The following is a 56,631-nucleotide window of genomic DNA, read 5'->3' on the forward strand; positions in this document are numbered from 1 at the left end:
TTCACACCCTGGCTGGTTCGTCAATCGGTCGTGAACGTCGCGGAGGAGGGTCCGCTGTGTATAGCGGTCGCGACCGGCAAGAAAGATCATTCTGTGAGAGAGGAGGATTAGCTCGTGGCGCGGTCAGCCACGTCAGTCATCTGCTCGCGGGCGGCTTCGACGTCGGAGTAGAGTTCCAGTGCGTGCTTGATGAGGCGGCGATCCTCCTCGTTCTCACGCCAGAACGCGATGACGTCGCGGCGCTCACGGAGCTCCGCACTTGCGAGGTCGCCGTCGGCGAGCGACTGTTCGAGCTCCTCCCACGTCTCGACGTCGTAGGTCGCCTGCCACTCCTCGATCTCCTCGGTAATCGCGGCCAATTCGCTCCGCAGCTCCTCGCGGGTGTTTTCCTCGATGAGCGTGCGGATCTCCTCGAAGAGCAGTCGCGTGTAGTCCGGCTGGTAGCGCGTGGTCTCGCCGGCCTCGACGCGACGCAACTGGCCCTGGTCGACGAGATCCTGAAGTTCCTCGTTGGTCGTGCTCCAGGCGGCGTCGGCCTGCTCGCTGATCCAGTTAACTGAGCGGGGTTCGCGAAGTGACTCGGCGACCGCCCGAATACGGTCGCGGGCGCTCATCGACTCAGTCCACGATTGGACCCCATCTCGCGAGGATTCGGTCATGGTTGGCACCTCTTGGGACAGTGTTCGCGCCGTACTCTCATATATGTTTGTACTGCCTCACATAATCAAGAGCGAGATGCGAGCGAAGGCGTCCGGACGTTGAAATGCGATACCGACAGAAGGTATGAGCCAACCGATGTACGACCGATATTCTGACTTTGCGGAACTACGGCCGACCGGCGAGGCATCCCACATCCCGGACACGATGCTGGACGACCGGTGTGAGAGTGACCTCCTGGCGGCAACGCGTCGCGACGAACACTGGTGGCGACGCTGATGCGCCGACGACAGTCTCGTAAGGAGTCTTTCTGCGCCGGCGAGTGGTGAGGCACTTCCGATGAATCAGCAAGTCGAACAAGGCTACCGGATGCATTGTGTGCTCAGCAATCTCAGCCGGCTCGACGTCGACCAGTTGGACGACACGGATCGAGAGCGAGTCGAGACTGCAAGAGACCTCCTGGAAGAAGTGAGTCTACTCACGCGACCAGAGGACGGGAGCGGACCAGACGCCCCAACAGACGACTGATCGTCATCGCCGTCGAGGCCAGGGGCACTTCCAGTGTCGGTTTATCGCCCCCCAAGAGGGGTGCGGGGCTTCCCGCGAGTCCAGACATGGCGACACTACAAGCTGCGACGACGTCAACCGGCGCGATCGTATCGGATCCGCAGGCAGTCCGCGAACTCTGTGAGAACTACTGCTTCGGGACGCTCGACTGGGAGGTGACCGAAGACGGAGAGCTCACCATCTGGGGGTACGACGACTTCGAGGTGTACGAGGCGCGGGAGAACGGCCTCCCGGACTACGAAGGCGGGATCGTGACCCACGAATTCCTGCGAGAACTCGCCGACCACCTCGAAGCTGACGAGGAACTCGATATCCAGACAGCGGGGTTCACGAAGTGCCGCTTCCCCGTGCTGGCAAAGCGGTACGTCGTTCGCGATGGCGAAGTCCTCCACGCGGACCTCAGTTCCCCCGACCCGATCGACGAGTAGCGTTGTTCGTCCCCCGGGAGGGGTGCGGGGCGATCCAGTCGCGGTCGCCCCGTGAGGTGATTGCTCGATGGGCCACCGCGCACTCGTTGCGTACGAACGCACAGACGAACAGTACACGCTCCACTACAGCCATTGGGGCGCAGCGAACCTGAAGCTCAAGCGCCGAATCTCGGCTGAGTCGCCGTTCGGTGGCGACGACACCGACTCCAAGTGGGCGAAACAGCTGCTGGCGGAACTGGCCGATGGCCTCGAGGCAGATGCGGTCGACGGCTACCTCACCGGCGAGGATCGACCGTCGACGGTCGTCGAACCGAAGCCCCGCGCCACCGGGCTCACCCTCGACGAGATCGTTGCTGACCACCTCGACTATCTCCACCACGAGGCGTTCTTCGTGGTGTCGACGACGTTCGAGGTGACCGCCTATCGGACGCTGTGGTTCGGCCTCCAGTACGACTCAGAGACGGTCGAGGAGGGAGAAACAGTCGGGAACGGCGCGCTCGCGACAGTGCGTTGGTACGACGGCGAGCCGGTCGGCGACGGCCACCTCCAGGGACAGTTCGCGGCCCTCAAAGACGTCGTCGGCGATATGCTCGACAAGGGCGTCTTCACGCCGTCGACGGCGAGACAGTACCTGAAACGGAAGCTGGCCGAGCGAGTCGGAGACCGACAGGAGCTGCTCATCCCGACCGGAGAATCACCCTTAGAGACAGCGAGTTTCGGCAAGCCGTAACACCAATCCCTTAGTGGGTTTCGAGGGACGTCTAAGTATGTCAAATCAGTCTGAAGATGACGTTCGTGTTTGGCTTGTCGAACGGACGTACTCTGATGACGAGCAGAACCTGATCATCCTCACCTACGCAACACCCGATGGAGAACAGTACTATCGGAAGGAACGCGCACTCACATCCTTCACCGACGTCCGAGACACGACAGCAGCAGTCGATGCTGAACCCGGCAATCTTGGCATGGTCGATGACCCCGACCTCCAAGAGCAATACGCGGCCGAAGCACAGCGAATGCAGGAAGTCCACGACCCTGACGACGTAATCTGAGGTCTACTGGTCGACAACGCTACAGGCCATGGGTTATGTCGTAGCAGGCCTTAGACTGGGTATGCGCGAACTCGTCTTCGCTCTCGAATACGAGCCCGGCTGTAACAGGGTGGCGGACGCCCTCGCCGACCACCCCGACGCTCGCGTTCGCTCGCTCTCGCTGCACGCCACTGCCGAGCGTCTCTGGCGGGTCGACCATGCCACCGGTACGCCTGAGGCGCTCAACGCCATCGAGGACGCCTTTCTCAACGGCGACTACTACGCTGACTGTCTCGCCACCGAGGACTGCAACGCCACACAGACCACCCGCATCCTCGACCGCACGGACGACGCGCTCATCCTCTACTCAGATTGGGAGCGCACTCCGACCTGCGCCTCAGTCCCCCACATCGCTCGCGACCACCTCGGCGACGGCGTACTGTTCGAGACTCGTCACGAGGGCCGCCACTACACGTGGCGACTCATCCACTCCGGTGAGGGCGACGTGGCGGCGTTCTTCGACGCTCTCAAAGTCGCCGTCGGGGAGTGCGCCCAGATGGAGATGCTCCGCACAGCGGACACAACATCAGCTATGGGAAGCGACGGAACACCGAGTGGATTGCCTCCAGCCCAAGAGGCTGCTCTCCAGGCCGCCGTCGAACACGGCTACTACGAATCACCCCGCGAGGTCGATGTCGGCGAGCTCGCCGAGCATCTCGACGTGCCACGGTCAACACTCACCTACCGACTCCGTCGGGCGGAAGAACATTTGGCGAAGCAACATGTCGCCGGCGAGCGGGTAGCGGAAGAACGCCTGGCATCCCACTGAGGACCGTAGTTGGAATATTCCAACAAAGACATATCGAACTCCCGCTCCTACCGTGACGTGATGACAGAGAATCCGGACGCAGCAGGAGGAACGAACGGAGGCGGGCAGCGACGTGAGCTGACCGCCCGCCTCGTTGTCCCCGAGATGGACTGTCCCTCTTGCGCCCAAAAGGTGGACAAGAGCCTCCAGCGTGTCGACGGCATTACTGACGCCACGCTCCAGACGACCACCGGCACGGCCAACGTCACGTACGATCCTGATCGGACTAGCGAAGCCGACGTAATCAAGGCGATTGAAGGTGCCGGCTACGAGGTCGTCGGGGGCTCGGACACCGAGGGCGATGATGAGGACAACCAGGTGACCGATGGCGTCGACATCGCGCCACCATCGGAGGTCTGGACGAGTCTTCGCGCGAAGAAGACGTGGCTCGGCGCGGCGTTCGTCACGCTCGGCCTCCTCTTCGAGTTCCTCCTCACCGGACAGAACGTCACGGTGGCGAGCGTCCTCGAGTACCCGCTCCACATCGCAGATGTCCTGTTCCTCGGCGCCGTCGCGGCTAGTGGCATCCCAGTCGTCCGTAGCGGGTACTACTCTGCGAAGAACCGAAGCCTGGACATCGACCTGCTGATGGGAACGGCGATCATCGCGGCGACCGGTATCGGCTACTTCGTCGAGGCCGCCACGCTGGCCGTCCTGTTCAGCATCGCCGAGCTGCTCGAGGACTACGCGATGGACAGGGCACGGGACTCCCTGCGCGAGTTGATGGAGCTGTCGCCCGATGAGGCGACCGTCCTTCGCGATGGTGAGGAAGTGACCGTTCCCGCCGAGGAGGTCGACGTCGGTGAGACCGTCGTCGTCCGCCCCGGCGACAAGATTCCGCTCGACGGGACGGTCATCGAAGGCGAGAGTGCAGTCGACCAGTCGCCGATCACGGGCGAGAGCGTCCCCGTCGACAAGACCGCCGGCGACGAGGTCTACGCCGGCGCGATCAACGAGGAGGGGTACCTTGAGGTAGAGGTCACCTCGACCGCTGGCGATTCGACACTCTCGCGCATCATCGAGATGGTACAGGGCGCACAGGCGAAGAAGACCGAGTCTGAGCAGTTCGTCGACCGCTTCTCCGGCTACTACACACCCCTCGTCGTCGTGCTGGCAATCCTGACCGCCGCTATCCCGCCGCTGGTTATCGCCGACCCCATCTCAGTTGACCTAGCCGGATATGGGTTCAGCTTCGCGGGCGACTGGCAGACGTGGTTCATCCGTGGGCTCACCCTGCTGGTAATCGCCTGCCCGTGTGCGTTCGTCATCTCCACACCCGTCTCGGTGGTGTCGGGCATCACTAGCGCCGCGAAGAACGGCGTCCTGATCAAGGGCGGAAACTACCTGGAAGCGATGGGCGAGGTCGACGCCGTCGCCGTCGACAAGACCGGGACGCTCACCAAGGGCGAACTCGCCGTCACCGACGTCGTTCCAGTCGGTGACACCACGGAGGACGATCTGCTCCGTCGCGCCGCCGGACTGGAGCGTCGCAGTGAGCATCCCATCGCTGCGGCGATTCTCACCCGCGCTGAGGAGACGGGCGTGGGTAACCTGCCCGACCCGACGGGTTTCGAGAGCCTCACCGGGAAGGGCATCCGCGGCGAGATCGACGGCGAGACGTACTATGCGGGCAAACCCGCGCTCTTCGAGGAACTGGGCTTCGACCTCGCTCGGGCACGCCGCGAGACGGACGGCGGCGTTATGGCGGAAGAGGCGGCCGAGGTCGACGACGGGGCGTTCGCCGAGGACGCGCTCGCCGCACTGGAGCGGGAGGGCAAGACGGTCGTCATCGTCGGAACGGAATCGGAGTTGCTGGGTGCCATCGCCATCGCCGACGAGGTGCGCCCGGCCTCGAAGCGGGCCGTCGAACGCCTGCACGAGCTGGGCGTCGAGCGCGTGGTGATGCTCACCGGCGACAACGAGGGCACCGCCCGCGCCATCGCCGAGCAGGTCGACGTCGACGAATACCGTGCCGAACTCCTGCCCGACGAGAAGGTCGATGCAGTCGAGGAACTGCAGGCGGAGTATGGGGAGGTCGCAATGGTCGGTGACGGGATCAACGACGCGCCGGCGCTCGCCACGGCAGAGGTCGGCATCGCGATGGGCGCGGCCGGCACCGACACCGCGCTCGAGACTGCGGACATCGCGCTGATGGGCGACGATGTCGGGAAGCTCCCGTACCTGTACGACCTGTCGCGTACGGCCAACGGCGTGATCCGGCAGAACATCTGGGCGAGCCTCGGCGTAAAGCTCCTGCTGGCGCTGGGCGTGCCGCTGGGTCTGGTCAGCGTTGCGTTGGCGGTCGTTGTCGGTGATATGGGGATGAGCCTCGGTGTCACCGGGAACGCGATGCGGTTGTCGCGAATCGCGCCTGAACGCATGGACGGTAAGACTGGCCAAGAAATGGGTGTATGAACCCATGAAGACTAGCGAGAAAGACAGTGCCACCTTATGCAGAACTGTGTCACTCGTCGAACACGAGAGCAACGAGCTCTCTGAACCCCTTCGGGCAGGTCCAACGAACACGTCGAACTGCTCGAATCCCGTCTCCCGAGAACGGGAACAAGAATAAGGTTACTCCGTTTGAAATCTTCCACAATAATGAACCCTTTCAATGCGATCCGCGAGTTCGAAGCCGATGGAACGACCTACAAAATGGCCGACCTCACCGTCCTCGAAGAGGAAGGCCTCTGTGAACTTGACAAACTCCCGGTCAGTATCCGTGTTATGCTTGAATCCGTCCTCCGTAACGCCGACGGGGAGGACATTACCGAGGACGACATCCGGGCCCTCGCTGGCTGGCAACCGGACGTTCCCGACGCCGACATCCCGTTCCAGCCGTCCCGGGTTATCCTCCAGGACCTCACCGGCGTCCCCGCCGTTGTAGACCTCGCGGCACTCCGATCGGCCGTCGAACGCAAGGACCGCGACCCAACCCTCGTCGAACCCGAAGTCCCCATCGACCTGGTCATCGACCACAGCGTCCAAGTGGACTACTTCGGCAACGAGGACGCCTACGAGAAGAACGTCGAACTCGAATACGAGCGCAACAGCGAACGGTACCGGGCGCTGAAGTGGGCGCAAAACGCCTTCGACGACTTCAGTGTCGTGCCGCCAGGGACGGGTATCGTCCACCAGGTGAATCTGGAGTATCTCGGGCAAGTCGTCCACGAACGCGAGCAGAACGGCGAGAACTGGCTGTTCCCAGACACCCTCGTCGGGACCGACAGCCACACGCCGATGATTGGTGGCATCGGCGTCGTCGGCTGGGGCGTCGGCGGTATTGAAGCCGAAGCCGCGATGCTCGGCCAGCCCATCACGATGAACCTCCCCGAGGTTGTCGGCGTGAAACTCACAGGTGAACTCCCCGAGGGTGCGACGGCGACTGACCTCGTACTGCACGTCACCGAACTGCTGCGGGATGTCGGTGTTGTCGATCGATTCGTTGAGTTCTATGGGCCCGCCGTGGAGACGCTGACTGTTCCTGATCGGGCGACAATCGCGAATATGGCGCCCGAGCAGGGCTCGACCATCAGCATGTTCCCCGTCGACGAGGCCACCTTGGACTACCTCGAACTGACGGGCCGCGACGAGGACCACATCGAGCTCGTCCGAAAGTATCTGGACGCCCAGGGGCTGTTCGGTGAGCAGAACCCCGAGTACACCGAGACGGTCGAACTGGACCTCTCGACCGTGACGCCGAGTCTCGCCGGCCCCAAGAAACCCCAGTCCCGCGTCGAGATGGGTGACATGCGAACCCACTTCCGGGAATTACTCCACGGCGAGTTCGAGGACGAACTCGACGACGCTGACGAGGAGGCGCTGGCCCGGTGGCTCGGTGAGAGCGACCAATCGATGGGGCAGACCGACGGCGGCAAGGCGGTCGTGGACACCGGTCGAGACCGCCCCGACCTCGACCCTCTCACGAAGCGCGCCTCCGTGAATATCGACGGCAACGACGTCGAAATCGGGCACGGGAGCGTCGTCGTTAGCGCCATCACCAGCTGTACCAACACGTCGAATCCCTCCGTGATGCTGGCAGCCGGGCTCCTGGCGAAAAACGCCGTCGAGCGTGGCCTCGACGTCCCGGACTACGTTAAGACAAGCCTCGCGCCCGGCAGCCGCGTCGTCACCCAGTACCTCGAAGCATCGGGGCTGTTGCCATACCTCGAAGACCTGGGTTACAACGTCGTGGGCTACGGCTGTACGACCTGCATCGGGAACGCAGGGCCGCTCCCGGAGCCGATCGAGACCGCTATCGACGAACACGACCTCTGGACGACGAGCGTACTCTCCGGGAATCGGAACTTCGAGGCGCGCATCCATCCAAAAGTGCGCGCGAACTACCTCGCCAGCCCGCCGCTGGTGGTGGCGTACGGGCTCGCTGGGCGGATGGACATCGATCTGGAGCAGGACCCGCTGGGGTACGACGAGGACGGCAACCCGGTCTATCTGGCGGACCTCTGGCCAGACAGCGACGAGATCCACGAAGCCGTCCACGACTTCGTCGACCCGTCGATGTTCGAGGAGAAGTACGCCGAAGTGTTCGAAGGCGACGAGCGATGGGACGCGCTGGAGGCCCCGACGGGCGAGGTCTACGAGTGGGACGAGGACTCGACATACATCCGGGAGCCGCCGTTCTTCAAAGATTTCCCGCTGGAGAAACCCAGCGTCTCTAACGTCGAGGATGCACGGTGTCTGCTAACGCTGGGTGACACGGTTACGACTGACCACATCAGTCCTGCCGGGCCGTTCGGGACGGATCAGCCGGCCGGCCAGTGGCTGATGGACCACGGTGTCGAGCCCCACGAGTTCAACACGTACGGTGCCCGCCGGGGTAACCACGAGGTGATGATGCGAGGCACGTTCGCCAACGTCCGCATCGAGAATCAGATGCTCGACGACGTCGAGGGCGGGTACACCATCCACCATCCGACTGGTGAGCAGACGACCGTGTTCGAGGCCAGCCAGCGGTACCGCGAGGAGGGAACTCCACTCGTCGTGATGGCGGGCGAGGAGTTCGGGACTGGGTCGAGCCGTGACTGGGCGGCGAAGGGGACCGACCTTCTCGGTGTTCGTGCGACCATCGCGGAAAGCTACGAGCGCATCTATCGGGACAATCTCGTCGGAATGGGTGTGTTGCCGTTGCAGTTCCAGGACGGTGACTCCTGGGAGGCGCTTGGATTGGACGGGTCAGAGGTCTACACGATCTACGGGTTGGACGACGAGTTGGAGCCGATGGCCGAGTTGACGGTGACTGCGGAGCGGTCGGACGGGTCGTCGGTTGAGTTCCCGGTGACGGCCCAGGTGGGCACACCTGCCGGGGTGCGATACATCGAACACGGCGGCATCCTACACTACGTCCTTCGACAGCTGCTAACCGAATCGTGACGCTTTCAAAGTGTCTCCTCGACCAGTAAGATCGCGAATTTCCGATTCCGTCGCTCGGAATTAGCGTAGCCCTCTGAAACGGCACATCGTGTTTTGTGCGTGAATACATCTCAAGAGTGTTTCCAGTTCAATCAACGGTAAAATGACCATCGTAGCTTTCACACCCGATACCGTAGCGATCACCGTCGAGTGGGCGAACAATATCCTGTGATCGAGTGAGGCCAGAGTTGTTTATTCCGCGCCGGCGATGGGTGCCGGCGCAGCTGGAGCGAGCAACGATTCCCGGTGCGTCGGCGTTTCGAGGTGTTCGAGATGCATATGGTGATTTACGCACTGGTAGAGGCATCGACGCACGACGACGCGCTGGCCACCGGAAAGTCGGTGTTCGACCGCTTGGTCGGCGCGGACCCACACGCCGGCGCCGTCTTCGAACGAAGTCACCGTAACTCTCAGAGCCAGACGGCGTCGCCAACATTCAAATACGAAACCGGGGATACCCGGGAGCGCATCGATGGGCGATAACGATCTCAAAGCCGTCGAGGACGACCGTGAGGGACTTCAGAGTCTGTTGGTCGAACAAGCACAGGCAGGCGTTCCAGAGCAAGTCCTCGTCGGGCTTCTCCGAGAACAGGCCGCCGAGATCGAACGGTTCGGCTACATTCCGCGCCGATGAGAGCGACCCGACCAGCAGGAAATAAGCAAGCGATGAAACGGATCAATACTTTCGAGGTGCGTCCCCGCTCGGAGTCGGATGAGGCCCTCCTACAAGACGTCATGGACGCGACGGCGAGCTTCTGGAACGAGCTGACCTATGCCCGCCGCCAGCGGTTCTTCGATGACGAGAACATCTGGGAGGCTAATGAGTTTCGCGGACAGTACAAAGGCCAACTCGGCGCTGCCGGCGTCCAGACGGTGACACGAAAGAACAACGCCGCCTGGAAGTCGTTTTTCGCGCTATTGGAAAGCGGTGAAGACGCGTCCCCACCGGGCTACTGGGGGAATCAAGAGGACGGGCGAGATCTCCGGCTGTTCGTTCGGAACGATTCGTACGAGATCGAGTGGGGCGACTACTCCCGGGTCGAAATTCCGGTCGGCCAGGATCTCAAAGAGAAGTATGGATTGGGGTACTACGAACGGCTCCGGCTGGAGGTGCGTGGCGATCCGAAGTGGTCCGGCGAACAGGGGCGACTGGAAATTCAATACGACGAGGTTGAAGGCACCTATCGAGCATATCAACCAGTCTCAGTCGACGACTCGGAACTGGATTCACCACTGGCTTCGGAAGAAGCCGCCCTCGATTTAGGTGCCAACAATCTCGTTGCCTGTACGACCACGACAGGGGAACAGTACCTCTACGACGGTGAGGAGCTGTTCGAGCAGTTCCGATCGACGACCGAAGAGATCGCGCGCCTGTCGTCCAAGCTGCCGCCAGAGCGGGACACGAGCCAGCGAATCCGCCGGCTCTACCGCAAACGCTCCCGCCGGCGGACCCATGCCCAGAAGGCCCTCATCCGTGACCTCGTTGAACGATTGCACGACGAGGGGATCGCAACGGTGCACATCGGCGACCTCACCGGCGTCATCGAAATCCAACCATCCCCTGAAATCAACGAGAAGCTGGAGAACTTTTGGGCGTTCAAGCAGTTCGTCGATCAGCTGCGGTCCGTCTGTGAGGAGTATGGGATCGAGGTAGTGGAGAAGAGTGAGGCATGGACGAGCCAGACGTGTCCGGAGTGCGGGGAGCAAGCCGAGACAGTTCGGCATCGAGAGACCCTGACCTGCCCCTGCGGGTTCGAGGGACACGCCGATCTCACAGCCGCAAAGACGTTCCTCCGGCGGAACACCGAGCAGCAAGTCAGGCCGATGGCGCGGCCCGTGCGGTTCCAGTGGGACAATCACGAGTGGCGTTCGACCACAGACGCCCCTGAGCTCGGGACAAATCCCAACGAACAGCGCACAAACCCGTAAGTCACTCCCGTGGAACTCTGCTTCCAGCGTGGGGGATCCTCGATTCGAGGTGGACGTCAATACGTTACGTTTGACGAAGAGGAGAGAAGTGACCCAATTCAGGAATATCGGCTCTATTGGACTGAGCGGTTACGGAGATTTATTTTCGAGTGTCAGATACTGAGATAGCTACTCAGTGTACTTGCGTACTGAACGATTCAGGGATGATGATTCCAGCCAAGAATGGCTGAACCGTCCGAATACTATACGAATAGAACAAAACCGATTACTAACTCCAGTAATAGACATCACTATGACCGATCAGGAACTAAATCTTGCTGCTGTGTTAGTGGGTATACAATTGACGCTTGTCGCAATCTATCTGGCGGTCGTCGGTAGCCCGGGAGGTGTCCTATCTGGGGTCAGCATCATCTTAGCGGTCATAGGGACGATTGTTTCCGCAGCGAACCTGTACTGACAGACGCTTCGTCTGTATTGCTCAATTCAGGGGATAGAATTGGCAGTATTACCTATACTTTGGTTTGTAAAACCCCGTAGGCTCATCACGATAGTCATCCGTTATTTATACTTCAAGAGCAAGGGCTTTAGATATGGTTTCAGCTGACCGACGGGCGTTCGTTCAAAACCTCTCAATCACAGCAATATGCTTACTTGGAGGTTGTCTTGGACGTACTCGTCAGTCAGGACCGGACCGCCCTATTGAATCACAATCAGTCCGGACAATGGACCCAGTCCGAACTAATGGGGATACGGTTCGTGTTTCCCAATCAGAAGCCACGGCGCAGGACCCCGTAGACATACTCAAGTCTGCTGTTTCAAATAAATCGGATTGTATCGTTGGCGAAATACCGGCTAAGCCATATAACTCGGGATTGCTGATAACGACAAAGACGACCGTCAGGTCACTGGACAACACGAATGTTGCCTTTCCCTCACCGGCATATGAACACCTGAAAGAGATTGCTCCCAGCTCCATAGTCGTAACTTCGGCAGGTGAGGGCAATACTACCCCGGACGAGAATCCGGTGTACATCAAGGCTGTGTTAGAAGAAGGTGACAGCGAGGAGGTTATACCAAGCATGACGGACACCTGTTGAGTCCGCACTCTGTACTGAACGAATCCACCCCAGCGGTACGGAATGTGACACCTATTGCCTGAGGTACCCTGAATCATCGTCCTCTCTGGAATCTGTCTATTCGCGCCAGCGAGAGAATGGCGCGCGTCGGTGACCGTACCGACGAGCGTTAGAGTGATTCAGATGCATATGGTCATCTACGCGCTCGTAGAGGCATCGACAGAAAACGAAGCACTGGCTGCGGGGAAAACGGTGTTCAATCGGTTAGTCGGCTCTGAGCCGCATTCCTGCGCAGTATTCGACTATTTTGTGACCTTCGACGAGGAGGACACGTCCGTTGCGGGGAAGGCGCGATGGGGAGAGTTGCCGACCGCAGCCCCTGTCGACTCTGACGACGGCGAAGACCTGCTCGAGCGTGGCTGGGAGGCAACGAAGGAAGAGTTCGAGCGCAATCTCGACCGGGTGAAAGAGGCCATCGACGAGCTCTCCGACGAGGAGATCATGCGCGACGAGGACCTCGCCCGGCACGCCTTCCACAAGGTCGGTGCGTACGACGGCCCGACGATCTTCCTGTACACCGAACACGGAACCGGCATTCGTCACCGTGGACAGCTGGATCGACTCCTCGAGGAGAGTGAGGAGCTCTGGATCGTACCCGCTGACGTCCACTTCTGAATAATGCCCAGGATCACCAACTGGCGACGCGAGAGCCGCTCGCCGACGCTTGTGTATCGGAACACCGAGACCGGTGCGCGAGCCGTCCTGCATCGAGCCCCGGATTCCTACCGGTACAAGTGGCGCGGAGCAATCCTCGTCGACGGCTACCCGGTGTGGTCGCGGGGGTACGAGACGAAGGACGCGACGTCGTTCCGTGACGAACTCCGGGAGCGGCCGGCACCGGACCTCAGCTGCCCGGAGTGTCCGAACAACGACGTTCGCGTCGGCGAGAAGGCAGCAGACGGGGCGAAAATCCAGCGATGGTACGACTGCCCCGACTGTGGGTACGAAGCCCCCTCACGCATCGTCTACGGTGCCGAACGGTGAGTGAGTGAGCGGTGGGCGCTGTTTTTCGGCCGGGCACGAGGTGTTGGCCCGGTACGACCGGGTGAGTCAACCAATGAGTCTCGAAGTACTTGACCGACACAGCGAGGCACTGTTCGAGTTCCTCTGGTGTCCCGTCTGCGGGCAGGAGGTCTTCACTCACATCCCGTTCGAGGGCGTGTTCTGCAAGAACTGCAACACCCAGGTCGAACTCCAGGAATCCCGAGAGACGCGCGGCTACGAGGAGGCCGTGCTCGCCTGCTTCGATTCAACCACGACCTGGAACCTCCACGTCGACGAAAAACTGCGCCGCGACCTGCCTGATGGGTCGGCGCGCGTGAAGATCTTCGGCGCACCGGGCGCCTACGAGGTCGACTGGTGGAGTCCGGAGCCAGGTGAGGATTGGGAACCTGTCGAGCGCGGCGAATTCGACGACGTCGAGGAACCAAACGAGGTGGCGCATCTCGCATAGCGAAGTTCGAATATCGCCAACTCGTGATGTTGTTTCTGCGCCGGTGAGGGGTGCCGGCGAGCCAGTTCGGGTCCTGAATTTCATATACCAAGATGGGTGAACCCGTCCGCGATTGGCGACGCCGCCAGTGAGAACATGAGTCCGAGTCGTATTCCTGCTGAGAAACTCATTGAGGAACTACAATCCATAGCGGATCAACTCGGTCGGCCGCCCTCACTCCGTGAAATAGACGAATTGAGCTCCTATTCGAGATCAACATATCAAGACCGGTTCGGGAGCTGGAACGACGCAGTAGAGGAAGCAGGGCTGGAACCGAGGCACAGTAGCACAGCGAATATCGAAGACCGAGAGTTACTGGAGGAACTTGACCGACTAGCCGAAAACCTGGATCGGACACCGCGCCAGCGAGATATGGAACAGCACGGGAAGTACAGCGTAACGACGTATCAGAATCGATTCGGCAGCTGGAACGACGCTCTGCGGAAAGCGGATCATCAGCCTACAAAGCAGTGGAAAGTAGACCGTGACGACCTCCTTGCCGAGTTACGGCGTCTCGGAAGCCGACTTGGTTCGTCGCCGACCGCTGCCGAAATGGATGAGGAAGGGACGTTCAGTAGCTGGGTGTACCTATCGGAGTTCGGTAGCTGGAACGAGGCGCTGGAGGCCGCGGGATATGGCCCAAACCAGCCGGATGCGCTGTCCCGATCCGAACTTCAGACGGAACTCGAACGCCTGATTGATGAATTGGATCGAACCCCTCGCAAGCGGGATATGATCGAGCATGGGGAATACAGCCCCGAACCCTACAGGCGGAGATTTGGGTCGTGGAATGCTGCGCTTCAATCGGTTGGAGCCTCGCTAAACCAACCGAATCCCGTCACCGAGGAGGAAGCCTGTAAGGAGCTACGGACCCTCTACAAGCGATTGGGGCGCCCACCAACGACAACAGACGTTCGGAAACATGGGTCCTGTACGCCTGTTCCAATCCTTCGAATCTTCTCATCGTGGGAAGCAGCACTCCGAGCGACTGATCAACAAGTACTGGAGGAGTACCTCCTGCGAAAGACCCTCCGCCCCACGCAACGGTTCGGCGAGAATTGGCACAGCAAGCGCGAAGAGGTCATCCACCGGGACAATGAACAGTGCGTTTGGTGTGGGATGGCTCGCGAACGGCATCAGGACGAATACGGGATGGATCTCCACGTCCATCATCGAATCCCGCGGTCAGAGTTCGCCGAAGCTTCCGATCAAGAACTCGAAGACGCCGACGTACAGCAGAATTTACTGACGGTCTGCGCGGGTTGTCACAGACAACTCGAACAGCTCCCGATTCAACCACTTCCACCGCCCGAGTGAACGGAGCGAGTTGTTTTTGCGCCGGTGAGGGGTGCCGGCGCACACGTGCCGGCGATGATCGATGTCGACACGGAGTCAACTCAGATTCGTCGAACGAGTGGACCAGGACGGCAAACCAACCGATAACGACCGCGTCGCGCAAGTGTACCGACATTCGGACGGCTACCCGGAGAGTGTGCTTCGCGATCTTGCGCAGTTGAAGGAACTTCTCGACTCGACCCGCGCCGAGCGAGGACCGGGGTACACGGCAGCGTCGTTCATGTTCCTCGACAAGCTCTCGACAATCGACCTGTATCTGGATGGTGATCCAGAACGAACAATCGACGCAGCGCAGCCAGCGGATCTCCTCGAGCCGGACAATATGGAGCACCTCGACCAGCCGATGTTCCTGCTCGGACACGGTGTCGAGAATCCGGCCGACGGGATTCACGGCGACGAAGAGTACCTCTACGTCGTCGAACTTCCGACCCGAAACCCGTTCGACGACCCCTCCGAGTGGACCGTCAAGGTGAGCGGTCACTCCGCCTTCCCGCGCTGGGATGGTCCGACCGAGGAAGCCTTCGAGCGGGCCAGCTGGCAGTTCCACGGCCCGCTTGAGCACGCGCTCGAAGAGATCGTCGCCGAGCCGGCGTGAACGCTCAGCCCGCTCAGATGATGCCGCCGATGACGAGTAGTCCGACGACGACCAGCAGCGTCGCGACAACGCTTCCCCCGGCCAGCCACTTGTTCTCCATCGCCTTCTCGTGAAGCGGCATCGCGGCGTACTCCTCGCGGAACGCTTCGAGATTCTCCTCGTCGTAGAAGTACTTCGTCTTCAGCGCGAACCGTTCCGTCACCGCACACCCCGTACAGACCGGCTCGCCTTCCAGCCGCTCCGTTTTGGTGTGGCTGGAGCAGGCGATGGCCCCGCAGTTCGGACAGTAGGTGTACGTCTCGGTTACGCCACTCGTGTCACAGTGGACGCACTGATGGATGCCGTCCTCGGCGGTCACTCTCGACGGGCCTGCCGCGTAGTACTCGTAGGGGTAGGTGTACTCCTGGACGTCGGTGGTGTGCCGAACCTCGGGGAGGTACACCGGCTCAATCGACTGGACGGAGATGTCCGAGCGGTTCGGCTCGCAGGTCTTGTTGTACGTGACGTTGTTGTCGCCGGTGTAGGTGACCGTCGTCGTGTGGTGCTGCTGGAGGCGCTCGACGGCCCAGTCCTTGTACTCCGTTTGGGTCTGCCCGAACCGTCGCTCCTCGACGTCGTCGAACACCGCTGCGAAATGCTCGGCGTCGAGATCGACCGTTGCGTGGAGGTTCTCGGTGACCAGCGTCGCGACATCCTCGTCGACGACCTGCGGCTGCCCGCGTTCAGCGTGTGCGACGAATCGGGTCCGGTCGTTGATCCGGTGGATGACGCCTACCGACGTCTCGAAGACGGCGTTCGTGTCCGCGGTGACCGCGACCACCGGGCGGAACGTCACCGATGAGTGTGGTTCTGGGAGATCGGCGGCTTCGATGTTCTCTATGTCGCGGAACGCCTCCGTGACGGCCGCGTTGACGTCGGCGGCCGGGTCGTACGGGCGGAGTGTCTCGTCGCAGAGTATCTCGATGCGCCCGTTGTAGAGGTCGAGGCCAATCTCGTCGGCGATCTCCCGGAGGTCCTCGCCGTCGAGCAGCTCGATTGGATGGGGGTCGTCGTTCTGCTGGAGGCGGTCGGCGTACTCCTGAGCAGGGTTCGTGAACCGGCCGGTCGTGACGACCATTCCGCGTTTGGGGCCGTCGAAGTCGAACGTCGCGATCGCCGAGTGGAGCTTCTGGACGACCGGCCGTCCGACCGTCCCCGTGTGCTTGCACTCGACGATGATCACACGCCGCGTGCCGTCGACGACCTCCTCCATGATGACGTCGCGACCCTCGTCAGCCGTTCGGTCGGCCTGGCGGACGTTCTCGTAGCCGAGGTTGCGGAACACGTCCTCCATCACGTCCTCGAACTCGAACCCCGAGAGATCGTCCAGTACAGCCATCCTCAATTATGTGGATAGTGTGAGGGGAATAACCATCTCTTTTGCGATGGGATAAACCGACATAGCGAACGAGGATTCACCGCCGATAATAAGCCCAAAGAGCCCACTGTTGACAAACATTAATATTTACAATTCAGACGAGTATAACCTGTTATAGAGACGTTCCACGGATGTTGGAAATCCACCGCACCCACCGAGCGCGAATCCGCAACCACTCACAGGTGGCAGAGCCACTCGACCGGCACGGGTGGAGTGCCAGCAAACTCTGGAACGTCGCCAACTACTACTCCCGCCAACAATGGGAAGACACCGGGGAGATCCCTGGTCACGAGGAACTCAAAAGCGAGCTGAAGGATCACGACAAGTACCGGGGGCTGCACAGTCAGTCCAGTCAGCGGGTTCTGGAGGAACTCGCTGAAGCCTTCAACTCGTGGTACTCCTCAGACGATGACCGGGACAACCCGCCCGGATACCGCAAACGCAACTACTACGACGACCAAGGCCGCTGCGTCCACGAAAAACACCCGCGCAGCACGGTTACGTGGAAGCAGAAGGGCATCCGACACGACCCGAAACACAATCGCGTCCGCCTCAGCAAAGGCGCGAATCACAAAGACCACCCACGGGACCGCGATTACATCCTCGTCGAATACGAGACGCGACCCGGCATCTCGGTCGAGAACCTGCAACAGGTTCGTGCCGTCTACGACAACGCGAAGGAACGCTGGGAACTCCACCTCGTCTGCAAAGACGATATTGAGACGCCAGACGCACCCGGAGAGGAGACCGCTGGCATCGACCTCGGTATCTCGAATTTCGCCGCTGTCGCCTACAGTATGGAAGAGGCCGACCTATACCCGGGTAATCAGTTGAAACAGGATGGCTACTACTTCCCGAAGGAGATTGCCAAGTGTGACGACAGTGGTGGCGAGCGGGCGACACGGCTGCACCGGAAGTGGTCTGAGCGCCGCCGGCATTTCTTCCACGCCCTCGCCAAGCACATCGTCCAGCGGTGTGTGGAGAAGGGCGTTGGCCGAGTCAACGTCGGAGATTTGAGTAGCGTGCGTGAGGATGAGAACGGTCAGGCGAAGAACTGGGGACAGCACGGCAACTTTGACCTGCACGGGTGGGCGTTCGACCGCTTCACCTCGATTCTCGAATATAAGGCGAAGGCCGAGGGGATCGAGGTCGTGGAAGTGGACGAGGGTGGGACATCGAAGACGTGTTCTGTGTGCGGGAAAGAAGACGATGGGCAGCGTGTTGAGCGCGGCTTGTACGTCTGTGAGGAGTGTGACGCAGCGTTCAACGCAGACGTAAATGGGGCGGAGAACATCCGTCTCGACATCAACGACAGCGCAAGTAACTCCGAGTCCACCTCTGGGGATAGGAGTACCGGCTGGTTGGCCCAGCCCGGAGTCTACCTGTACGACCTCTCCTGCGGATTCGAACCGCAGGCCGAGGTGGTGGACTCTAAACCTTAATATCCCAACGCTCGGGAATCCCATCTCTTCAGGGGTGGGAGGAGGTCAAGTGGACAGTACGTTGCCGAACGCTACGCCGTCCTGTTTGTGGAACCCCTCAGAGGGGTGCGGGGGTCACCGAACCGCCCGCGAGCAACGAATGAACGGGAATGTACCTGTAGCAAGTTCGGAATCGGTTCCAGTCGCATCGGCCGCTCAGTCTCACCAAGCCACAGTCGAATACGTCGGCTTCCGCGTCGACGGCCAAGCCGTCGTGCTGAACCTCTCGGAGCATCGGCGACTCTCCCTCGAGCGCAGTCTGGACCTCGTCAACCACAGTTCGCGTATCCAACCGAAGCTACTTACGTGATACAAGCGTATCACAGCATATGAGCACTGACAGCGACGCCGGGGGCGACGGTGAAATGGAGAAAATCAACGTCCGAGTGCCACAGTCGCTGCTGGCACAGGTCGACGACGTCTGGGAGGAACGTGGCTACGCGAACAAATCCGAGTTCATCCGCGACGCGCTCCGGGACGCTGTCAACCCGCCAACGCAGCTGTCTGAGGAAGCGCTGGAACATCTGTCCGAGAGCCGCAAGCAGCGGGAGCAGGGTGAGACGGTGTCGCAGGACGACGTGAAGGATCGGCTGGGCATCGATGACTGAGGTTGAGTGGACACCGAAAGCACTTGATTTGCTGGAGGCACTCGAATCGGAAGCCCAAGAGCGGTTGGTGAAGAAACTCGACGAGGCGAAAGACTGGACCTCTCATCGTCTCGAAAAGCTCACCGGGTATCCATACTACAAGCTTCGTGCTGGCGACTACCGTGCGATCATCACGTGGGATCGGGACGAGGATGTCCTAATTGTCGAAGCGGTCGGGCATCGCCGGAATATCTACGACCGTCACCTCCCACCGTAATCCGCTCTGCCTACGGACCCGCTCGGGTCGGTGACGGACCCGGTCTGATATTCAAGTACGATTCCGGTTGGTAGTGTTTATTGCCCCCGAGAGGGGTGCGGGGGAAATCACTCCCCGTCACCGAGCCATGACCGATGCAGAGTACCCTTGGCGAGACGAATCGCTCCGTTGTGGCCCCTACTGGAAGCAGGAGTTTGGGATGGGGTCGAGAGTTTATAACCCATTACGGAGGAACCGCGGAGGGAGGTGACCGAGCTTTGACCGACCATATCTGTGACTACTGTGGCGAGTCGTTTGCGACCTCCCATGAGTTGGGTGGCCACGTGACTGCTGTCCATCGTCGCGACCAGATCGTAACGGACGCGGACATAATTCTCGACGACATTCAGCGTGTCGCATACAAATTAGGAAAACCGCCGACGGCAAAGGAGATGAGCGAGCACGGAGAATACTCCCAGCGCGTCTGCCAGAACAAATTCGGGAGTTGGAACGAGGCGCTTCGTGAAGCTGGCTACGCTCCGAATCGGAAATTCCGACTTACCGATCAGGATCTGTTGGATGAGATTGACCGCCTTGCGGAGCAGCTCGGTCGCCCGCCATCGAGCGGGGAGATGGATCGGATTGGAGAGTATCACAGATGGACGTATGACCACCGATTTGGGGGGTGGAAAGAGGCACTCAACGAAGCTGGCTTCTCACAACCACAGTCCTATCAAGAACGTTCAGAGATTCCGTACGGGCCAAATTGGCCGGAGCAACGGCGGCAAGCATTGGAACGTGATGACTTCCAGTGCCAGACGCCGTGGTGTGAGATGACTCAAGCGGATCATCAAGAGCAGGTTGGGAAGGACATCTCTGTCCACCACTTGGTTCCGCGGAAGTTCTTTGTCGGCCCCGACGGGCAGTTTGACCACGAACAGGCGAATCGAGTCTCAAATCTCGTGACGGTCTGTTCGAAGCATCATCTCATCTGGGAAGCCGTCGCCCCGCAGCGATTGGATACAATTGTCGACGCCACACAACCACCAGAGCGAGGTGGGCCGGGCGGTGTTGTTCTCGCCCTACGAGGAGATGAGGGGTAACCCCCTCGTGATTCAAATGCGAAAGACGGACGAGTCTATCCCGACGCCCAATACAGACGGTCTCACGAACAGAGAACGGCTCCGGTGGCACCTCACTAGTGCCCTCGCAAGCGCCGAGTCGGCGGAAACGAAAACCCACCTCCGAGGAGCCCTTGCTACGTATCGGAATCTTCCGCCGTCACCACTCGTCGAGTGTCCGCTCTGTGGGAAAGTCGGGCTTCCAGAGCGAATCCAAACTCACGAGTGTCGACAGTCGTAGCGTCGTTTTTTGCGCCTCGATGGGTGGAGGCGCAGATCAGAACGCTTCGCGCCTTCGGAGGATGCTATGAAAGACCCAGAGGAAGCTACGGTCTTCGCAGGCCTCGATGGGCGAACCGAGACTGAACTACCCGAATGGTACGCCGAGCAACACGGCGGTCCCGAACCAATCAGCTTCAGTGAGGCGGTTCGAAACCTACCGCAGGCAGTGGATACAGCAGTCGCGTATCGCAACCCGTACAGCGACGAATGGGTCGAAACGGAGCGATTCAACGCAATTGTCGAGCCGTCGCGGTTACAAGCAGAGGCAGATGGTGACGCTGAGGAAGAGTCGTTATTCCATATCCCGACTGACTCATACTCGATCATCAACCCGGTCGACGTCTACGGACCACTGGAGGAGGTCCTCCGCGAGGAGACCATCGACGGGACGCCGCTGGGCGAGGTGATGTTCGGCGAGATTCGGCGCTACCGGGGCGGCGGCGAAGTCCACATGGACATCATGTTCGATGGCCTCGAGGTGCGCCTTCCCGGTCGATCGGACCCGATTACGATGGGCGTCACGTCGGGCTACGACTTCTTCGGCGAGCACGCCGTCTACGTGGAGGGGTTCGCCCAGGATGGCTACTGCTCGAACACGATGCGCTCGCTCACCGACAAGGAGGTTATCAAGCACGTCGGCGACGTGCGGAACTTCCGCACCTGGTGGGAGGAACTCCTCGCACAGGTCGAACTCGTCGCCGACGACCTCTTCGAGTTCATCCGAGACGCCCAGGATATCGATCTCGATTTCTCGGAGCTCCCGTTCACCGTCACGGAGTTCTACACCCTGCTGGGCTTCCCGGACTACCTGGCCGAGCGTGCCGCCGGCGATGCAGAAGCCAATGCGGCGACCCCCTTCGAGATCGATATGTGGACGCTGCATTCCGGCGCGACGTACGCCCTCACTCACTTCTTCCAGGGGAAAGAAGGGGCATCCCTCGATCAGTACGTTCGGATCGCCAACGACATCCTGTTCAACCCGGAAGGCACGATCGAGCGTGTTGAGGTGGCGTACGAGCAGCAGTTAGATACGGACGGTGACGACGGGTCGCAGGCCTCACTGGAGGGTGAACGAGCGCTGGCGAGCATCGAGCGCGTCAGCGACGACCTGCAGGAGAAAGTCGAGCAGTTCGAAGAACGCGAGGACGCGCTGCGCGAGCGATTCCAAGAGGCGATGAGCTGATTGTCAGAGCGGCGTTCACTGAGAGGATTCAAAATCAAATTAAATGAGAGGCTCCGGTTCCTCGTTATATTCGACTACTAAATCGACATCCTCAGGACCGAGTTCATCACGTTCCGCTTCCAGCGTATCAAGCGCGTCTTTAACAGGAAAGAAATCCGGCTTCTCGAGTGCATCTTCCGTCGCCCAGGCGTATCGAATCGTTTGCTCGGAATCGATAAGGAACACGGCACGCTGCGGGACGCGCTCGTGGTTCTCCCATTCGTCATAACAGACATCATACAATTCGGCAACCCGCCCGGAGCTGTCACTTAGTAACGGGAAATTGAGGCCGTATTCCTCGGCGAATGCTCGGTGGGCGTAGACGCTGTCGCCAGAAATTGCCCAGACATCGAGAGCCGGCGTCAGCTGAAACCACTCTGCATCGCGAATCGCACACAGTTCGTTTGTACAAACAGGACTGAAATCAAACGGGAAGAATACCAGCAACGCAGCCCGATCATCCGCAGTTGTCTCATCCAAGCTGTACTCGGTTTGGTCTCCGTCACGGAGGCCCGGAAGAGTAAATGACGGTGCAGACGCTCCCTCGTTTATCATGCGCCAAAGTAGCACACGAAGAAAAGATAGTCTTGGGGTCAACACTCCGATCTGAATTGTTGACCTTCAGATGCGGGATGAAATCCACTAGAACCCGTACGTCAGGAGTTCGCCGTCGCCCACTCGAGAAGGGGTTCTAATCTCGAACGAATCTCATCCCCCTCGTCAGTTAGCGCGTACTCGACGCGTGGCGGAATTTCGTTGTACTGCGTCCGTGAGACGAACCCTGCCTCCTCGAACTCGTCGAGGCGTTTCGAGATCGTGGACGTGCTCGCCGTCGGGAGATGCGCCTCAATCTCCGCGAACCGCAGTGAGTCGTGTGCGCCGATGATGCTGACGAGCTGCATCGCGTATTTCCGGCTCAACGTGTCGATAACTCCTGTGAGCGGACAGTAGCACGTCCCGTCGACATCGCACGCGGGCGCCGATGAAGTAGTATCTGCCATAGCTTCGTGGCCACCGACCTACTCTATAGCTTCGGACTCTGGAGTATAAGAACTTCCCGTCGTAAAGTAATCGCATAAATGACCCACACGTCCGACTATGATCTCGTGATTCTCGGTGGTGGTGCCGCAGCCTTCGCCGCGATCAATGAAGCGAGCCGGCGGGACCTCTCGACGGCGATGGTGAACACAGGCTTGCCAATCGGCGGGACCTGCGTGAACGTCGGCTGTGTCCCGAGCAAGCATCTGCTCGCCGTCGCTGAGAGCGGTGCCACAGCGACGGAGAATCCCTTCGACGCCGTTCGATACCCCGAGGAACCGACTGTCGACTGGGCCGACGCACTCGATGGCACCGACCAACTCGTCGAACGGTTCCGGCAGGAGAACTACATCGATGTCGCCGAGCACTTCGAGACCGACATCTACGGGGGGTACGGCCAGCTGGTGGACGACACGACTATCAATGTCGTCGACGGCGCCGACGAGGGCGCGCGCATTACTGGGAAGAAGGCGCTCGTCGCGACTGGAAGTTCACCGTGGGCACCGCCCATTGTCGGTCTAGACGACGTCGACTACTACACCAGCGAGACCATCCTCGAAGAGCGCGACCTCCCCGAAAGTATCGTGATGCTCGGTGGCGGGTACATCGCGCTCGAATGGGGCCAGATTCTCCACCGCGTGGGTGTCGACGTGACCCTCCTTCAGCGCTCCGAGCGCGTGCTGTCGGGGATGGAAGGGCAACTTGGTCGCGAGATGCAGCGCGCGTTCGAGGAGGAAGGAATTAACGTAATCACCGGCAACAGCTTCCAACGCATCCGTACGCCAGCAAGCGACGGCGGTACCGAAACGATCCAGTCAGGAGTGGTCATCGAAACAACCGTCGACGGCACCGAACGGACAGTCACCGGCGACGCCCTGTTCGTCGCGACCGGCGTTCAGCCGAACAGCGAGGGCATTGGCCTCGATACGGCAGGTGTCAAAACGAATTCCGACAGAACCATTCGCGTCGACGAGCACTTCCAAACGACGAACCCCGACATCTACGCTGCGGGCGACGTGATCGGCGAACCCGAACTGGAGACGGTCGCCGCCAAGGAGGGCAACCACGCCGTCAAGAACGCCTTCGGCGACGAGGACCTCAGCATCGACTACGATGCGGTCCCCGCAGTCGTCTTCACCAGTCCCGAGGCCGCAGCCGTTGGCACGACCGAACTCGAATACATGGACGAGCACGGCACCTGTTCGTGTCGGACCGTCCAGATGGAGGACGTCCCGCGGGGGAAGGCGGTCAAGAACACTGATGGACTCGTCCAGGTCGTCAAGCACCACGAGACCAACGAGATCGTCGGCGTCCACATGGTCGGCCCCCGTGCCGCCGACATGATCATGGAAGCTACACTGGCAGTGACGTTTGGATTGACCGTCGACGACATTATCGATACCGTCCACCCGTTCCCGACGTTCAGCGAAGCGTTCAAACAGGCTTGTCAGTCGTTCCGACGGGACACGTCGACGATGAGCTGCTGTATCGAGTGAGGTCAGTCGTCGGTCGAGAACACATCCTCGAGCGTGCCGCTCTCGCCCAGTTCGATGAGGGCACGGTTCAAAAGTTCGCGAACGATGAACTCCTCGTAGTGCTGGGTATCGCAGTATTCACAGGGTTTCATCTCGCGGGCGACCGCCTCGATCTCAGTACCGTGGTCCGCGTACAACGCCTCGATGAGGGATGTCAGCTCCTCGGACGCGGTGGACTGCGCGCCTGCGAGGGTTTCATCGGCACCCTCCGGGAGCTCGTACGAGAAGACTCGCGTGTTCGACTTGTAGTACTTCCGCGTCCCCCCACCAGCTTCCTCGAGACGGGCGATCTCAACCATCCCCGCGTCCTTCAGGACGTTCACGTGGTGGCGGACCGTTGTTTCCGCCTTCTCCTCGCCGCGACGATGCAGTTCGTCGTGAATCTCCTCGATCGTCATTTCATCGGTCGCCAGCATATCGAGGATCTTCGCCCGGACATCGTTCTCCAGCGCCTTCGCTTTTTCTGGGTCTGTCGTCACGACTTCGCGGATCGGCACATCAGATTCGAGGAGCGCCATTCTTGTGAGGAGGTAGGCGAACAACGACAGTAAGAGTAACGCCACTCTCCCGACATCGGTATTATGGCTCCGATACCGCTATAATCATTGTCGTAATGGTTTTCCGCGTCGCGCGATAACCACCACTCACGATGGGAACGACACACGAACAATTCAACGTCGGGGGAATGTCCTGCTCGTTCTGTGCCGAGAGCATCGAGAAGGCCTACGCCCGGACCGACGGCGTCGAGGACGTCGACGTGAGTCTTGCCCACGAGGAGGTACTCGTCCAGTACGACGACAACCTCTTGAGCGAAGTCGAAGTGAAGGACACACTCCGGGACCTCGGATATACCATCCGCGACCCGGATAAAGCGAAGCGTTACGAACAACAGCAGGCCGAACTCGCCGACGGGAAGCGTCGCCTCCTCCTCGCAGGCGGCGCATCTATCGTTGTCGCTGCCCTGATGGGATGGATGATTCTCGTAATGGGACGCTTCGAGTCGGCATCGCTCGCGATGGATCTGGTGACTCTGGGGCTGGCGCTTGGGACGATGTTCGGCCCCGGACGGTATATCAAACAGAAGGCGTTCCAGAGCCTGCGCCGGGGGATCTTCAACCAGCACGTCCTCCTGGAAGCGGGCGCGTTCGCAGGGCTCCTTGGTGGACTGCTTGGCCTGTTCGTGTTCCCTGGCTTCCCGACCGTCCACTTCTTCGCCGTCTCCGTGTTCATCACCACCTATCACATCCTTTCGGAGTACACCAGCCTCATCGTCCGCACGCGGGCTTCCCAAGCTGTCCAAGGCCTTCTCGACCTCCAGCCCGACACGGCACGCCGCGTCAGTGATGACGGTGATGTCGAAGAGGTCCCTGTCGACGATCTCGACGTCGATGATCGCGTCCGGGTCAAGCCCGGCGAGAACATCCCCGTCGACGGGGAGGTCGTCGAGGGTAAATCCACAGTCGACGAGTCGGTTGCCACCGGTGAGTCCATCCCCGAGGAGAAGGCCGAAGGCGACGAGGTGATCGGCGGCAGCGTCAACGAGACCGGGACGCTGCTCATCGAGGTAACTGCAACCGGCGAGGACGCGTTCCTGAACCAAGTGGCCCGCGAGATTGAGGAGGCGCGGGCGATGAAACCCGGCATCATCCAGCTCGCCGACCGCGTCCTCAAGTACTTTGTCCCAGGCGTCTTGACGATTGCCGCGCTCTCGTTCCTCTTCTGGGTGGTCGCACCGCTCGCGTGGGGAGCAGACCCCAACGTCCAGCGCGGCGCGTTCGCAGCGCTGGCTGTCCTCGTGCTCGGCTATCCGTGTGCGCTCGGGATGGCGACACCGCTCGCCCTAATTCGGGGTGGCGGGAAGGCGGCGAACCACGGCATCCTGATGCGCTCCGGTGACGCCTTCCAGATATTCCCCGACGTCGACCACATCGTGTTGGACAAGACCGGCACCATCACCGTCGGCGAACCCGCCGTCAGTGAGGTCGTCGCGTTCGGTGCCGACGAGGTGGATGTACTCACGACTGCGGCCAGTGCAGAGGCGTTCTCCGAGCATCCTCTCGCTGATGCGATCCTCGAGTTCGCCGACGAGCAAGATGTCGAGTACGCTGACCCCGATGATTTCGACTCCGTGACCGGCAAGGGCGTCCGGGCAACCGTGGCCAGCGACGACGTGCTGATCGGGAAACCGGGATGGCTTAGCGACGAGGGGATCGACCTGTCGAAGGAGGGCGACGACATTGAGCGACTTCAGGGCCGCGGCCTCACCGTTGCCGGAGTTGTTCGTGATGGTGACCTCATCGGCCTGATCGGCATCGGCGACGAAATCAAAGCAGACGCCGCCGAGACCAGCCGGCGGATTCGCGACGCCGGCATCACGCCCGTGATGATCACCGGGGACAACGAGCGCACCGCCAACGTGGTCGCCGACGAGGTCGGCATCGACCGCGTTATGGCAGACGTCTTACCCGACGAGAAACGCGAAGAGATCGGTCGCCTACAGGAAGCCGGCCACCGCGTAGCCATGGTCGGCGACGGCATCAACGACGCTCCCGCACTCACGCAGGCCGATATCGGGATCGCCATCGGCGCCGGGACCGACATCGCCATCGAATCGGCGGACATCGTCCTGATGGGCGACCGGCTTGGTGGCGTGATGGACGCCTACGAGATCGGGAACGAGAGCTACCGGAAGACCCGTCAGAACCTCGCGACGGCCTTCGCGTTCAACGGGCTCGGTGTCGCCGCCGCGACCACGGGGCTCGTTCACCCAGTGTTCGCGATGCTCGCGATGGTGCTGTCCGTCTCGGCCGTCCTCGCCAACAGCTTCGCTGGTCAACTCCTCTCCGGCGAGGGTGTCAACACCGAGTTCGCCCTCGACGACCGCACCGACGGCGAGCGTGGAGACGGCCGATTGACAGCCGATTAAGCCTTTATGTCGTAGCCAGCCTGTTCGATTGCCGCGTTCACGTCGTCGTCTGAGACTCCATCCTCGAGGACGACGTCGACCGTGTTAGCGTCGTGGTCGGCCTCGACCCGATTCACACCATCGAGGTTTCGCAGGGCGGTCTCCACGTTCTGTTCGCACCCGTTGCAGGACATCCCGGTGACGGAGATCGTCTTTCGCTCCATACGGGCCTGTAAACACTCGCGGGGAATGACCATTACGGTAACCGTTGTATCAGTTTCACCCCTTTTAGAGGGGAGGGGAGGGGGCGTTATCGTCCGGAGAGTTGTTTGTGTCGGCCCCAAAGGGGTGGAGGCTCTTCGAGATGGGGACCACTGACGACAAAGAGAGTAACGAATTCCCTCCAGAGAAGCGTCTGGAAGCGCCGAACACACGCCTGATCAAGGCAGGGATCGCGACGATTCCCGATATGGAGACCCTACAAGAGTGTGTTGCCTACGAGAACACCCACCAGAATCGAACTCAGATCCTGCGCCGGCTCAAGTGGAAGGCCGAAGAGCTGCGTGAGGGCGAAGAGTAAGCTCTGTTCTTAACCAACATACTCCACGTAAGTTTCCCTATTGTTGGTTAACTGCCTGAGTCTCGGTTTTTCGGGCCCCTGAATGGGTACGGGGCAGCCAGTATCGATGACGGATCACAGACACCAGAACGGACATTCAAATACCGAGCCAGAACCAAACTGAGTGACTCAGTCCCCCAGAAATCATGGGCAAGAAGCTGTACTCAGACGATGAACTGGTCAATCGGCTCCAGAAGTTCGCTGAGGAACTCGGTCGTCCTCCGTCGCAGAGTGAGATGGACGATTCAGGACCTCATGCTTCGAAGACGTACGGAGACCGATTCGGGTCGTGGAATAACGCACTCGAGGCTGCCGGACTTCAAACAGGAACGAACGACCCAAACGGACGACCACTGACTCCCGAAGAGGATCTTCTCGCAGATCTCAAATCGGTTGCTGACATTGTAGGGGGAACTCCGTCAGAGCGAGAATACAGTAATCACGGAAAGTATTCGGTGAAGACATACTGTAAGCGATTTGGAGGGTGGAATTCAACACTACAGGCGGCCGGTTTTGAACCGAACGTCGAAATGAACCTCTCCGAGGAGGCACTCATTACTGCCTTACAGGCGTTCGCTGAGAAACTGGGTCGACCGCCCACGGCAGATGAGATGGACCGGAGTGGCCCCTACACCTCGGATTCGTACAAGCGAGCGTTTGGAACCTGGAATCGTGCTCTTCGACACGCTGGGTTGGAAGTCCACTCCGTGTGGAATGTGAGCGAAGAGGATCTGATATCGGAACTCGACAGTCTCGCCGAAGAGCTAGGCCATGTCCCTCGGAAGGATGAGATGCGGAACCAAGGGAAATGGAGTGCAGCAGTCTATCAGGAGCGATTCGGTTCGTGGAATGAAGCTCTCCGAGCTGCCGGCTTCGAGCCAAATGAGCGGTGGCGAATTCCACGAGAGGAGTTATTAGCCGAACTGCGGACTGTTGCGAATGAGCTGGGCCACCCACCGACAACGACGGAGATGAGCGAACAAGGGAAGTTCTCCCTCGTTCCGTATCAGCGTGAGTTCGGAACGTGGCGAACGGCCCTTCAAGCGGCCGACCCGGACTATCTAGAAAACTACCGGCAGTCTGATACTGAGACAGTTCCGTTTGGCTCGGACTGGCCACAGATTCGTGAGGAGATCATAGTCCGTGACAACGAGTCCTGTCTACGCTGCGGTATGGGCCGCGAAGCTCACCGCGAGAGGTTTGGACGTGATCTTCCGGTTCACCATCGGGTTCCTCGACGCCGGTTCTACGACGACCCAGACCAGTCGGTCGACGATGCAGATGTGCCGAGTAACCTGCTGACTCTCTGTATCCCATGCCATCGCCGCCTCGAACGGCTGCCAGTCCAACCAGTAGTTGACTAACAAGCGAAGTCCCACGTTCAGCACAAAGGTATCTGCCGGCGAGCAGAGCGTCTACCTTCCGCCAGCGTGACTTCGCGACCTGTTTTTCGTGCCCCCAGAGAGGGCGAGGGCTCCTTCGAAAGCTCTCAGAGGTGACTTCCAGTGAGTCAACAACAGAGTCCCGACAACGTCTCGGTCGACGATATTCCCGTCGATATCGACAACACGCAATCAGCGGAGGTCGATCCCGCCGACATCCCTGACGAAATCGAATCCATCACCCGTGGGCTCACCGGTGAGCAGCCGCCGACGAATCCGCTGGTCGTGCTGAAAGCGGCCCGGTGGTGGTACATTCACGGCAAGGGCGGCACGGATCCCGCCTTCCAGTGGGCCATCGAGTGGGCGCGTCATCTTGCGACCGACACGCCCAGTGACGTCGAGCGGTTCGACGAGTTCCTCGAGTACCTCGTCACGGTCGGCTTCGCGGACGAACGCCACGAGCTCCGCTGACCGACAGAGCGGTTTTTTAAACGCCCCTGAGGGGTGCGGCGCGGTCTGAGCAGACGCAGTTGCCGTGAACTTGATTCGGTGAACCCAATGGCTACGACCAGTGATTCGTCGGTCTCCTTCGACCAGACCGACACGCGATCCGACGAGATGAACAGTACGATCGAACAGTGGATCGACGACCTCGTCGCCGGCGTCGACGACGCGCAGGCCAGCGCGGAGTTCCAGGAGTGGCTTGACGTCCAGAGTCGATTCCACGACTACTCCTACCGGAACACGCTCCTCATCAAGCGGCAGTGTCCCGAGGCAACCCGCGTGGCTGGCTACCGGACGTGGCAGGAGGAGTTCGACCGCCACGTCAAGGAGGGTGAGTCGGCCATCTGGATCTGGGCGCCGATCATCACCAAGCAGTGCCCGGAATGCGAGAACTCGCCGAGCTACCACGAGGACAGCGACTGTGAGTACGACGAGACGCCGCCCGAGGAGTGGTCCGAGGGCCTGGTGGGGTTCAAGCCCGCGCCGGTGTTCGACGTCTCCCAGACCGAAGGTGAGCCGCTTCCCGACCTGGACACGGAAGCGACTGGGGACGCCGGCGACCTCGTCGAACAGTTGACTGGCGCCGCTGACGACCTCGGCGTGACGGTGCGGATCGTTCCAGCTGAGGAGTGGACCCACGGCGAGGCGAAGGGCATCTGCGAGCAGCTGAGTCTCGTCGACGTTCAGCCGCTCGTCGAGGTGCGTGATCGGGAGAACGAGGCCGACCTCGCGCGAACGCTGATTCACGAGTACGCTCACGCCCTGCTCCACTTCGACGTCGACGACGACACCGAACGGGCGAAACGCGAGGTCGAGGCCGAAGCCGTCGCCTACGTCGTCGGGCGTTACTGTGGGTTGGACACCAGCGGGTCGGCGTTCTACCTCGCTGCGTGGGAGTCGGATAACCCCGAGGCCGTTCGCGAGCGGCTCGGACGGATCAGTTCCACAGCAGAAGATCTCATCGACTTGCTCGAAAGCGAATCTTCGTCCCAATCCAGTTAACCAACAGAGTGATGGATTCCTTCCGCTCTGTTGGTTAAGTTTTTCAGCGCCCGCGGAGGGGCGGAGGCGCGTTCTGACCTCCGTCGAATGATGACTGAACCCTATCTCACGACGGTCCTCGAGGAAGCCGAGCACGTCGCCGAGCAGCACGACCAGGTCGCTCGAACGACAGACAACCAAGCCCACGAGTACCTCCGATACGCCGCCCTCCGAGTGCTCGAAGACGAGGCGGATCACCTCCCAGCAGACTGGACGCCGATCGATGGCGTGACCGTCGGCTACGGGAGAGACGAGGCGATGTTCGACAGCTGGGGCTCTAGCGAAGACAGGTGGGAGACCGTCCCGCCGCAAGAAGCGTGTACACGCTTCCGGGTGTTCTTCCCGGACGACCACCAGACGGTTCCCCGTGACATCGTCGACGTGATGGCCGCGCTCGGTTCCTGGCGCGTCTGGACTGGGTGCGCAGCCGCGTGCGGCTCCTACGACCATCGCGAGCGCCGCGAGGTCCACCTTTCGACAGCGAGAGAGTCCCGCCGTTCGTGGCGGGCGTGAATCGCGTAAGCTCCGATGGGAACCACTGCGTCAATGCTGATCTTGATTCTCCAACGAGATGATTAGGTTCTACTTTCAACGTGGTTGGCTGACGTTCAAGTTCCAAACGAACATATCTGGAAATGGCTGATGAAGCGCACCAACACGTTCGCCGTGCGTCCCCTCTCCGATACGGGAGAGCAGCTGCTACGGAACCTGTTGGACGCTTCCGCCGCTCTCTGGAACGAAGTCAACTATCAACGCCTCATGCGCTACAACGACGAAGACGGCTTTGAGGACGAAGACGTGTGGGACACCGACACCGGCAGTCTCGAAGGCAAGTACAAAGGTGTGCTTGGCGCGTCCACCGCCCAGCAGGTGATACGCAAAAACAGCGAAGCGTGGCGCGGGTTCTTCGATACAAAGAAGGCGTACCACGACAGGTCGAGCACATCCGTTACCGAACATCCGGAACCGCCGGGCTTCCGTGGTAACAAAGACGATGGGCGTGTCCTCAAAGGCGTCATTCGCAACGACGCATACACTGTTGAGTGGGACGAGCGATCCCGCCTTGAGATACTTGTTGGGAGCGAGTTGAAAGACCGATACGATCACACCGGGCGTCTCCGACTCGAAATCGCTGGCGACCCGAATTGGCCCGACTACGAGAAACAAGGACGATTGGACCTGTGGTATGACGAGACTGACAGCATCTTCCGAGCTTCCCAACCCGTGACTGTTACAGATGCACGGGAGACTCCACTGGCCGACGAGAAGGCCGCTCTGGATATTGGTGCGAACAATCTCGTCGCCTGTACCACCACAACCGGCGACCAATACCTGTACGAAGGTCGGGACCAGTTCAACCGCTTCCGTGAGACAACGCGAGAAATCGCCCGGTTACAGTCCAAGCTACAGGACGGCCAATACAGTAGCGAGCGTATCCGACGGCTGTATCGGAAGCGAACCCGCCGCCGCGACCATGCACAGGAAGCGTTGTGTCGTGACCTAATCGAACGGCTGTATGAGGACGGCGTAGACACGGTGTTTATCGGTGGACTGACCGACGTGCTGGACACGCATTGGTCGGTCGAAACCAATGCCAAGACACACAACTTCTGGGCGTTCAAGCAGTTTACTGAGCGGCTAGCATGTACCGCTGAGGAATACGGTATCTCGGTCGAAGTACGGTCGGAAGCGTGGACAAGCCAGAAGTGCCCGCAGTGCGGTTCAACAGACCGAACGAAACGACATCAGGACACACTAACGTGTCCGTGTGGATTCGAGGGGCACGCCGACCTCACAGCGTCAGAGACGTTCTTGAAGCGGCACACAGAGAAGGCAGTCAGGTCGATGGCACGGCCCGTGCGGTTCAAGTGGGACGACCACAACTGGTCGGGGACACCACACCCTCACGAAAGTCCCAAAGAACAGCGCACAAACCCGAGTACCGTCCACCGTGACGGGAATGTTGCCTCCGGCGAGTCCTAGACCGGCTGAGACTCCCACGGAGGAAACCCCGGCATTCACGCCGGGGAGGATGTCATCTGTGGCCGGAAGGCCATCCGGTGGAGAAAGTGCTCCACGAGCGGCTCAGTGGCCCTACGGAAGCCGTCGCGCCGGACGGGGGTCGAACGGGCGACGTTCGCGACCGACTGGTCGTCGACGAGAACGCAGAGTCACAGGACGATCTCGAGCCCCGCACGAAGCGTGCCATCGCCGAAGCGATGGACGTCTCACTCCTCTCGAAAGGTGGCCGCTACGAGGTGCAGTCCGCGTCCGGCAACAGGTACGAAGTCGACGTCATCGACGAATCGTGTACCTGTCCCGACTGGCAGCAGCGCTCACCCGAAGGCGGCTGTAAGCATCTGCGTCACGTCGATCACGAGATCAAACAGGGTCGTGTTCCACGTCCGGATGGTCGGCTCCCAGCTGAGCTAGCGAAGTAACCACCCCGAACCAGTGGTTACAACAGGAGACAGTTGTAGACGGGCGTTCCCGCGTTATAGACTGAACCGCTCGCCGTCCTCGGGAACGTGTACATCCTCTGTCTCTGCCCGCAGTTCCTCGCGCGACAGCAAGCAATGGTTGATCGCTTCCATATGGACGACCACGATCTCGGCGTCAGTGGCTTCGCGGACAGCGTCGACGTCCTCGACGCCCATCGTGATGGATTCACCCTGATCGAACTGCGCTTCACCGCCATTGAGAACGACCAGATTAGGTTCGTACTGGTCAAGTGTCTCTTCGACCGGCTCGTACCAGATCGTGTCCCCGGCGACATACACTGTCTCGTCGGCCTCGAAGACGAAGCCCGAGACCGGGCCCATTCCCTCGGCGAGTTCGCCGTGCCCGTGCTGGCCCGGCGTCCGGTGGATAGTGATGCCCTCGAAGGAGGTCTCGTCGTCGACAGGCCGAACGTCAGTGAAGCCCTCGTCAGTGAAGGCGTCGGCCTCCTCGGGTTGACAGAACAGCGGAACGCCGGCATCGAGTTCCTTTCTGGCCGCCTCGTCCCAGTGATCGGGGTGACGGTGCGTGACTACCACTGCGTCGTAGGTGAGATCAACGTCAGGCAGCGGAACAAGCGGATTCCGGTCCTGATTCGCCGTGGTGAGGAACTCTGGAACTGCCGGGTTGTCTGTCACCGTCGGCATCTCACCCTGCGGCGTGAACATCGGGTCCACGAGGAACGTCGTGTCACCGACGTCCAGGAGGATAGTCGCGTTGCGAATCAGCTGAACACTCGCACCAGTCGTTGCCATACTCGGGCCTACGAGAGACATCGGGGTGGGATTTACTTCGACATATTCCAACCGTCGAGGAGTTCGACGTGCTGTCTACTGGATGAACTCGATGTCCTCGGGATCGAGATCTACGTCGAGGTCGACGTCGAGCGAATCGGAGGCGAACTGTTGTGCCAACCACGCCTCCGCTCGGTTGAGACGGTACTGGAACGTCGACCGTGACACACTGACGTCTTCGGCGATTTCCGCTACCGATTGCTGCCGTGGCTCTTCGTAGTACCCACGTTCGATTGCTGCTTCAAGCGCAGACTTCTGTTCGGGCGTGAGGGTTTGCTGGACGCGACCGTCTTCGAGCAAGCACGGCGGCGTGCCAAGTCGTTCAACAGTAAGCAACAACCCCTCTCGCAGATTCGCTCGGACATCCTCGTGAATCGCTGATACTGTCCCGTCGATAAGCATCCGCCACCGGTATTGGTCGCCACGCCGCTCCGTGCGCATTATCAACCCCTCGCCGATGTGCTTCGCCGCGACCAAGGGAATCGACCGTGAACCATCACCTTCCCGGCGAAGCCAGTGAATCTTCCGTGATTCCGCATTCGACGAGAGGATCGTGTATTCGTATTCAGTCACGGGTGCCCCACACATTCCGGTTGTGCCCGGAGAATCAGCGACGCGTTCCAGTGCGTCGTCGAACTCGTCGAGGACAGCAGCGGGGCCGACGACCTTCTCAATACCCCACACCGCCTCGTTGGTCGCACTGATCTCCATCGACCGGGCATACAGATCCGGATTGTCGATGAAAAGATCCATCACCCCGTCAGCCCCCTTCTCGTATTCAACTGTGAAGACGAATTCCCGCATGATACCGACCGTTCGGGCTTGCTGGATAAAACCTGCTTGACGGCTCTGCTGAAATCCAATGTGTTCAACATTATTGCCGCTTTGACAACCGTTAGACAGGTGCGATGTACCACGATACTTTACAATATAGAGTTATTCAGGATGGCTCTGTTTGATACAGAGGGTATATACTTCTCTCTGAGAATGTTCTCACATGGAGTTGCCCCCTTTTGAACTGGAACGGTGGCTTGACGAATACGAACCGGACGCCGACCTGATGCTCGCCGAAAGTGGCGTTCGGAGTCTCCCTGTCGACCGTTTCGACCTCGACGTCGGTGAACTCGGCTACGTGATTCCTACGGATGGATCTCCAGAGTTCAGAGCAGACATTGCTGAGCGGTACGACCGTGATCCCGAAGAGGTCGTTCTTACGTGCGGCACACAGGAGGCGGATTACCTCACCTTCATGGGGCTTCTCAGCGACGGGGATCACAGCGTCGTCGTCTCACCGACCTATCAGTCACTTGCGAGCGTCCCTGCCGCTATCGGTGACGTGACTGAAGTCCGAACCGAACCTCCGAAATGGAACCTCTCCGTCGATGCTGTCGCGGACGCGATGCGCCTGGATACTCAGTTAGTCGTCCTCACCAACCCGAGCAACCCGACGGGGAAGTACCTCGGGCCGGAGACGATGCAAGCGTTGTACGACCTCGTCGAGGAGAACGATGCGTACCTCCTCGTCGATGAGGTGTACCGGATGCTTGCCGACGATCCGCACGCCCCGGCTGCGTCACTCGGGCCACGAGCGATTTCGACCGCTGGCGTCTCGAAGTCGTACGGCCTCGCGGGCGCACGTCTTGGGTGGGTCGTCGCGGACAGAGAACTCGCGGACACGGTACGGAAATGGAAGGACTATACGACGATTTCACCGCCGCTGCTCGGTCAGCACATCGCTCAGCAGGCACTCGGTGAGCAAGAAGCCGACATTCTCGAAGCAAACCGTACTCACGCGAAGTCGAATCGGGACCTCGTCGCCGAGTTCGTTGAGCGCCACGATCTCGACTGGTTTGAGCCGACGGGCGTAAACGGCTTTCCGACCATTCCCGACGGGTTCGAGACTGGGAAGGAGTTTTGTCGGTCAGTGTTTAAAGCCGAGAGCGTCGTTCTTGCGCCCGGTGATGTCTTTGGATATCCGAACCGGTTCCGAATTGGGTTCGGTCTCCACACTGATGAACTCGAAGAAGGGCTTGAACGGGTCGGTCGCCATATCAAAAGCCGTAATTGACGATAGTTACCCCCAGTTCGTGAGTAACGAGACTTTATCTGCGTGTCTCCTCGTTTTTGACCTCTGTACGTACGTGCTTGATGTACCCGCGACTCATTAGATGATGACAGCCGCCATCAGTTGCAGTTCGAGGTAACGATGTTGGGAGTTATTTACTCGACGGGACGGACTGTGTCGCCATCTCGACGGACCCGGTCGAATGATGAGAGATACGCGAGCCGGTCGTAAACCTCGTCGGTATCCAGCTCCAGTTCGTCGGCCAGTTCGTCGATGGTCATCGGCTCGTCGAGTGCCTGGAGGACTTCGAGCCCCCGGTAGTACCTATTCGTGAGCTCCTGGACGCGGGCCTCGATAGGCGTGGTCACTCCGTACCGCTCCTCGAGTTCGACCAGGGCCTCGTTCGCGAACGTAGCAAACTGATCGTCCCCCAGGCGTTCGATCTGGGCTTCGAGTTCATCTCGGACGACGTCGTAATCGAGGCCGGCCTGCACGAGCATATTCATGTCCTCGATGTCGTCGTCGCGGCCTGCGATCGCCTTGAACAGGAAGATATCCTCGTTGGTAAGCTGCTGCACCCTACTTTGCTCGGTCTGACGACCTCGCTTCGTTGTGGGTGGGGCTTTCGCGTGGACTCCCACTCTGGCCGGAATCTCCGGCAGGAGGTTCATACCCTCCGTTCGCGTTCAACATCCCGCGATTCAGGCGCACGCCTACGGGTGCGCCTCCGCCGCCTCCAGTTTGGTTACGACGGAGATACCGCAAGCCGATGTTCTTCGCAGCGTTGTAGTCGGCGTGGTTTTCGTAGCCACACTTCAGGCACAAAAAGTCCTCACCGTCACGGTTGTCCGGGTGGGTGAACCCACACTCAGAGCAACGGCGAGACGTATTCTCCGGATCAACCTGTACCACGTCGATACCGTGCAATTCGACTTTGTATTCGACGTACTCGTACAATCGTTCGAACGCCCACTTGTGCCCCCACGACGCTTCTGGCAGTCGGTCACGGATACCGGTCAACTCCTCGAATGCGATGACTGCGACTCCGTTCTCGGCGGCTTCATCTATGATTCCGTCGGCAATCCGGTGGAGCATCATGTTGAACCGGCCTGTCTCCTTCCGTCCGACCGACTGGATGTTTCGGTGGGCGTAGCGCGAACCACATTGCTGGAGCGAGGCCCGCCGCTTCTCGTACTCCTGGCGCCAATGGTCGAACTCGCTACCGCTCCAGAAGGTGCCTGTTGAAGTGACAGCAAGTTGGTTCACACCGAGGTCAACGCCGAGGACTGTACTGTGCTCGGTTGTTGCCTGTTCTGGCGTGTCAGACTCCACCTCCGCCTTTGTGCGTAGATGAAGGAACCACTCGCCGTCCCTGAGGTGCAATTCTGCGCCCGTCACCTCGTAATCGTCGTTGTCGAGATACCGACTGTGGGGTGTATCACGATTGTCGTCGGGAAGGACGTACTCGATCTCGATGCGCCCGTCAACGGTTGCCAGCGACACGTACTGGTCGTGGAAGGTCGCACACCGCTTGTCGTAGACGACCGTTGGCTTCGAGAGGTGTGGCTTGCTCGCGTACTCGCCCTGTTTCCAGCGGGCGACGACGCTCTGTACGGCGTCGGCGGCCTTGTTGCGAGCGTTCTGGACGAGGTTGGCGTGCAACCGCGTTTGCTCGCGCACGTCGTCGTAGGTTTCTTCCTGCAGCTGGGCCTTGCTCGTGATCTTGTATTCGCCCTGCCAGGCGTGGTCTACGACGTAGTTGGCAGCCCATAGAAATTCGTCTACAGTCTCGCGAAGAAGCGCGGCCTCGTCGATGTCCACGTCGAGTTTAACCGGGACGGTACGCCGCACTTCCATACGTCAGATGTGTGCCTAATGGTTTATCAACATTGGGAGAATATTGAGAACAGTCTGTGGTCTATGTCGAGGGTTTTCAGCGTCTTCTTCCGATTCGTTCGCTTCGCTCACTCCCTGAGACCAGGATCTCCGTCTCGAAGCTACTGACCAGCCGAACCGTCGGTCGATTTTACAGTAGATCCACCTCGTAGTCAGCCGCCAGCTCCTGAAACTCGTCCCACTCCGGGAGTCGCTCGTCGTCGACCTCGCCGTGCGTCTCGAGGTAGCGCAGCAAGGCGTCGATATCGTCTTCGAGGCCATACTTCGCCGCCTGCTCTCGGAGGTCCGCCTCGTCGACGTCGACGTGGCTGAGCAGGAGGAGACAGTACGAACGGTGGCGACTGCCGTCGTCGATTAACAGCGTGTGACAGCAGAGTGCCGCCGGCGAGACTGCGTCGAGCTCCTCGGAGTAGACGTAGTAGCGGTGGCCGGTGAGCAGAAACTGGAGGTCGAAGGCTGCAAATCGAGCGAGGCCGGTTTCGTGGAACGCCGCCACGTCGATCTCCGTCTCGGTCTGGGCGAGGAATTCGTCGTAGTCTTCCCAGAGAATCGTGCCCTTCGGGGCGACGGCTTCGAGGCGTTGACGATGCAGATGGTGTGCGAGTTCACGGGCGAACTCGTGGAGGCGGTCGAAGTCGGCGTTGAACTCGTAATAGCCGTCGACGGTCCCGACGAGCCCACGGTCGCGAAACCGCTTGAGGACGCGGTTGACCGTGTTGCGGTAGTTGTCGCTCCGGTCGGCGATCTCGGAGACCGTTCGCGGCTGGTTGAAGTAGTACAGCACCTCGAGTGCCTTGCCGGTCAGCAGCTCGGGGAACTCGATGTGGGAGTGCTGACGAACGAGGTCCTGATAGAGCTCGACGGCGCGAGCATCCGACGGGATGACTCGTTTTCGGCGGCCGTCGCGTTCCGTGTAGACGAGCCCCTTCTCGACGAGGTCGCCGACGGCACGAGAGAGGTAGCTCTCGCTGTGGTCGAGCTTCGTCGCGAGCTCGGAGATCGTGTCGCCGCGGTCGACCGTGGCGAGGACCTCGAGTTCGATGCGCCGGAGCACGGTGTAACATAGTACGAAACTTGTTTATAAATAAGCTTCGAGATTTGTTACAGCTCGTCGAAGCGGAGCGGTCACAAACGGGTCTAGTCTCGGCACCGCTCGTGGTGTTTTTGCGCGCCCGCGGAGGGGCGGAGGCGCAGACAGGCCTCCAGAGAACCATGAGTACTGAAAGTTGCACAACGGTTCAGTCCGGTGGACAGCGAGCAGCCGGCCGCGAAGGCTGGCGAGGCATTAGTACCGACCGCGGCCGCGGGATCAGCCGTGCTGGACACAGTCACCGTGAGACCAGCCACCCGGGAGTGATCGCCTGATGAAGAACCTGTCCCGTGACGCGGAGAAGCGTCTCTCTCGCGAAGTCTCCGCGGCCGTCGCGAGCTTTGACTCGGTTCTGCTCAGCAACGTCATTCACGACCGATTCACCGCGGATGACCAGCTCGTTCACCTGGCGGAAGCGAGCGCCCGGCTGCAGTACGCGGTCGACACGCGACGTCGGGAGCTTGCGGACGACGAGACGGCGGAACAACTCGACGAACAACGCAGCGTGCTCAGTCACGCCATCGAGCAACGTGCTCGCGAGCGGCTCGCGGAGCTGTGTGAACTCGTCGTGGCGGATGCGCCCACATGGGACAACCACTGGGACACGATGCAGATCGAGACAGCCGTCGCGGAGGCTCGAACCTGGCTCCGAACAAACACCAACGCGGCCGAGCGTGCAGATGTTCAGTATGGGGCAGCGTTGGAGACCAAGAACCTGTCCACCGGCAAGCACGCAGCGGGCCGCGGGCACGGTGGAAGCAAGGAGAACCGACAGTGAGCCGACTCAGGTACGACCTCGAGCGGTACATGGGTCGCGAAGAATGTCCCATCTGTGGTGCCGTTAGCGGGGAACACGAGGCCGGGTGTCCGGAAGATCACGTCGAGGTCCACGTTGTCGAGAGAGAGCCCCAAGATGACGAGTAGGACCGGCCCGCGGTCGGCGCCGGTCGCGGACGGCCGCGATCCCCGGAGTCGTCCGCGGGACCCGGTGCGGAGCGTTCTCACAATCATCTTAACCAACACAGCTATGCTTATGGACGGCATTGTTGGTTAACACAGGTCGAGCGCCGATGGCCGATAACTACCCAACACCTCCCGAGGATCTCCCCACCGATGTCGTCGAGACGCTCGACGGCTGCTCGCCAGCGGTACTCCGGCAGGTCGCAGCGTACGCCGAAGAACTTGCGGAGTCCCGCGAGCAGGGAGACCGTACCGAAGAGGAACCCGACGAAGACGCGGTCGACGAGGAGGTGGATGACCTCCCGGAAGACGTCCCATCGAGAGCAACCCTCACGGTCAAAGAGATCAACGATAACCGCTACAACTACTGGCAATGGAGGGAAGGAGACCAGGTGAAGTCGAAGTACAAAGGGCCTGTCAATCCAAGCGAGTGAAGAGAGACCAGCAAGGGGACAGGATCAATCGCTGATGACCTCCAGCCGGGAACGATTCCACGGTTCCGCGAGACACGAAGCCGGTCCCACCACAAACAACGACTTCAGGAGTCGGTCCTCCCAACGTCGGCGACCGTCAGCACGGGTCTTGCAACATCGTAGACAACCTGCGTATCGTAGTTCCTTCTACTCCGTGTAGCGACCGACACGCGGCCGTCACCCGGACAGCGTGCTTTGGCTGCTGAATGACTCGATGTCGGAGACGATATCGTCAAACCGGTCAACCCGATCAAACCCTTCGAGCAACGATTCCAGGTTCACACGGAGCTCGGTTACGTAGTACTCACCACCCTCGCGGCCGCCGGTTTTCTTGTGTGCCATCGCCAGGTTGTACGTGTCGAGGTTGGTGAGCTTGTCACGAATACTGCGAGCCGTCAACTGGTCGATATCGACTGCATTCGTGACGCGTTTGTACTCGGAGTAAATCTCCTTCGTCTGGGCAGGCGTCGCGTTTCGCGACTCGAGAATCGCGAGAGCCAGCAGGAGTGCCTGGTCATTGATCGTCAGATCTTGGAGTTTGTTGACGATATTGATGTCCTCGAGTTCGTCGCGTGCCTCCTCAAGATGCTCCTTCGTGACAGTTTCAGACCCTTCGACACATGCGATGTCACCTGCCTCATGCAAAAGACGAATCGCCTGCCGTGCGGAACCAGTGTCCTTCGCGGTCCACGCGGCCGCGAGCTGGAGGACAGATTCGTTGACGGTTCCGGGCTTGAACGCAACTGAGACACGCTGATCGAGGATGGAGCGCAGCTCAGTCGCGTCATAGGGATCGAAGTGGACCTCGTTCTCGTACAGACTGTCCCGCGTCTTCGCGGAGAGTTGCTCGGAGAACTGGAGGTCATTGGAGATCCCGATGACGGAGACGTGAGCGTCCGTAATATAACCGTTTGAACGGGGGCGTGGGAGCTGGTACAGCAGATCGTCATCCGCACCGAGGTTGTCGATCTCGTCGAGGAAGAAGACGACGTACCCCCCGATCTCATCGAGCCGTCGGAAGAGCCGGTCGTTCAAATCGGTCAGAGACAAGCCTTTCGGCCGCTCGTCGGTTTCTGGTTCCAACTCGACGAGCAACTTTCCCACCGCCTGACATGCGGTCGAGACATCCTTCAGAGACACCTCATACGTCGTGAGTGCGATGTTCTGTTGTTGGCAGTAGTCGTGAAGCTCCTGAAGGACAACCCGAGCGGTGACGGTTTTCCCTTGTCCCGTTTTCCCCGAGATGAGAACGTTCTTCGGCTCGATCCCCGACCGGATGGTCGTTCGAAATCCTTTGGCGATCGCCTCAAGTTCCGACTCTCGTTCGGGGAGCCGTTCCGGAACCCATTCCTCCATGAGAGCCCGCTCGTTTGCAAAAATCCACCCCTTCTGGAACTTCCTGAACTGGGAGAGTTATTTATACCCCACCCACCCCTCATTTCCGCAACTCACGAGTATAGACGGGAGGGGGGTGAGTAGAAACCCGAACGCGGTCGATCTATCCATATCCCCGGGGTTCCTCAACTTGACATGATCGCATTAATAAATAATTTACGAAAGCGGTTAGTTGTTGTTAGCGCAGCAACCGCATGCCTTCTTGTGTTTTCAGTATGTCGAGAGATCGTTTGCTGCTGAATCTCTCATGTCTTTATACCGTCCGTGTATCAGTAGTAGCTGATAGGCTTTCAGCTCGTATGGAGTTGCGGAAACGAGGGGTGTGTCTCCCCCGTCTATTCCTTGTTTCATTCCTATAGGCGGAGTAGGTCGAGTACCTAGGGCTTGTCCCCAGAGGAGTTCACGAGACAATCATGTTGTCTTCCAGCTCCGAACTCGTCGATAATCTATTCTCTCGAACTTCTCAGATCTAGCTACCTCTGTGGCAGATGAAGTTGCGGAAACGAGGGGTGACCCCTCGACTTGCGATCTAAATGAGGTGTGCTACCGAGTCGGAGTTGCGGAAACGAGGTGTGTCACTCGTGCGTATTTGTGGCATGAGGCATGCCACCGCCTCCGAGTTGCGGAAATGAGGGGTGTGTCCGTGTTTTAGTTGCTTATCGATACAGTTCATTCCAAGTACAAGGGCCCGGTTAACCCGAGTGAGTAACGGTTCCAAACCCATGGACTGGGGAAACCCTCAACGCAGTCACAAGCGAGCGATCGACTAACTACGCCGACTTGCAGGCTTCCACGACCAGTTCCGGTTCGTCAACCAGCTGGTTCACCGTATGCGCCCCCTTGGCCTTTCCACGGCCCTTGCGCTCCTGCTCGATCAACGAGAGGAAGGCTAACTCCGACAGGAGGTCGCGGACGCGCCGGATTTTGAGCGGATCCGCACCCTCGCGTTCACAGAGTACCTGATACGTTCCGAAGATGGTCTTCGTAGGGATGGCCGGATTATCCCCGGTCGCTTGCTGGACCTCTAAGGCCAGTGCTTGGAGGAGATACTTCGAGTGTTCGGGCTGTTTCGCGATCAGCTCGGAAAGGCGAGCTTGTTCCTCGCGATCGTGGGCTTCGTCCACATACTCGACCCGGACGGTGTCGTCGTCTTCTTCGTCCGCGATCTCACCAGCGTAGCGAAGGATGTCGATCGCCTTCCGGGCGTCACCGTGTTCGCGGGCGGCTAACGCGGCCGCTTTCGGGATCACTTCATCGCCGAGAACGCCATCACGGAACGCGTCCGCCCGCGAGGAGAGGATATTCCGAAGCTGATTCGCGTCGTACGGGGGGAAGACGCATTCACGCTCTGAGAGGCTCGACTTGACACGTTCATCGAGGGTTTCCTTGTACCGGATCTTGTTACTGATCCCGATAATGCCCAAGGTACTGTCTTGAACCTTCTCCGCTTCAGTAGCCCGAGAAAGCTGCATCAGGACACTATCGTCCTCAAGCTTATCGATCTCGTCGAGGATGATGATGGCGACATCGTACTCTGAATCGAGGATTTCCCAGAGGCGGTGGTAGTAGTCCGACGTACTGAGACCGGAGGGCGGAACGGAGATGGTCGTCTCGGGCGTATTCAGGGACTCCCCGATAGCCTGCACTGCCTGTGTTTCGGTCGAGTCCTGGAAGCAGTCGACGTAGGCGATTCCGACCGAGATGCCGTTATCCGCGGCCGCCTCCGCGAGGTCACGCGTGATGTACTTCGAACAGAGACTCTTGCCGGTCCCCGTCTTGCCGTACACTAAGACGTTGTTCGGCGTGCGTCCGTGCTCCGCGTCTTTGATCGCGTTCGCGAGTTCCTGGAGCTGGGTGTCGCGTCCGATAATCCGGTCACCGGTCGGCAGATGGCTCACTCGGAGAAGTTCCTTGTCGGCAAAAATGAGATCGGGACCGCCGAAGAAGGAGCCCGATTTGCTCATACAGCGTCGTGTAGCGCATGCGTTATGAATCTTTGCCACCGGAATGCCGCTGTAAACACACCGGAGTGCCGAAGTGAACTCGAAAAGCAGCCTTATACAGCACTATAACCACGTCTGTGAAGAGCTTCTAAAAAACAGTGCCCCCACGTTGCCGCTGTAAACGAGGTATGAGATGAGTCCCCCACCCCTCGTTGCCGCTGTAAACCGAGATCGGGAGAGACGGGAAACGGAGGTTCTTCGAAACGATCCTTAACGCATACGACATCCAACCACGGAATTTAGAGGTTATAGAACGAGGCACTCTAACCCGGTATTTCGGCTAGTACACGCCGAACAAGTACGGCGTTCCTGTATGCCGAATTGCAGTGAGGTAGGATACAACGCAATATGACTTAAGGTTACTGGTACCAATGGTTCTGAGAAGCATTCATCTAACTCATTATTCGAGGTAAACGGCTTCTTGCGCTTGTTGGTGGGAGATTTACAGCGGCAACGAGGGGTCCTCTTTCATTCTACGAGCTGGTACACGCTTGATCTGAGTTTACAGCGGCAACGAGGGGTGGGGGGCTCTCACCGACTTTCTGCTTCTCCGTGCAGAAAATGTGTTCTGATCAATCCCGTATCCGCTTCTTGAGACCTTCTGTTCACAGGTCACAGCACAATTCCGTTTAGGATCTGGGAACGCCTCATCTGTTTACAGCGGCAACGAGGGGTGATCGAGTCTCGATCGCCACCGCCGGTCACCATTGCGAGTTCTTCTTACAGCGGCAATGAGGGGTGGGACAGTAACGACCGCGAGGTGACCTCGCTGATAGCTCGTCTAGTCGACTCGCAACTCCTGAAGTAGACCACCATGCATGTGTTTAGACGGGTCTAAGACGATATACCGTCTTCACACACCAATCTCGGGAACAACCTATATATCCGTCTTTGCTCGTCATTGCGATCTACTTCTCGCCAAGCCGCGCAAAGGCTGTGACCGTCATCTTCCGTGTCTCGGCGAGCTCCCGGCGAACGTCTGTCCGTTCCCACCCCAGCGGCAACAGCACGCTCTCGACCGCTCTGACCAGCAGCGTTTCGTAGTACGAGGCGTCGTAGGTCTCGATCTCCTCGTGGGCGAGGGCCACCCGGTCTCGAGAGGATTTCTCGTCGTCGGCGACTACGTACTCGATATCCTGGCCCGGGTGGACTGCCAGTTCCTGCTCGCGGGCTCGCTTCAAGGCGGCCACGTTCTGAGTATTCTGTGAGTAGCCCTCCAGGGGCTTCGAGACACGGTTCCGCTCGACGAGCCGCTCCACTGCTACGTTGCCCGCCTGCAGTTCGTCGATAGCTCGTTCGAGCCGTCCGAGTACCGCGTCCGGTGACCGGGTGGCATCGAGCCGATCGAGACAGTCCCACTGGACGTCCTCGATGAACGGCGGAGTCGAACGCTGTCGGGCTTCGATGCCTCTGATCTTGAACTCGTCCTCGCCAGCCACTTTGCCGAAATACTTCGTCAGCGCGCCAGCGTCGCTCTTGCGCTGCGGGACGAACGCCACCCAGTCGTAGTGGGCTTCGTGTTCGAGCCGAATCTCGACGCGTTCCGTGATCTCCGTCGCGAGCATCTCGAGGTCCTCGCGGTCCTCGTCGTCGATGTCGGGGTCTGGGGTCACCCAGATGGAGTCGACGATGCCGTGGACGACGCGCCAGCCGCCAGCTTCCAGCCGCTGTTTCGCCGTCAGCAGAATCTCGCGAGCGAACGCGTTGATTGCTTCGTGGCACTCGATGCGGCCAAACTTCGCGTTACTGAACCCCTGATAGCCGAAGCAGGCGACGAGTATCCACTTCAGTGCTCCCGACCGCCCCTCGAGTTCTGCCAGTCGGTCCTCGTTGGGGTCGTCCCGATCCTTCTCGCGACGGATGGCCGCCTTGATCTCGTCGCGCGCGTCGATGATCGGCTGCAGCACGTCGACGAGGTAGCCCCGGTCGTCGCAGATCGAGTACCCGAGGCCGGGGACGTCGTCGCGGTCGCTGTGGCAGTCACACCGGATGACGTCCGGCGAGACGTTCCGGGTACAGATGATGTTCGGGTACAACGAGGAGAAGTCGAGTTCGTGGACATTCTCGTGGAGGCCGACCTCGGGTGCGAAGATGAAGCCGCCACGGTCGGCGTCGTGGAGCGTCCCCATCGGCTTGTAGAACTCGTGACGCCAGGAGTTCCACGGGACGAGGACACCGCGGTCGTGGGCCTCGCAGATCTGGATCGCCGTGAGCACGTTCCCGATCGACGCCCACGCGAGCTCCTGGACGGGCTTTTTCGAGCGCGACACGAGGTCGAGGACGCCGTCGAGGTTCGTCTCCCCGTAGAAGAACGTGTTCGACTCGTCGATGATTGCTCGGCCGGGGACATTGTACCGCGCCGGCGAGTGACCGACGCGGCCGTAGCTCGAGTACGTCGACCGGCTCGCGAGCTGCTGGTAATCGACGTCCGGCCACCGACTCAGCGAGAAGTCGTCGATGCCGGTAGCCGTCGCCATCTCGTACAGCGTCGGGACGATCTCGCTGGTCGAGCAGACCAGGACATCCGGATCGTGCGCTTCGAGTGCCCCTTGGACGGCGGTCAGGATATCCGTCGGCGAACCGGTGACGGTGTCGCCGGCGACGGACAGTTTCTCGTAGATGTCGTTGCTCGTTTCGGTCACCGGGACGCTGAGCCGGAGCGTCGACAGCTCGCTCGCCGGCGTCGGATCGGCGCCGGTCTCCAGACAATACCGGAATTCTCGCGAGAAGTCGACGTTGAAACAAGCGAGATCCCCGACTGGATAGGCTGACAGCTGGCGCGCTTGCCGGGCGAGTGGAGTGACGCGGTCGATGTGGTCGATGTCGACCGCGAGGACTGGTTCCTCGTCTCGTCGAAAGCTCGGCCGTCGCGCAACCGTCTCGGTCGCGACGACGTCCGGGTGCTGGTCGTACACCGACTGGAGTGTTGTGAGGTCGAGGTCGGACGCTGGGTCGCGAGGGGCGACGTAGAAACGCGGGGTGTATTTGTCTCGTTCTGTTACGACGGCACCGTCGGTGGTCGCCTCCCACTTTAGGACGCGGCCGTCGTCCAGGATGTCGATTGTGAACGGCATCTAGGTCTCTATGACGTTCGAATCGCCGATAAGCGATGGCGTGTCGTTTTCGAATTTCAACGTATGATCCCAAGACCCTCTCTAAGGGCATTTCCTGGTTGTTACTTTGTACTTCCTCACTTCCGGAACGGTTTCCGGGATTCGCTCAACTGGAGTCTGCCGGCATACTCTCTAAGGGAACATAGATGTCCTCCAAAGAACTATGTTCCCCCGACTCGTTCGTTTTCACATGACCGACCGAAACCCGCCAGCGGAGTTTGCAGACATCAACGAAGCGGTCGGTGAGGAGTGGGAGGCTGAAACAACGCCCTACGAACGCATTCGACATGTCGTCGCGCATATGTACAGCCCCGTCTCAGCTGATGCCGTAGCTGATGATGCACGGACTGCTCCAAAGACCGCTCGAAAGCACCTGAACACACTCGCTGACGAAGGATTCGTCGAGACGGAACCTGGCGAACAGGGCGGCACGCTCTATCGTCGCTCACCTGAATCACTCGTCGTCGAACAGGCTGCCGACATCCTTGACCACGTCTCGACCGACGAACTCGTGACGCGAATCCAGGAGATGCGCGAGCAGCTCACCGAGTACCGGTCCGAATTCGGTGTCGACTCGCCAGAAGAATTAGCGGTCGAGCAGACGAACCAGGCTCTTACTGAGACTGGATCCCCACAGGAAGAGATCGACCCAGAGACAATTCGTGAGTGGAAGACGCTCCGGCGGAATCTCGCGTTTGCGAACGCTGCCCTCTCGATTGGGAACGCCGAGCAGTTCGTCGACACCGATCGTCGCCCGACTGATGACAGCGTCCCTGCCTGAGTAATGCAGGATACTCCTGACCGAGCGGAACCTCATACTCTCCGGGGAGCTACGGATCGCCCAGCGCTACTGACGATTCGTGACGTCGTCGAGAGGATGGAGCCGCTTGCGACAGCTGAGCTTGACGACTACCTCCATCCATCCGTCCTCAAAGTTGTGTTTGACGACGGGTTGTGTGGGGCCAACGAAGCTCGAATCGACATCCAATGGACGACACGAGATGATTACAAGTTCCACTACACGGACACGGAAGGAGTGAATCTACGCTGGGGAAAGCATCCACACGCAGGAGACTACATTCACGTCCCCGGATTAGAACACTACCATCCACTGCCGAATGCGAGTTCTGACCCAGACGAAGTCGAAGCATCCTGTATCACACAGTCTCCCGAAGAATTGGTCACTCGTGCGGTCCTCAAACTTTGGCGGGTCGCCTACCACACCGACTCGTATGAGCCACTTAATGCCGGTCGTAACCCGCCGTAGAAACTAATCCGCATGTCTTCCTCCACGTACCCTCACTAAGCAACGAGCCCATCAGGCGATTGTTCTCAACTCCGTCACTCTGAATCTCTAGTATCAGGTTCGACGGACGATTGCTGCTGTTCAACCACAGTTTCTGAAAGCCGTTGCTCAAGCTCTGCTAGGCGTTCCTCATGGTCGTCGAGGCGGGCCTCCTGTTCGAGATCGATGCTGAGCAGCGCCGGCAGCAGCGGGTTCTGGTAAATCGTACTTATTGCCGAGTTCCGAGTCCACTGTCTGCGGGTCGGAGAGGAGATTGAGATAGAGGCGCTTCTGGACCCACGAACTGGCCTTGTTTCGGGGATGATTGTGTTTCCGTTCGTAGAACGATCCGGTGAGGCCGATATTGTGCGGTCAGCCGTTGCTGGCCGTCGAGAACCAGCTTCACCGGTGAGGGGAGTGGATCTTCAGAATTGTGTGGAGGGTTTCGATGGGTTGGGGTCGTGAGTGATTGGGGGAAGTTCGGTTCGTCGACGTAGTGGGTGACGAAGCGATATTTGGGCTGAGCCTGTGCTTCCTCGGCTGAGAGGTTCCACTGAAGAAGAGCACCGATCGGATAGTCCCGTAACAGGGAATCAAACAGATCGACTATATCACTCGTTTCCCAGACGAATTCGCGCTGAATCGCTGGTAAGAGATAAGAATAATTTATATTTTCTACCACTTCAGCGATCCGCTTGGTTTCCATATTCCGTCTTGTGGTAAGCAGGTTTTATATATCTACATAGTGCTGGTCACCTATCATTTATAACGTAACAGAGCGATTTTCGGATAGAAATGAGCTTGAATATTCCTCTTCCTGCGGGTCTCGGGGATTACTCTTGGCTCGAAACTCTTGCTCAACGTGAGGAGATTGAACAAACGATTCCTCTCTATATCGAAGCTGATGACGGGATTGAGGTCGTCGCTGTTTCCCTTCTCTATGAAGATGATCTTAGGATGATCTACCGGGCACCTAATGGCTGGCAATTGCTCACAGAATACGAGCTGTCCGAGGAGCCGATTATTCACGTAGACGACCTCCTTGATGCAGTTGTTGCATTTGTGGGGCAAGACGCGAGGATAGTCCGAAAACTCGCTCAGGAACTCGGTGAGAAGTTAGAGGAGCATTGGAAGATGGGGTTTGTCCCGTACAGTCAATCGGGGAAAGGAGACAAATTCGAGGAACTTAGACAGGACTGCGAATGTTCGGGGATTGACGACCCGTCAATCGGGCGTGTTCCGGGAATGTCCGAAATCGAGGAATCAGCAGAATTTCGCTGCCATAACTGTATGAGCCTATACGGTATCGAGTATCAGGGTCGTAGAGTTAATCTCGACGAGGTGTTCAGTGCTGAGTGGCTCTTCACGGATTCGACTCCGGATGACATCGTGGAGATCGGTGCCGAAGATTCATTTCTCGTGTATTCTGATGGTCGACCAATAGACAAAACAGAACGAGTCATCGGCGCGATGACTAGCTATGGTGGTGACACGAGTTCTTCTTTTGCCCGACATATCCCTGAGAACCACCAGGGATTGCTCTATATTCGAGATGACGACGCGGCTGGATACGTCACTTGGGAAGAGCTGGATGGAATACAGGTTCTTCGACAGCTGTATGTCCGCGATCATTACCGGCGCCAAGGGATTGCTGAGGAATTGATTCAGACTTGGTGCCAGGAGTACTGCGAGGATGGTGTCTACTACATCGACGAACCGAACGACAAGAGCCGATCTCTGTTTTCAAAACTGGGGCATATTGACGGTGATGGTGAGTACGAAGCGATTGAACTCTACCCGATTCGCGGAGTTGGAAACAGTCTCGAGGGTAGCCAGACTCTCCCTCAATAGTTCATCCACGCTCTCATCAACTCAATCAGCCAGGTCTCGAATTCCCTCTACCACACTCTTTCCTTGCCAACCCACGATCTGATCTGCGTGGTCTTCAACGAAATTGGGCATCTGCTCGTTTCCGCGCGGTGTAACACCCAGAATAGGCTTACTCTCGATTTCAGCTAAAATAGTTTCTTTCTTGATCCATTTGCTGTGTGCTACGTACATTCCCCCGAGTATTATTACGACCGTAGCTGGCTTGATCTGGTCTTCCCGGAGCGCCTGTTCCAGCTCCTCTTCGGTGTCAGCATCGATCTCATCCACCTTCGGTACTGAGTAGTTCCGGAAACTGAAATTCGGGTAGTCGCGAAGTAGTTCTACCATCCGATTGTACTCGTCGCTGTACTCCCAAGAGTGCGAGATGAACAGTCGGTATTCGCTCCGACGGTTGCTTGAAGATCTGCTGTTGAAGCTCATAACTATATGCGAATTGTTGACGGCTTACCCGTTTAGTACTATGGTCCTCTCTGATGCGGAATCCAAATCTGCCGATATTCCAGGGGGGAAGAACTTATACTATTTAAAAACGGATTGTTCATACGGTTATGAGCCAAGACACCTCCTCCCCATTGAAAACCACCTGGGAGGCTGCGTTTGATGATATTCGTGGCAGTCCAAACCCCGAATCAGCTGTTCGATTCGTTCTGAAGTCAGCTGTTAACGATCTACCTACCGGATTCTATCGCGATGATGGAGACCGCCTACTGCCGACCTACAAAGGGAACGATCTCGGAAAGGAGTTCACCGTTCGAGAACTCGGCCCCGTTTATACAGTAACGCAATCTGGGGATAACAGTCTCCCTGAGCTCAGTTCCTCTCAACCATCGCTCTTCGAGCCGAATGACCAACAGTCGGGCCTTGTCCTGACAGACAATTCCCTGAGCCGCAGTTCTACCGACACTCAGAACCAGCAGGGTCTCTCGTCTGGACAAAAAATCGCTGGCGGTGCTTTGCTCCTATATGCTGCCTACAAAGGGCTGGAAGCCTTTGCCTCTGCAGGCTCGTCGACTCAAGAGTCCTCTTCCTCCTCAGGCGGAAATACTGGGCAATCACTCCCTCGCTTAGCACGCGCTGCAACTCGACTTGAGGACAAGCAGTACAACGTTTTTGTCTCCCACTCGTGGGAGTACGACGAACACTACGAGCGTATCGTTGATTTCCTTGATGAGGTTCCGTCGCTCAAGTGGCAGAATCATAGTGTCCCTTCAACTGACCCCCTGCCCGTGGATACCGAGTCTGCCCTTCGTTCTGAACTCTGGAACCAGATGAAAACGGCGTCGGTTGTCGTCGTAAGTAGTGGAATGTACGGTGCTCACAGCACTTGGATCCCGGAGGAGCTGGAACTCGCCGATGAACTGGACAAGCCGGTGATCGCAATCATTCCAGAGGGACAATCGAAGGTCCCCGAGAAAATCCAAGAAGTCGCAGATACTCAGGTAGGATGGCGAAAGGCCTCGCTTGTCGACGCACTCGCTGAATATGCCTGATTCAACCGACGAAGCGGCGGTTGATCTCTCAGAGGATGGCGCCGATACTGACGATGGAGACACGCCCGAAACAGAACCTGAACACTCTGAAGAGGTCACTGGAGGGGACCCTGCTGAGCCATCTGAGGAGGAAGATGTTACAACTGGACCGCTGGCTAATCTAAGTGAGGACGAGAAGAATCGACTGATGGAGCAGTACATACATTACGGGGAGGTTGCGATCGAGACAGCCAATCAGCGAGTCCAGATGAACCGCTTTTTCGGTCTGATTTTAACCTCGATACTGGCCGGTCTCTTTGCTCTCGCCCGCGGCAATCTCACAACCACTAACGCTGCGATCGTTCTCTTCGCATCAGGATTCGGCAGTCTGATTTGCTACTTCTGGTATCAGAGTCTTCAATCATACCGCCGGCTGAACAAAGCTCGATACGCCATCCTGAATGAGATCGAGTCGGTCCTGCCTGTTCGTATGTATCTCGATGAATGGCGATATTTGAAGCGAGAGAAGCCTGACCCGGAAATCGTTGATCCCCGTCCAGCTGAAGATGCTGACCACCGCTCACATACGATTGTGGAACAGTGGTTCGTCCGCCTATTGGCTGCTGGATACATATCTGTCGGAGGGTATGCCGGAGGATTCATTTTTACTCCCCAAGTGAAGAGGTTCATCCCATCACTGCCGGACCCATCGGTGGTTGGTTTTGGTGTTGGTGGCGTCCTCTTGCTCGGCTTAGCTATCCTCTTTAGGATTCAAACCCGCTGAGAATACTATGAGACGCTTCGAAACCGGTTATTCGGTCCGAATCGATATCCCGGACGAGACAGATCCAGATCACGAGCGCCTCCATGGACGTCGAGGAACAGTCGTTGAGATCATCTCAGACGATGCGGGGGCTGTGACTGATGATCAACGAGAGGGCTATCTTTTTCGGGTTAAAATCGCTAATGGTGACACCGTTGACGTCCGCTGGCGGGATCTTCGGCCAGTTTGATTGGCTATTGTCTGGTGCTATTTCTGTAGGGAGGTCACTAAACACTAAGTTCGCGTACTGAATACATCTCGGCATTACGATGCTCTCACTTCCTCCGCTTGTCGATAACGCTAACAGAACACTAGAAGACGCTTACAAGCGGATTATTCCTCAGATCGAGGAAGGCCGTATCGCAACTGGCTACTTTTATCTCTCAGGATTTAACCTCTACCGGGAAGACCTTGAAAACCTGGCTGACCCCGATGAGCTCGGCCACGCTCCGCTTCGGATTTTGATGGGCCGTCAGACGAATAGGGGGACTGCTGACGAAATCGGTGAGGGACAGAATCTCAAAGAGGAACTCAAAAGAGAGGTGAGAGAAAGCATCTCGGAGCTGAATAACGCTCAGATCGGCCGACTGGACCGGCTACGAGACTTTATCGCCGAAGGCGAGGTGAGCGTCCGTGTGCGAAATCCTGAAAACGGTTACTTCCACGCAAAGGGTGCATCATTTCGAGCACCACTCGAAGACGACGAAGATTGGGAACACGACGGGGATGAAGACACCCGCCCATGCGCTACCGTTGTCGGCTCCTCGAACTTCACCAAGAGCGGCCACCAGAACAACATCGAACTGAACCTCACGAGTCAGGATCGACACAAGGCCGAAGCGTTCGAGGAGTGGTACGACAACCAGTGGGCCAACGCCGAGGAGTTCAGTGAGGAGATCATCCGAATCATCGAGAACAGCGAGGAGTACCAGGACTGGAAGGAACAGCAGGAGGACGAGTCCGACCAGGAGACGTCATCCGAGGAGCTGGGCACGTATCTCCAACCGTTCGAACTCTACAAGCTGCTCGCCTACGACGAACTGAGTGGGAACGTCAACATCCGTGACAGCCCACTGTACTACTTCCAGAAGCTCGGGTACGAGAGTGCAAAGGAGAAGCTCTCCCAGTTCAACGGGTGCATCGTCTCCGACTCGGTCGGCCTGGGAAAATCATTTATTGGCGGTGAACTCCTCCACGACTACCGCCAACGTGGCGACCACTGTCTCCTCATTGTCCCGGCCAACCTGACTGATCAGTGGGAAGACCTACTCCAGAACGACACTGACGAAGACGGCAATCCGTACTTCGGGTTAGAGGTGGACGGCACGCACCTTGACGTGATGAGTATCAGCAAGTTCCAGAATCTTTCCTACGGCGAGGTGCAGGACCTCAAAGACGAGTTCGATGTCCTGCTTATCGACGAGGCTCACCGGTTCCGGAACTACGGGAAGTGGCGACCGAATCCGGACCACGATAATGACTACAAGGGGACGCGACGACACGCGAATCTCAGGCAGCTCCGCGGAAAGACGATGATTATGCTGACCGCGACCCCGATCAATAACAGCGCTACCGACCTAAAGAACCTCATCAGCTTGTTCACCAGCCCGGAGGAACTTCGGAACAAGGCGTCACTCGACTTTGATGCGTTCGACGAATATATTGAACTCTCGGAGACGCGAAAACGCATCGCATCCGGGAAAGAGGAGGTCGGCGACGACGAACAGCAAGAAATCACCGAGCAGCTACAGCGACACTCCTCTGAGATTTCGAATATCTTGAACGAAGTGATGGTTCTCCGGACGCGCAAGCACGTCAAAGATCAGATTCAGGACAGCGAAGACTTCGAGATGAGCTTCAAGCCGCCGAAACTCAACAAGCAACAGTATTCCCTGCCGGCGGCCTACCAGCCAATATATCGGATGCTTCCCGACGTGATGGACGCCCTCCACCTTCCCCACATCACAGTCAAAAATCCGAAAGCGGGGAGCACTCTGAAAGCTCTCTACAAGCTGAACCTCCTCAAACGGCTCGAGTCCTCAACGTACGCGTTCGTCCAGTCGATCGAGACGCTGCATCAGAGCGAACGCCAGCTTCTCGGCCTTCTTGGTGAACTCCCCGAGGACGAAGACATCGATATGCTCCGAACTGTTCGGGAGGGAGATGACTCTGAACTCGGTGACTTTGTCGAAGGAGCCGACGCTGCTGAAGATCTCGAACAAACACTCGAAGAATTCGGGTTCGATACCACCGCTATTCAATCGGAAGAAGGAGCTGATACCGAGGGAGATGAACTGGCAGACGCCACCATCGGCGAGGTGAAGACGTACATCAGGGAGGACCTCACCCTTCTCTCGTACTTCCTCTCGCAGTTCATCGGTGATGTCGCCCGTGATGCGGGTGATGTGAGCGATTATGCGGTTTCCACGCGGCAATGGCTCGCCGACCACGACGCTGGTGTCCTCCCCGATATTCCTGAAGAAGAGATGAATCCGATTCTCTACCCGAATAGTGACCTGAGCGAAGTCGACCCTGCCACACGCGACTTTTACGAGGCCGTCTTTTCACTCCGCGAGTTCCGCGACCCGAAGATCGACCGACTTGCAGATGTCCTCACTAACCACGATCAGAAGGTGCTCATCTTCACGCAGTATCGGGCAACTGCAGACTACGTCTATCGAACCCTCTGTGACAACGAGGATTCCCCACTCACAGAGGCGAACAGTGCCGTCGTCAAGGGTGGTGACGAGAATAAGCAGGACGTCATTCAACGCTTTGCACCCGAGGCGTCAGGCTACCAGCAAACGCTCGCCGAGTCGGGGGACTCAGAGCTACAGTACGTAGTGGCCACTGACACGCTGAGTGAAGGGGTTAATCTTCAGGATGTTCATGTTGTGGTCAATTACGACCTGCCGTGGAACCCGATGCGGATTGTCCAGCGTGTCGGGCGAGTCGACCGGATCGGGAGTACCGCCGAGAAACACGTCCACAACTTCTACCCGGACGGCGACATTGAGGCGGCGATTAAGCTCTTGAAACGCCTGCAGGCAAAGATCAACGATATCGCGCTCATCGTCGGAAAGGAGAACAATATCCTCGATCCGAACGAAGACCAGATTCTCGAAAAGACAGGTGTAGACACGGAGAAGACAATCGGGGAATTACAGGTGGACGAGATTGAGGACTCTCTCCAGAAGTCCCGTGAAATTGACGACGTGAATGAACTCGACGACACGAGCAAGAATCCGCTCCTCCGCAACGCTGGGAGTAATGAACACGCTGCGTTCGAGCGGTACCTTCTGAAGCGAGAACTGAACGAGGATTACGACCTGACTGCGGAAGACTTCGAGTACGCTGAGGACTTCTTCGATGACCCGCCCGAAGAACGGGAATTCCTCTACACGAATGTAACTGACCACGATGCCGGTCCCCGTCCGGGCGTGTTCGCCCTTGCCCACCTCTGGTTTGACGATGATGACCACGAGTCCCCGCTTGGTCGCGTTCGTCGTGCTTTCTACTACAAACCCTTCGCCGACGAGGTCAAAGAGCGGCCAGTGAGCACGCTCAATATTGACCCTTCAATTGACGGCGAACCGATTACTGGAAATCCAGATACAGTGTTATCGAATCGCGGTGAGATTCAAGCAGTGCTTGACGAGCGTCTGGAGGTGATTCGAGAAGGCCAAGTTGAGGGTGCTTTCAAACAGGGGGAGGCCTTCTCGAAGGAACAGGAGACGATCCTCGATTTCATCAGTCACTACGTTCAGCCGAATCACGGCAATGAGCCGGCTCCTGTCGAAGAGTTCGAAACGATAGGAGAATGGGCTACCGACATCGAAGAGCGGCTGCAGGAGGTAAAGCTGGCGAACACGGATGAAGACCGAATCCTACGAGAGATCTTTCGCCAGAACGAGCAGTACGACTCTTTCCCAGAGTGGCCGACCGGGGAGTTCCTCAGTCAGCTTGAGGAGTTCTTGGAAGAGAACGTCGAAGCCTC

General features: G+C 58.9%; 54 protein-coding genes and 7 pseudogenes (2 of these 61 cut by a window edge). 43 read left to right on the forward strand and 18 right to left on the reverse strand.

The window, feature by feature from the left end; genetic code table 11:
* Positions 1–90: the start of a hypothetical protein gene (locus ACQE3L_RS08995; protein ID WP_426963440.1), read on the reverse strand. It extends 399 nt beyond the left edge of the window; the window shows 90 of its 489 coding nt (coding positions 1–90); its start codon is at positions 88–90; its stop codon lies off the left edge, out of view.
* A 17-nt stretch (positions 91–107) separates the two neighbouring features.
* Positions 108–659, reverse strand: a complete 552-nt coding sequence (locus ACQE3L_RS09000) for a DUF7342 family protein (RefSeq protein WP_426963441.1) — start codon at positions 657–659, stop codon at positions 108–110.
* Between the two features lie 136 nt (positions 660–795).
* Between ACQE3L_RS09000 and ACQE3L_RS15455 the strand changes: the two are divergent.
* The 18 genes and pseudogenes from ACQE3L_RS15455 to ACQE3L_RS09085 form a co-directional block, all read left to right on the forward strand.
* Positions 796–946, forward strand: a pseudogene (locus ACQE3L_RS15455) (biosurfactant protein 1); the annotation flags it as partial.
* Positions 947–996: 50 nt separating this feature from the next.
* Positions 997–1,185, forward strand: a complete 189-nt coding sequence (locus tag ACQE3L_RS09005; protein ID WP_426963442.1) for a DUF8012 family protein — start codon at positions 997–999, stop codon at positions 1,183–1,185.
* A gap of 86 nt (positions 1,186–1,271) precedes the next feature.
* Positions 1,272–1,652, forward strand: a complete 381-nt coding sequence (locus ACQE3L_RS09010; RefSeq protein ID WP_426963443.1) for a hypothetical protein — start codon at positions 1,272–1,274, stop codon at positions 1,650–1,652.
* Between the two features lie 67 nt (positions 1,653–1,719).
* Positions 1,720–2,382 carry a DUF6735 family protein gene (locus tag ACQE3L_RS09015; protein ID WP_426963444.1) on the forward strand — a complete coding sequence of 221 codons (663 nt, stop codon included), beginning with the start codon at positions 1,720–1,722 and terminating at the stop codon, positions 2,380–2,382.
* A gap of 37 nt (positions 2,383–2,419) precedes the next feature.
* Positions 2,420–2,704: a DUF7967 family protein gene (locus ACQE3L_RS09020; protein WP_006183450.1), complete on the forward strand. Its 285-nt coding sequence runs from the start codon at positions 2,420–2,422 to the stop codon at positions 2,702–2,704.
* A 61-nt stretch (positions 2,705–2,765) separates the two neighbouring features.
* Positions 2,766–3,512, forward strand: coding sequence for a helix-turn-helix domain-containing protein (locus tag ACQE3L_RS09025; RefSeq protein WP_426963446.1), 747 nt, complete (start codon positions 2,766–2,768; stop codon positions 3,510–3,512).
* Between the two features lie 60 nt (positions 3,513–3,572).
* Complete coding sequence (locus ACQE3L_RS09030; protein ID WP_426963447.1) at positions 3,573–5,966, forward strand: heavy metal translocating P-type ATPase; 2,394 nt, start codon at positions 3,573–3,575, stop codon at positions 5,964–5,966.
* 186 nt (positions 5,967–6,152) lie between these two features.
* A complete protein-coding gene (gene acnA, locus ACQE3L_RS09035; protein WP_379739819.1) occupies positions 6,153–8,942 on the forward strand; it encodes an aconitate hydratase AcnA in 2,790 nt (929 codons plus the stop codon).
* Positions 8,943–9,254: 312 nt separating this feature from the next.
* A pseudogene (locus ACQE3L_RS15460) lies at positions 9,255–9,374 on the forward strand (DUF7995 family protein); the annotation flags it as partial.
* A gap of 79 nt (positions 9,375–9,453) precedes the next feature.
* Positions 9,454–9,615, forward strand: a complete 162-nt coding sequence (locus ACQE3L_RS09045) for a hypothetical protein (RefSeq protein ID WP_006825403.1) — start codon at positions 9,454–9,456, stop codon at positions 9,613–9,615.
* Between the two features lie 32 nt (positions 9,616–9,647).
* Positions 9,648–10,910, forward strand: coding sequence for an RNA-guided endonuclease InsQ/TnpB family protein (locus tag ACQE3L_RS09050; RefSeq protein WP_426963448.1), 1,263 nt, complete (start codon positions 9,648–9,650; stop codon positions 10,908–10,910).
* Positions 10,911–11,202: 292 nt separating this feature from the next.
* Positions 11,203–11,367 (forward strand): hypothetical protein, encoded by a 165-nt coding sequence (locus tag ACQE3L_RS09055; RefSeq protein WP_426963449.1) that lies wholly within the window; start codon positions 11,203–11,205, stop codon positions 11,365–11,367.
* Positions 11,368–11,632: 265 nt separating this feature from the next.
* Positions 11,633–12,007, forward strand: a complete 375-nt coding sequence (locus tag ACQE3L_RS09060; protein WP_426963450.1) for a hypothetical protein — start codon at positions 11,633–11,635, stop codon at positions 12,005–12,007.
* Between the two features lie 162 nt (positions 12,008–12,169).
* Positions 12,170–12,661, forward strand: a complete 492-nt coding sequence (locus ACQE3L_RS09065) for a DUF7995 family protein (RefSeq protein ID WP_426963490.1) — start codon at positions 12,170–12,172, stop codon at positions 12,659–12,661.
* Between the two features lie 3 nt (positions 12,662–12,664).
* Entirely contained in the window at positions 12,665–13,030 is a 366-nt protein-coding gene (locus ACQE3L_RS09070; RefSeq protein WP_179908205.1) for a DUF7568 family protein, read from the forward strand.
* Positions 13,031–13,103: 73 nt separating this feature from the next.
* Positions 13,104–13,499, forward strand: a complete 396-nt coding sequence (locus ACQE3L_RS09075) for a DUF7567 family protein (protein WP_179908204.1) — start codon at positions 13,104–13,106, stop codon at positions 13,497–13,499.
* 135 nt (positions 13,500–13,634) lie between these two features.
* Positions 13,635–14,855, forward strand: coding sequence for a homing endonuclease associated repeat-containing protein (locus ACQE3L_RS09080; RefSeq protein WP_179908203.1), 1,221 nt, complete (start codon positions 13,635–13,637; stop codon positions 14,853–14,855).
* A 61-nt stretch (positions 14,856–14,916) separates the two neighbouring features.
* On the forward strand, positions 14,917–15,489 hold the full coding sequence (locus ACQE3L_RS09085; protein ID WP_136361157.1) for a hypothetical protein: 573 nt from the start codon (positions 14,917–14,919) through the stop codon (positions 15,487–15,489).
* 13 nt (positions 15,490–15,502) lie between these two features.
* On the opposite strand, the gene ACQE3L_RS09090 is transcribed toward ACQE3L_RS09085, so the two are convergent.
* The gene (locus tag ACQE3L_RS09090; RefSeq protein ID WP_426963451.1) at positions 15,503–16,867 is read right to left on the reverse strand and encodes a restriction endonuclease; all 1,365 of its coding nucleotides are present in this window, start codon (positions 16,865–16,867) and stop codon (positions 15,503–15,505) included.
* Positions 16,868–17,037: 170 nt separating this feature from the next.
* Between ACQE3L_RS09090 and ACQE3L_RS09095 the strand changes: the two genes are divergently transcribed.
* From ACQE3L_RS09095 to ACQE3L_RS09120, 6 genes and pseudogenes are all read left to right on the forward strand, one after another.
* Positions 17,038–18,348 carry an RNA-guided endonuclease InsQ/TnpB family protein gene (locus ACQE3L_RS09095; RefSeq protein WP_426963452.1) on the forward strand — a complete coding sequence of 437 codons (1,311 nt, stop codon included), beginning with the start codon at positions 17,038–17,040 and terminating at the stop codon, positions 18,346–18,348.
* A 139-nt stretch (positions 18,349–18,487) separates the two neighbouring features.
* Positions 18,488–18,667 (forward strand): annotated as a pseudogene (locus tag ACQE3L_RS09100) (DUF6166 domain-containing protein); the annotation flags it as partial.
* Positions 18,668–18,716: 49 nt separating this feature from the next.
* Positions 18,717–18,995 carry a ribbon-helix-helix domain-containing protein gene (locus tag ACQE3L_RS09105; RefSeq protein WP_426963453.1) on the forward strand — a complete coding sequence of 93 codons (279 nt, stop codon included), beginning with the start codon at positions 18,717–18,719 and terminating at the stop codon, positions 18,993–18,995.
* A complete protein-coding gene (locus ACQE3L_RS09110) occupies positions 18,988–19,251 on the forward strand; it encodes a type II toxin-antitoxin system RelE family toxin (RefSeq protein ID WP_426963454.1) in 264 nt (87 codons plus the stop codon). Before ACQE3L_RS09105 ends, ACQE3L_RS09110 begins: the two co-directional genes overlap by 8 nt.
* A 257-nt stretch (positions 19,252–19,508) precedes the next feature.
* Entirely contained in the window at positions 19,509–20,333 is an 825-nt protein-coding gene (locus ACQE3L_RS09115; protein ID WP_426963455.1) for a homing endonuclease associated repeat-containing protein, read from the forward strand.
* A gap of 325 nt (positions 20,334–20,658) precedes the next feature.
* On the forward strand, positions 20,659–21,816 hold the full coding sequence (locus ACQE3L_RS09120; RefSeq protein ID WP_426963456.1) for a hypothetical protein: 1,158 nt from the start codon (positions 20,659–20,661) through the stop codon (positions 21,814–21,816).
* A 39-nt stretch (positions 21,817–21,855) separates the two neighbouring features.
* On the opposite strand, the gene ACQE3L_RS09125 is transcribed toward ACQE3L_RS09120, so the two are convergent.
* Positions 21,856–22,410 (reverse strand): peroxiredoxin, encoded by a 555-nt coding sequence (locus ACQE3L_RS09125; RefSeq protein WP_426963457.1) that lies wholly within the window; start codon positions 22,408–22,410, stop codon positions 21,856–21,858.
* 101 nt (positions 22,411–22,511) lie between these two features.
* A complete protein-coding gene (locus tag ACQE3L_RS09130; protein WP_426963458.1) occupies positions 22,512–22,856 on the reverse strand; it encodes a winged helix-turn-helix transcriptional regulator in 345 nt (114 codons plus the stop codon).
* Between the two features lie 78 nt (positions 22,857–22,934).
* Between ACQE3L_RS09130 and merA the strand changes: the two genes are divergently transcribed.
* On the forward strand, positions 22,935–24,389 hold the full coding sequence (gene merA, locus ACQE3L_RS09135) for a mercury(II) reductase (protein ID WP_426963459.1): 1,455 nt from the start codon (positions 22,935–22,937) through the stop codon (positions 24,387–24,389).
* A 2-nt stretch (positions 24,390–24,391) separates the two neighbouring features.
* On the opposite strand, the gene ACQE3L_RS09140 is transcribed toward merA, so the two are convergent.
* On the reverse strand, positions 24,392–24,946 hold the full coding sequence (locus tag ACQE3L_RS09140; RefSeq protein WP_426963460.1) for an ArsR/SmtB family transcription factor: 555 nt from the start codon (positions 24,944–24,946) through the stop codon (positions 24,392–24,394).
* Positions 24,947–25,077: 131 nt separating this feature from the next.
* Between ACQE3L_RS09140 and ACQE3L_RS09145 the strand changes: the two genes are divergently transcribed.
* On the forward strand, positions 25,078–27,354 hold the full coding sequence (locus ACQE3L_RS09145) for a heavy metal translocating P-type ATPase (protein WP_426963461.1): 2,277 nt from the start codon (positions 25,078–25,080) through the stop codon (positions 27,352–27,354).
* Here the strand turns inward: ACQE3L_RS09145 and ACQE3L_RS09150 are convergent.
* Entirely contained in the window at positions 27,351–27,557 is a 207-nt protein-coding gene (locus tag ACQE3L_RS09150; protein ID WP_426963462.1) for a heavy-metal-associated domain-containing protein, read from the reverse strand. The two genes, ACQE3L_RS09145 and ACQE3L_RS09150, sit on opposite strands and share 4 nt — an antisense overlap.
* Positions 27,558–27,697: 140 nt before the next feature.
* Between ACQE3L_RS09150 and ACQE3L_RS09155 the strand changes: the two genes are divergently transcribed.
* The 7 genes and pseudogenes from ACQE3L_RS09155 to ACQE3L_RS09185 form a co-directional block, all read left to right on the forward strand.
* The gene (locus ACQE3L_RS09155) at positions 27,698–27,913 is read left to right on the forward strand and encodes a DUF8129 domain-containing protein (protein ID WP_426963463.1); all 216 of its coding nucleotides are present in this window, start codon (positions 27,698–27,700) and stop codon (positions 27,911–27,913) included.
* 185 nt (positions 27,914–28,098) lie between these two features.
* Positions 28,099–29,316 carry a homing endonuclease associated repeat-containing protein gene (locus ACQE3L_RS09160; protein WP_426963464.1) on the forward strand — a complete coding sequence of 406 codons (1,218 nt, stop codon included), beginning with the start codon at positions 28,099–28,101 and terminating at the stop codon, positions 29,314–29,316.
* 141 nt (positions 29,317–29,457) lie between these two features.
* Positions 29,458–29,805: a DUF8013 domain-containing protein gene (locus tag ACQE3L_RS09165; RefSeq protein WP_426963465.1), complete on the forward strand. Its 348-nt coding sequence runs from the start codon at positions 29,458–29,460 to the stop codon at positions 29,803–29,805.
* A gap of 87 nt (positions 29,806–29,892) precedes the next feature.
* The gene (locus tag ACQE3L_RS09170; RefSeq protein WP_426963466.1) at positions 29,893–30,840 is read left to right on the forward strand and encodes an ArdC-like ssDNA-binding domain-containing protein; all 948 of its coding nucleotides are present in this window, start codon (positions 29,893–29,895) and stop codon (positions 30,838–30,840) included.
* A gap of 90 nt (positions 30,841–30,930) precedes the next feature.
* Positions 30,931–31,350 (forward strand): annotated as a pseudogene (locus tag ACQE3L_RS09175) (hypothetical protein); the annotation flags it as partial.
* 171 nt (positions 31,351–31,521) lie between these two features.
* Positions 31,522–32,862: an RNA-guided endonuclease InsQ/TnpB family protein gene (locus ACQE3L_RS09180; RefSeq protein WP_426963467.1), complete on the forward strand. Its 1,341-nt coding sequence runs from the start codon at positions 31,522–31,524 to the stop codon at positions 32,860–32,862.
* 38 nt (positions 32,863–32,900) lie between these two features.
* Positions 32,901–33,320, forward strand: a pseudogene (locus ACQE3L_RS09185) (hypothetical protein); the annotation flags it as partial.
* A gap of 54 nt (positions 33,321–33,374) precedes the next feature.
* On the opposite strand, the gene ACQE3L_RS09190 reads toward ACQE3L_RS09185, so the two are convergent.
* Together ACQE3L_RS09190 and ACQE3L_RS09195 are read right to left on the reverse strand one after the other, a co-directional pair.
* On the reverse strand, positions 33,375–34,133 hold the full coding sequence (locus ACQE3L_RS09190; RefSeq protein ID WP_426963469.1) for an MBL fold metallo-hydrolase: 759 nt from the start codon (positions 34,131–34,133) through the stop codon (positions 33,375–33,377).
* A gap of 75 nt (positions 34,134–34,208) precedes the next feature.
* The gene (locus ACQE3L_RS09195) at positions 34,209–34,976 is read right to left on the reverse strand and encodes a helix-turn-helix domain-containing protein (protein WP_426963471.1); all 768 of its coding nucleotides are present in this window, start codon (positions 34,974–34,976) and stop codon (positions 34,209–34,211) included.
* A 193-nt stretch (positions 34,977–35,169) separates the two neighbouring features.
* On the opposite strand from ACQE3L_RS09195, the gene ACQE3L_RS09200 reads away from it, so the two are divergent.
* Entirely contained in the window at positions 35,170–36,240 is a 1,071-nt protein-coding gene (locus ACQE3L_RS09200; protein ID WP_426963472.1) for an aminotransferase class I/II-fold pyridoxal phosphate-dependent enzyme, read from the forward strand.
* Between the two features lie 152 nt (positions 36,241–36,392).
* Here the strand turns inward: ACQE3L_RS09200 and ACQE3L_RS09205 are convergent.
* The 3 genes and pseudogenes from ACQE3L_RS09205 to ACQE3L_RS09215 form a co-directional block, all read right to left on the reverse strand.
* Positions 36,393–36,806, reverse strand: a pseudogene (locus tag ACQE3L_RS09205) (hypothetical protein); the annotation flags it as partial.
* 10 nt (positions 36,807–36,816) lie between these two features.
* Complete coding sequence (locus tag ACQE3L_RS09210; RefSeq protein WP_426963473.1) at positions 36,817–38,094, reverse strand: RNA-guided endonuclease InsQ/TnpB family protein; 1,278 nt, start codon at positions 38,092–38,094, stop codon at positions 36,817–36,819.
* 169 nt (positions 38,095–38,263) lie between these two features.
* Positions 38,264–39,187, reverse strand: a complete 924-nt coding sequence (locus tag ACQE3L_RS09215) for a helix-turn-helix transcriptional regulator (protein WP_426963474.1) — start codon at positions 39,185–39,187, stop codon at positions 38,264–38,266.
* A gap of 310 nt (positions 39,188–39,497) precedes the next feature.
* Here ACQE3L_RS09215 and ACQE3L_RS09220 point away from each other — a divergent pair, with 310 nt between their 5' ends.
* Together ACQE3L_RS09220 and ACQE3L_RS09225 are read left to right on the forward strand one after the other, a co-directional pair.
* Positions 39,498–40,001 (forward strand): hypothetical protein, encoded by a 504-nt coding sequence (locus tag ACQE3L_RS09220; RefSeq protein ID WP_426963475.1) that lies wholly within the window; start codon positions 39,498–39,500, stop codon positions 39,999–40,001.
* Between the two features lie 292 nt (positions 40,002–40,293).
* Positions 40,294–40,617: a hypothetical protein gene (locus ACQE3L_RS09225; protein ID WP_426963476.1), complete on the forward strand. Its 324-nt coding sequence runs from the start codon at positions 40,294–40,296 to the stop codon at positions 40,615–40,617.
* Positions 40,618–40,833: 216 nt separating this feature from the next.
* On the opposite strand, the gene ACQE3L_RS09230 is transcribed toward ACQE3L_RS09225, so the two are convergent.
* The 3 genes from ACQE3L_RS09230 to ACQE3L_RS09240 form a co-directional block, all read right to left on the reverse strand.
* On the reverse strand, positions 40,834–42,036 hold the full coding sequence (locus ACQE3L_RS09230) for a Cdc6/Cdc18 family protein (RefSeq protein WP_426963491.1): 1,203 nt from the start codon (positions 42,034–42,036) through the stop codon (positions 40,834–40,836).
* 785 nt (positions 42,037–42,821) lie between these two features.
* Positions 42,822–44,015 (reverse strand): Cdc6/Cdc18 family protein, encoded by a 1,194-nt coding sequence (locus tag ACQE3L_RS09235; RefSeq protein WP_426963477.1) that lies wholly within the window; start codon positions 44,013–44,015, stop codon positions 42,822–42,824.
* Between the two features lie 947 nt (positions 44,016–44,962).
* Positions 44,963–47,128, reverse strand: a complete 2,166-nt coding sequence (locus tag ACQE3L_RS09240) for a type B DNA-directed DNA polymerase (RefSeq protein ID WP_426963478.1) — start codon at positions 47,126–47,128, stop codon at positions 44,963–44,965.
* A gap of 229 nt (positions 47,129–47,357) precedes the next feature.
* Between ACQE3L_RS09240 and ACQE3L_RS09245 the strand changes: the two genes are divergently transcribed.
* Together ACQE3L_RS09245 and ACQE3L_RS09250 are read left to right on the forward strand one after the other, a co-directional pair.
* Positions 47,358–47,948, forward strand: coding sequence for a DUF7342 family protein (locus ACQE3L_RS09245; RefSeq protein ID WP_426963479.1), 591 nt, complete (start codon positions 47,358–47,360; stop codon positions 47,946–47,948).
* Between the two features lie 3 nt (positions 47,949–47,951).
* A complete protein-coding gene (locus tag ACQE3L_RS09250) occupies positions 47,952–48,434 on the forward strand; it encodes a toxin-antitoxin system TumE family protein (RefSeq protein WP_426963480.1) in 483 nt (160 codons plus the stop codon).
* A 74-nt stretch (positions 48,435–48,508) separates the two neighbouring features.
* Here ACQE3L_RS09250 and ACQE3L_RS15465 read toward each other — a convergent pair.
* Together ACQE3L_RS15465 and ACQE3L_RS09255 are read right to left on the reverse strand one after the other, a co-directional pair.
* A pseudogene (locus tag ACQE3L_RS15465) lies at positions 48,509–48,673 on the reverse strand (DUF8156 family protein); the annotation flags it as partial.
* Positions 48,674–48,681: 8 nt separating this feature from the next.
* A complete protein-coding gene (locus ACQE3L_RS09255; protein WP_426963482.1) occupies positions 48,682–49,158 on the reverse strand; it encodes a DUF262 domain-containing protein in 477 nt (158 codons plus the stop codon).
* 89 nt (positions 49,159–49,247) lie between these two features.
* Between ACQE3L_RS09255 and ACQE3L_RS09260 the strand changes: the two genes are divergently transcribed.
* A complete protein-coding gene (locus tag ACQE3L_RS09260) occupies positions 49,248–50,303 on the forward strand; it encodes a GNAT family N-acetyltransferase (protein WP_426963483.1) in 1,056 nt (351 codons plus the stop codon).
* A 21-nt stretch (positions 50,304–50,324) separates the two neighbouring features.
* On the opposite strand, the gene ACQE3L_RS09265 is transcribed toward ACQE3L_RS09260, so the two are convergent.
* Positions 50,325–50,762: a TIR domain-containing protein gene (locus ACQE3L_RS09265; RefSeq protein ID WP_099254180.1), complete on the reverse strand. Its 438-nt coding sequence runs from the start codon at positions 50,760–50,762 to the stop codon at positions 50,325–50,327.
* A 128-nt stretch (positions 50,763–50,890) separates the two neighbouring features.
* Here ACQE3L_RS09265 and ACQE3L_RS09270 point away from each other — a divergent pair, with 128 nt between their 5' ends.
* The 4 genes from ACQE3L_RS09270 to ACQE3L_RS09285 all read left to right on the forward strand — a co-directional run.
* Positions 50,891–51,832 (forward strand): TIR domain-containing protein, encoded by a 942-nt coding sequence (locus ACQE3L_RS09270; RefSeq protein WP_426963484.1) that lies wholly within the window; start codon positions 50,891–50,893, stop codon positions 51,830–51,832.
* Complete coding sequence (locus ACQE3L_RS09275) at positions 51,825–52,595, forward strand: RipA family octameric membrane protein (protein ID WP_310931040.1); 771 nt, start codon at positions 51,825–51,827, stop codon at positions 52,593–52,595. Before ACQE3L_RS09270 ends, ACQE3L_RS09275 begins: the two co-directional genes overlap by 8 nt.
* A 7-nt stretch (positions 52,596–52,602) precedes the next feature.
* Positions 52,603–52,824 (forward strand): DUF8139 family protein, encoded by a 222-nt coding sequence (locus tag ACQE3L_RS09280; RefSeq protein WP_426963485.1) that lies wholly within the window; start codon positions 52,603–52,605, stop codon positions 52,822–52,824.
* Between the two features lie 79 nt (positions 52,825–52,903).
* Positions 52,904–56,631, forward strand: the 5' portion of a protein-coding gene (locus ACQE3L_RS09285; RefSeq protein WP_426963486.1) for a helicase-related protein. The gene runs 79 nt beyond the window's last position; 3,728 of the gene's 3,807 nt are visible here — the first part of the coding sequence; it begins with the start codon at positions 52,904–52,906; the stop codon falls past the right edge of the window.

This window comes from Haloparvum alkalitolerans (genome assembly GCF_050122995.1).
GTDB lineage: Archaea > Halobacteriota > Halobacteria > Halobacteriales > Haloferacaceae > Haloparvum > Haloparvum alkalitolerans.

Excerpts from the sequence above, each read along its gene's own strand:
- ACQE3L_RS09265 (WP_099254180.1), bottom strand. The coding sequence starts at position 50,762 with ATGAGCTTCAACAGCAGATCTTCAAGCAACCGTCGGAGCGAATACCGA.
- ACQE3L_RS09155 (WP_426963463.1), top strand. The coding sequence starts at position 27,698 with ATGGGGACCACTGACGACAAAGAGAGTAACGAATTCCCTCCAGAGAAG.
- ACQE3L_RS09240 (WP_426963478.1), bottom strand. The coding sequence starts at position 47,128 with ATGCCGTTCACAATCGACATCCTGGACGACGGCCGCGTCCTAAAGTGG.
- ACQE3L_RS09275 (WP_310931040.1), top strand. The coding sequence starts at position 51,825 with ATGCCTGATTCAACCGACGAAGCGGCGGTTGATCTCTCAGAGGATGGC.
- ACQE3L_RS09080 (WP_179908203.1), top strand. The coding sequence starts at position 13,635 with ATGAGTCCGAGTCGTATTCCTGCTGAGAAACTCATTGAGGAACTACAA.
- ACQE3L_RS09030 (WP_426963447.1), top strand. The coding sequence starts at position 3,573 with ATGACAGAGAATCCGGACGCAGCAGGAGGAACGAACGGAGGCGGGCAG.
- ACQE3L_RS09045 (WP_006825403.1), top strand. The coding sequence starts at position 9,454 with ATGGGCGATAACGATCTCAAAGCCGTCGAGGACGACCGTGAGGGACTT.
- ACQE3L_RS09125 (WP_426963457.1), bottom strand. The coding sequence starts at position 22,410 with ATGATAAACGAGGGAGCGTCTGCACCGTCATTTACTCTTCCGGGCCTC.
- ACQE3L_RS09145 (WP_426963461.1), top strand. The coding sequence starts at position 25,078 with ATGGGAACGACACACGAACAATTCAACGTCGGGGGAATGTCCTGCTCG.
- ACQE3L_RS09120 (WP_426963456.1), top strand. The coding sequence starts at position 20,659 with ATGAAAGACCCAGAGGAAGCTACGGTCTTCGCAGGCCTCGATGGGCGA.
- ACQE3L_RS09075 (WP_179908204.1), top strand. The coding sequence starts at position 13,104 with ATGAGTCTCGAAGTACTTGACCGACACAGCGAGGCACTGTTCGAGTTC.
- ACQE3L_RS09065 (WP_426963490.1), top strand. The coding sequence starts at position 12,170 with ATGCATATGGTCATCTACGCGCTCGTAGAGGCATCGACAGAAAACGAA.
- ACQE3L_RS09260 (WP_426963483.1), top strand. The coding sequence starts at position 49,248 with ATGAGCTTGAATATTCCTCTTCCTGCGGGTCTCGGGGATTACTCTTGG.
- ACQE3L_RS09025 (WP_426963446.1), top strand. The coding sequence starts at position 2,766 with ATGCGCGAACTCGTCTTCGCTCTCGAATACGAGCCCGGCTGTAACAGG.
- ACQE3L_RS09210 (WP_426963473.1), bottom strand. The coding sequence starts at position 38,094 with ATGGAAGTGCGGCGTACCGTCCCGGTTAAACTCGACGTGGACATCGAC.
- ACQE3L_RS09050 (WP_426963448.1), top strand. The coding sequence starts at position 9,648 with ATGAAACGGATCAATACTTTCGAGGTGCGTCCCCGCTCGGAGTCGGAT.
- ACQE3L_RS09005 (WP_426963442.1), top strand. The coding sequence starts at position 997 with ATGAATCAGCAAGTCGAACAAGGCTACCGGATGCATTGTGTGCTCAGC.
- ACQE3L_RS09245 (WP_426963479.1), top strand. The coding sequence starts at position 47,358 with ATGACCGACCGAAACCCGCCAGCGGAGTTTGCAGACATCAACGAAGCG.
- ACQE3L_RS09090 (WP_426963451.1), bottom strand. The coding sequence starts at position 16,867 with ATGGCTGTACTGGACGATCTCTCGGGGTTCGAGTTCGAGGACGTGATG.
- ACQE3L_RS09130 (WP_426963458.1), bottom strand. The coding sequence starts at position 22,856 with ATGGCAGATACTACTTCATCGGCGCCCGCGTGCGATGTCGACGGGACG.
- ACQE3L_RS09170 (WP_426963466.1), top strand. The coding sequence starts at position 29,893 with ATGGCTACGACCAGTGATTCGTCGGTCTCCTTCGACCAGACCGACACG.
- ACQE3L_RS09140 (WP_426963460.1), bottom strand. The coding sequence starts at position 24,946 with ATGGCGCTCCTCGAATCTGATGTGCCGATCCGCGAAGTCGTGACGACA.
- ACQE3L_RS09255 (WP_426963482.1), bottom strand. The coding sequence starts at position 49,158 with ATGGAAACCAAGCGGATCGCTGAAGTGGTAGAAAATATAAATTATTCT.
- ACQE3L_RS09270 (WP_426963484.1), top strand. The coding sequence starts at position 50,891 with ATGAGCCAAGACACCTCCTCCCCATTGAAAACCACCTGGGAGGCTGCG.
- ACQE3L_RS09105 (WP_426963453.1), top strand. The coding sequence starts at position 18,717 with ATGAGCACTGACAGCGACGCCGGGGGCGACGGTGAAATGGAGAAAATC.
- ACQE3L_RS09160 (WP_426963464.1), top strand. The coding sequence starts at position 28,099 with ATGGGCAAGAAGCTGTACTCAGACGATGAACTGGTCAATCGGCTCCAG.
- ACQE3L_RS09095 (WP_426963452.1), top strand. The coding sequence starts at position 17,038 with ATGTTGGAAATCCACCGCACCCACCGAGCGCGAATCCGCAACCACTCA.
- ACQE3L_RS09235 (WP_426963477.1), bottom strand. The coding sequence starts at position 44,015 with ATGAGCAAATCGGGCTCCTTCTTCGGCGGTCCCGATCTCATTTTTGCC.
- acnA (WP_379739819.1), top strand. The coding sequence starts at position 6,153 with ATGAACCCTTTCAATGCGATCCGCGAGTTCGAAGCCGATGGAACGACC.
- ACQE3L_RS09190 (WP_426963469.1), bottom strand. The coding sequence starts at position 34,133 with ATGGCAACGACTGGTGCGAGTGTTCAGCTGATTCGCAACGCGACTATC.
- ACQE3L_RS09220 (WP_426963475.1), top strand. The coding sequence starts at position 39,498 with ATGAAGAACCTGTCCCGTGACGCGGAGAAGCGTCTCTCTCGCGAAGTC.
- ACQE3L_RS09250 (WP_426963480.1), top strand. The coding sequence starts at position 47,952 with ATGCAGGATACTCCTGACCGAGCGGAACCTCATACTCTCCGGGGAGCT.
- ACQE3L_RS09110 (WP_426963454.1), top strand. The coding sequence starts at position 18,988 with ATGACTGAGGTTGAGTGGACACCGAAAGCACTTGATTTGCTGGAGGCA.
- ACQE3L_RS09000 (WP_426963441.1), bottom strand. The coding sequence starts at position 659 with ATGACCGAATCCTCGCGAGATGGGGTCCAATCGTGGACTGAGTCGATG.
- ACQE3L_RS09070 (WP_179908205.1), top strand. The coding sequence starts at position 12,665 with ATGCCCAGGATCACCAACTGGCGACGCGAGAGCCGCTCGCCGACGCTT.
- merA (WP_426963459.1), top strand. The coding sequence starts at position 22,935 with ATGACCCACACGTCCGACTATGATCTCGTGATTCTCGGTGGTGGTGCC.
- ACQE3L_RS09280 (WP_426963485.1), top strand. The coding sequence starts at position 52,603 with ATGAGACGCTTCGAAACCGGTTATTCGGTCCGAATCGATATCCCGGAC.
- ACQE3L_RS09060 (WP_426963450.1), top strand. The coding sequence starts at position 11,633 with ATGGACCCAGTCCGAACTAATGGGGATACGGTTCGTGTTTCCCAATCA.
- ACQE3L_RS09195 (WP_426963471.1), bottom strand. The coding sequence starts at position 34,976 with ATGCGGGAATTCGTCTTCACAGTTGAATACGAGAAGGGGGCTGACGGG.
- ACQE3L_RS09015 (WP_426963444.1), top strand. The coding sequence starts at position 1,720 with ATGGGCCACCGCGCACTCGTTGCGTACGAACGCACAGACGAACAGTAC.
- ACQE3L_RS09020 (WP_006183450.1), top strand. The coding sequence starts at position 2,420 with ATGTCAAATCAGTCTGAAGATGACGTTCGTGTTTGGCTTGTCGAACGG.
- ACQE3L_RS09150 (WP_426963462.1), bottom strand. The coding sequence starts at position 27,557 with ATGGAGCGAAAGACGATCTCCGTCACCGGGATGTCCTGCAACGGGTGC.
- ACQE3L_RS09085 (WP_136361157.1), top strand. The coding sequence starts at position 14,917 with ATGTCGACACGGAGTCAACTCAGATTCGTCGAACGAGTGGACCAGGAC.
- ACQE3L_RS09225 (WP_426963476.1), top strand. The coding sequence starts at position 40,294 with ATGGCCGATAACTACCCAACACCTCCCGAGGATCTCCCCACCGATGTC.
- ACQE3L_RS09010 (WP_426963443.1), top strand. The coding sequence starts at position 1,272 with ATGGCGACACTACAAGCTGCGACGACGTCAACCGGCGCGATCGTATCG.
- ACQE3L_RS09180 (WP_426963467.1), top strand. The coding sequence starts at position 31,522 with ATGAAGCGCACCAACACGTTCGCCGTGCGTCCCCTCTCCGATACGGGA.
- ACQE3L_RS09055 (WP_426963449.1), top strand. The coding sequence starts at position 11,203 with ATGACCGATCAGGAACTAAATCTTGCTGCTGTGTTAGTGGGTATACAA.
- ACQE3L_RS09200 (WP_426963472.1), top strand. The coding sequence starts at position 35,170 with ATGGAGTTGCCCCCTTTTGAACTGGAACGGTGGCTTGACGAATACGAA.